This window comes from Nocardia paucivorans NBRC 100373, from assembly GCF_000308675.1.
Classification (GTDB): domain Bacteria; phylum Actinomycetota; class Actinomycetes; order Mycobacteriales; family Mycobacteriaceae; genus Nocardia; species Nocardia paucivorans.
Map to the genome: position 1 here is coordinate 115,344 of NZ_BAGE01000044.1, position 57,671 is coordinate 173,014.

43 protein-coding genes and 1 pseudogene (2 of these 44 cut by a window edge) are annotated in these 57,671 nt (G+C 67.0%); 22 read left to right on the plus strand and 22 right to left on the minus strand.

Annotation, left to right across the window (positions count from 1 at the left end; all coding sequences use genetic code 11):
• The 6 genes from ON32_RS14940 to ctaD form a co-directional block, all read right to left on the minus strand.
• On the minus strand, positions 1-90 hold the 5' portion of the coding sequence (locus tag ON32_RS14940; protein ID WP_040791511.1) for an enoyl-CoA hydratase-related protein. The gene continues 687 nt to the left of window position 1, outside the view; only the first 90 of its 777 coding nucleotides appear in the window; the start codon lies at positions 88-90; its stop codon lies off the left edge, out of view.
• Positions 91-101: 11 nt separating this feature from the next.
• Entirely contained in the window at positions 102-935 is an 834-nt protein-coding gene (locus tag ON32_RS14945) for an NUDIX hydrolase (protein WP_169331626.1), read from the minus strand.
• 258 nt (positions 936-1,193) lie between these two features.
• Positions 1,194-2,030, minus strand: a complete 837-nt coding sequence (locus tag ON32_RS14950; RefSeq protein ID WP_040791609.1) for an ABC transporter ATP-binding protein — start codon at positions 2,028-2,030, stop codon at positions 1,194-1,196.
• 45 nt (positions 2,031-2,075) lie between these two features.
• Positions 2,076-2,828, minus strand: coding sequence for an aminoacyl-tRNA hydrolase (locus ON32_RS14955; RefSeq protein ID WP_051133295.1), 753 nt, complete (start codon positions 2,826-2,828; stop codon positions 2,076-2,078).
• A 214-nt stretch (positions 2,829-3,042) separates the two neighbouring features.
• Positions 3,043-4,251, minus strand: coding sequence for a phosphoserine phosphatase SerB (gene serB, locus ON32_RS14960; protein WP_040791512.1), 1,209 nt, complete (start codon positions 4,249-4,251; stop codon positions 3,043-3,045).
• 347 nt (positions 4,252-4,598) lie between these two features.
• Entirely contained in the window at positions 4,599-6,341 is a 1,743-nt protein-coding gene (gene ctaD / locus ON32_RS14965) for an aa3-type cytochrome oxidase subunit I (protein ID WP_051133265.1), read from the minus strand.
• Between the two features lie 351 nt (positions 6,342-6,692).
• Here ctaD and ON32_RS14970 point away from each other — a divergent pair, with 351 nt between their 5' ends.
• The 7 genes from ON32_RS14970 to ON32_RS27105 all read left to right on the plus strand — a co-directional run bounded on the left by ON32_RS14970 (position 6,693) and on the right by ON32_RS27105 (position 25,346).
• Entirely contained in the window at positions 6,693-7,784 is a 1,092-nt protein-coding gene (locus ON32_RS14970; RefSeq protein ID WP_083874531.1) for a helical backbone metal receptor, read from the plus strand.
• A gap of 142 nt (positions 7,785-7,926) precedes the next feature.
• Complete coding sequence (locus tag ON32_RS14975) at positions 7,927-8,388, plus strand: AMP-binding protein (protein ID WP_051133296.1); 462 nt, start codon at positions 7,927-7,929, stop codon at positions 8,386-8,388.
• 47 nt (positions 8,389-8,435) lie between these two features.
• Positions 8,436-21,755 carry a non-ribosomal peptide synthetase gene (locus ON32_RS14980; RefSeq protein WP_040791513.1) on the plus strand — a complete coding sequence of 4,440 codons (13,320 nt, stop codon included), beginning with the start codon at positions 8,436-8,438 and terminating at the stop codon, positions 21,753-21,755.
• On the plus strand, positions 21,752-22,792 hold the full coding sequence (locus tag ON32_RS14985) for an ATP-binding cassette domain-containing protein (RefSeq protein WP_083874532.1): 1,041 nt from the start codon (positions 21,752-21,754) through the stop codon (positions 22,790-22,792). Before ON32_RS14980 ends, ON32_RS14985 begins: the two co-directional genes overlap by 4 nt.
• Positions 22,789-23,607: an ABC transporter permease gene (locus tag ON32_RS14990; protein WP_040791514.1), complete on the plus strand. Its 819-nt coding sequence runs from the start codon at positions 22,789-22,791 to the stop codon at positions 23,605-23,607. The genes ON32_RS14985 and ON32_RS14990 overlap by 4 nt, the downstream gene beginning before the upstream one ends.
• Entirely contained in the window at positions 23,607-24,434 is an 828-nt protein-coding gene (locus ON32_RS14995) for an ABC transporter permease (RefSeq protein WP_040791515.1), read from the plus strand. The genes ON32_RS14990 and ON32_RS14995 overlap by 1 nt, the downstream gene beginning before the upstream one ends.
• A 462-nt stretch (positions 24,435-24,896) precedes the next feature.
• Positions 24,897-25,346 (plus strand): SRPBCC family protein, encoded by a 450-nt coding sequence (locus ON32_RS27105; RefSeq protein WP_051133266.1) that lies wholly within the window; start codon positions 24,897-24,899, stop codon positions 25,344-25,346.
• Between the two features lie 141 nt (positions 25,347-25,487).
• On the opposite strand, the gene ON32_RS15010 is transcribed toward ON32_RS27105, so the two are convergent.
• Together ON32_RS15010 and ON32_RS15015 are read right to left on the minus strand one after the other, a co-directional pair.
• The gene (locus ON32_RS15010) at positions 25,488-28,085 is read right to left on the minus strand and encodes a LuxR C-terminal-related transcriptional regulator (protein ID WP_157224200.1); all 2,598 of its coding nucleotides are present in this window, start codon (positions 28,083-28,085) and stop codon (positions 25,488-25,490) included.
• A gap of 359 nt (positions 28,086-28,444) precedes the next feature.
• Entirely contained in the window at positions 28,445-29,182 is a 738-nt protein-coding gene (locus tag ON32_RS15015; RefSeq protein ID WP_157224201.1) for a hypothetical protein, read from the minus strand.
• A gap of 301 nt (positions 29,183-29,483) precedes the next feature.
• Here ON32_RS15015 and ON32_RS15020 point away from each other — a divergent pair, with 301 nt between their 5' ends.
• From ON32_RS15020 to ON32_RS15030, 3 genes are all read left to right on the plus strand, one after another.
• Positions 29,484-29,705 (plus strand): hypothetical protein, encoded by a 222-nt coding sequence (locus tag ON32_RS15020; RefSeq protein ID WP_040791519.1) that lies wholly within the window; start codon positions 29,484-29,486, stop codon positions 29,703-29,705.
• Between the two features lie 170 nt (positions 29,706-29,875).
• A complete protein-coding gene (gene nrdF, locus ON32_RS15025) occupies positions 29,876-30,838 on the plus strand; it encodes a class 1b ribonucleoside-diphosphate reductase subunit beta (RefSeq protein WP_040791520.1) in 963 nt (320 codons plus the stop codon).
• A gap of 254 nt (positions 30,839-31,092) precedes the next feature.
• Positions 31,093-32,088, plus strand: coding sequence for an LLM class F420-dependent oxidoreductase (locus tag ON32_RS15030; protein WP_040791616.1), 996 nt, complete (start codon positions 31,093-31,095; stop codon positions 32,086-32,088).
• 538 nt (positions 32,089-32,626) lie between these two features.
• Here ON32_RS15030 and ON32_RS15040 read toward each other — a convergent pair.
• The 3 genes and pseudogenes from ON32_RS15040 to ON32_RS15045 all read right to left on the minus strand — a co-directional run bounded on the left by ON32_RS15040 (position 32,627) and on the right by ON32_RS15045 (position 33,741).
• Positions 32,627-32,839, minus strand: coding sequence for a DUF397 domain-containing protein (locus ON32_RS15040; RefSeq protein WP_040791522.1), 213 nt, complete (start codon positions 32,837-32,839; stop codon positions 32,627-32,629).
• Positions 32,836-33,505 (minus strand): annotated as a pseudogene (locus ON32_RS30845) (DUF5753 domain-containing protein). The gene ON32_RS15040 and the pseudogene ON32_RS30845 overlap by 4 nt, the downstream one beginning before the upstream one ends.
• Entirely contained in the window at positions 33,505-33,741 is a 237-nt protein-coding gene (locus ON32_RS15045) for a helix-turn-helix domain-containing protein (RefSeq protein WP_157224202.1), read from the minus strand. The pseudogene ON32_RS30845 and the gene ON32_RS15045 overlap by 1 nt, the downstream one beginning before the upstream one ends.
• Positions 33,742-33,898: 157 nt before the next feature.
• Between ON32_RS15045 and ON32_RS15050 the strand changes: the two genes are divergently transcribed.
• The 4 genes from ON32_RS15050 (at position 33,899) to ON32_RS15065 (ending at position 35,495) form a co-directional block, all read left to right on the plus strand.
• A complete protein-coding gene (locus tag ON32_RS15050; protein ID WP_040791524.1) occupies positions 33,899-34,159 on the plus strand; it encodes a hypothetical protein in 261 nt (86 codons plus the stop codon).
• A 5-nt stretch (positions 34,160-34,164) separates the two neighbouring features.
• Positions 34,165-34,443, plus strand: coding sequence for a hypothetical protein (locus ON32_RS15055; RefSeq protein ID WP_157224203.1), 279 nt, complete (start codon positions 34,165-34,167; stop codon positions 34,441-34,443).
• Positions 34,440-35,042, plus strand: a complete 603-nt coding sequence (locus ON32_RS15060) for a hypothetical protein (protein ID WP_040791526.1) — start codon at positions 34,440-34,442, stop codon at positions 35,040-35,042. Before ON32_RS15055 ends, ON32_RS15060 begins: the two co-directional genes overlap by 4 nt.
• A gap of 180 nt (positions 35,043-35,222) precedes the next feature.
• On the plus strand, positions 35,223-35,495 hold the full coding sequence (locus tag ON32_RS15065) for a carboxymuconolactone decarboxylase family protein (protein WP_051133267.1): 273 nt from the start codon (positions 35,223-35,225) through the stop codon (positions 35,493-35,495).
• A 16-nt stretch (positions 35,496-35,511) separates the two neighbouring features.
• Here ON32_RS15065 and mgtE read toward each other — a convergent pair whose 3' ends face one another.
• Positions 35,512-36,876, minus strand: coding sequence for a magnesium transporter (gene mgtE, locus ON32_RS15070; protein ID WP_040791528.1), 1,365 nt, complete (start codon positions 36,874-36,876; stop codon positions 35,512-35,514).
• A 1,544-nt stretch (positions 36,877-38,420) separates the two neighbouring features.
• On the opposite strand from mgtE, the gene ON32_RS15080 reads away from it, so the two are divergent.
• Positions 38,421-40,097 (plus strand): cutinase family protein, encoded by a 1,677-nt coding sequence (locus ON32_RS15080; protein WP_051133268.1) that lies wholly within the window; start codon positions 38,421-38,423, stop codon positions 40,095-40,097.
• A 159-nt stretch (positions 40,098-40,256) separates the two neighbouring features.
• On the opposite strand, the gene nrdE is transcribed toward ON32_RS15080, so the two are convergent.
• The 4 genes from nrdE to ON32_RS15100 all read right to left on the minus strand — a co-directional run bounded on the left by nrdE (position 40,257) and on the right by ON32_RS15100 (position 44,179).
• Positions 40,257-42,338 carry a class 1b ribonucleoside-diphosphate reductase subunit alpha gene (gene nrdE / locus ON32_RS15085; protein WP_245551078.1) on the minus strand — a complete coding sequence of 694 codons (2,082 nt, stop codon included), beginning with the start codon at positions 42,336-42,338 and terminating at the stop codon, positions 40,257-40,259.
• A gap of 62 nt (positions 42,339-42,400) precedes the next feature.
• Positions 42,401-42,862: a class Ib ribonucleoside-diphosphate reductase assembly flavoprotein NrdI gene (nrdI, locus tag ON32_RS15090; protein ID WP_040791531.1), complete on the minus strand. Its 462-nt coding sequence runs from the start codon at positions 42,860-42,862 to the stop codon at positions 42,401-42,403.
• Between the two features lie 39 nt (positions 42,863-42,901).
• Complete coding sequence (locus ON32_RS15095; RefSeq protein WP_040791532.1) at positions 42,902-43,135, minus strand: redoxin NrdH; 234 nt, start codon at positions 43,133-43,135, stop codon at positions 42,902-42,904.
• A 474-nt stretch (positions 43,136-43,609) separates the two neighbouring features.
• The gene (locus ON32_RS15100; RefSeq protein ID WP_040791533.1) at positions 43,610-44,179 is read right to left on the minus strand and encodes an NAD(P)H-dependent oxidoreductase; all 570 of its coding nucleotides are present in this window, start codon (positions 44,177-44,179) and stop codon (positions 43,610-43,612) included.
• 168 nt (positions 44,180-44,347) lie between these two features.
• On the opposite strand from ON32_RS15100, the gene ON32_RS15105 reads away from it, so the two are divergent.
• Positions 44,348-44,953: a TetR/AcrR family transcriptional regulator gene (locus tag ON32_RS15105; RefSeq protein WP_040791618.1), complete on the plus strand. Its 606-nt coding sequence runs from the start codon at positions 44,348-44,350 to the stop codon at positions 44,951-44,953.
• Between the two features lie 11 nt (positions 44,954-44,964).
• Positions 44,965-45,789, plus strand: coding sequence for an NAD(+) synthase (gene nadE / locus ON32_RS15110; RefSeq protein WP_040791534.1), 825 nt, complete (start codon positions 44,965-44,967; stop codon positions 45,787-45,789).
• Positions 45,790-45,849: 60 nt separating this feature from the next.
• Here nadE and ON32_RS15115 read toward each other — a convergent pair whose 3' ends face one another.
• The gene (locus ON32_RS15115; RefSeq protein ID WP_040791535.1) at positions 45,850-46,092 is read right to left on the minus strand and encodes a MoaD/ThiS family protein; all 243 of its coding nucleotides are present in this window, start codon (positions 46,090-46,092) and stop codon (positions 45,850-45,852) included.
• On the minus strand, positions 46,085-47,128 hold the full coding sequence (moaA, locus tag ON32_RS15120) for a GTP 3',8-cyclase MoaA (RefSeq protein ID WP_083874550.1): 1,044 nt from the start codon (positions 47,126-47,128) through the stop codon (positions 46,085-46,087). The genes ON32_RS15115 and moaA overlap by 8 nt, the downstream gene beginning before the upstream one ends.
• A gap of 186 nt (positions 47,129-47,314) precedes the next feature.
• Between moaA and ON32_RS15125 the strand changes: the two genes are divergently transcribed.
• From ON32_RS15125 to ON32_RS15135, 3 genes are read left to right on the plus strand one after another with little or no spacing between them, the layout of a single operon-like run.
• Positions 47,315-48,598: a molybdopterin molybdotransferase MoeA gene (locus ON32_RS15125; protein WP_083874535.1), complete on the plus strand. Its 1,284-nt coding sequence runs from the start codon at positions 47,315-47,317 to the stop codon at positions 48,596-48,598.
• Positions 48,595-49,635: a bifunctional molybdenum cofactor biosynthesis protein MoaC/MoaB gene (gene moaCB / locus ON32_RS15130; protein WP_040791621.1), complete on the plus strand. Its 1,041-nt coding sequence runs from the start codon at positions 48,595-48,597 to the stop codon at positions 49,633-49,635. Before ON32_RS15125 ends, moaCB begins: the two co-directional genes overlap by 4 nt.
• Positions 49,635-50,084 (plus strand): molybdenum cofactor biosynthesis protein MoaE, encoded by a 450-nt coding sequence (locus ON32_RS15135; RefSeq protein WP_040791536.1) that lies wholly within the window; start codon positions 49,635-49,637, stop codon positions 50,082-50,084. Before moaCB ends, ON32_RS15135 begins: the two co-directional genes overlap by 1 nt.
• Here the strand turns inward: ON32_RS15135 and ON32_RS15140 are convergent.
• Entirely contained in the window at positions 50,036-51,142 is a 1,107-nt protein-coding gene (locus ON32_RS15140; protein ID WP_083874536.1) for a CobW family GTP-binding protein, read from the minus strand. The two genes, ON32_RS15135 and ON32_RS15140, sit on opposite strands and share 49 nt — an antisense overlap.
• Before the next feature lie 145 nt (positions 51,143-51,287).
• On the opposite strand from ON32_RS15140, the gene ON32_RS15145 reads away from it, so the two are divergent.
• Entirely contained in the window at positions 51,288-51,656 is a 369-nt protein-coding gene (locus tag ON32_RS15145) for an Rv1352/Rv1906c domain-containing protein (protein ID WP_040791537.1), read from the plus strand.
• A gap of 115 nt (positions 51,657-51,771) precedes the next feature.
• The gene (locus ON32_RS15150; RefSeq protein WP_051133269.1) at positions 51,772-52,803 is read left to right on the plus strand and encodes an SMP-30/gluconolactonase/LRE family protein; all 1,032 of its coding nucleotides are present in this window, start codon (positions 51,772-51,774) and stop codon (positions 52,801-52,803) included.
• A 7-nt stretch (positions 52,804-52,810) separates the two neighbouring features.
• Here the strand turns inward: ON32_RS15150 and ON32_RS15155 are convergent, their stop codons facing one another.
• The 3 genes from ON32_RS15155 to ON32_RS15165 form a co-directional block, all read right to left on the minus strand.
• Positions 52,811-54,193, minus strand: coding sequence for an MFS transporter (locus tag ON32_RS15155; protein ID WP_083874537.1), 1,383 nt, complete (start codon positions 54,191-54,193; stop codon positions 52,811-52,813).
• A gap of 229 nt (positions 54,194-54,422) precedes the next feature.
• Positions 54,423-56,240 carry an FAD-dependent oxidoreductase gene (locus tag ON32_RS15160; RefSeq protein WP_051133270.1) on the minus strand — a complete coding sequence of 606 codons (1,818 nt, stop codon included), beginning with the start codon at positions 56,238-56,240 and terminating at the stop codon, positions 54,423-54,425.
• Between the two features lie 80 nt (positions 56,241-56,320).
• Positions 56,321-57,671, minus strand: the 3' portion of a protein-coding gene (locus tag ON32_RS15165) for an alkaline phosphatase D family protein (protein ID WP_040791538.1). Its footprint extends 341 nt past the window's final position; the window shows 1,351 of its 1,692 coding nt (coding positions 342-1,692); its start codon lies off the right edge, out of view; it ends in the stop codon at positions 56,321-56,323.

Sequence of the window (57,671 nt, forward strand, 5' to 3'; positions counted from 1 at the left end):
CAGGTTCATCGGTGGGCGGTTGATCCGCAGCACCGCCACCCGGCGCGGGTGCTCGCCGTCGAGCTGGTCCAGGGTCACGAATTCGGCCATGGCCCCAGACGCTACCGGGTGTCCTCCGACCGGTTCGCACCCGCGGAACCGCCGAGCAGCGAGGGGTCGGTATTCCGCACCCCCGTGGAGCCGACCGGTCGCGACGAACCGGGCAGATCGGCGAAGTACCGTTCGTTGTTCGGGAAGCGCAGCAGTTTCCGACCATCCACCTCGCCGAACTCCGGTTGTATGGGTGCGATGGCGGGTTCGGCGGCGAGGATCTGCGCGGTGGAGTCATAGCGACTCAAGGCGTCGAGCTGCGACCATGTGGGCGGCAGCAGCACATGTTCACCGGCCCGCCAGGTGTGCAGCGCGGTGGCCGGGGTGCACCACTGCACATGATCGGTTTCCGATGTCGCGCCATCGGCACGCTGCCCCTCGGGAAGCACCGCGACGAAGAAATGGGTGTCGTAGCGGCGGGGTTCGACCGTGGGGGTGATCCAGCGCGCCCAGGGCCGCAGCAGATCGGCCCGCAGCACCAGCCGCTCCTCGGCCAGGAACCGCGCCAAGGTGAGCTCCCGGCGCTCCACCTGCTCCCGCGCCGCCCGGTAACCGGTGGTGTCGGCCACAACCGTATCGGCGGTGGGCCCGGCCAACAGCACCCCGCATTCTTCGAACGTCTCCCGTACGGCCGCGCAGACCAGCGCCTTGGCCCGCGGCTCGGCGACCCCGTACCGCTGCGCCCACCACCGGGGCGGCGGCCCGGCCCATTCGATATCCGTCTCCGCGTCGGAGGGGTCCACCCGCCCACCGGGAAACGCCGTCATTCCCGCCGCGAAGGCCATGGCCCCGGCCCGCCGCTGCAAGAACACCTCCGGACCGTCGGCACCATCCCGGACCAACATGACCGTCGAGGCGTCCTTGGCCTCCGGCACCTCCGAGGAATCCGGCACTGTCGTCTCACTCACCCCCAGCACATTAACCGCCGCGTCCCCCGGTATCCGGCCCACCCGCTACGAACGTCCCTGAGCACCGGCCGAGCACTCGCCCCCGGGCCGTCCACGGCGAGAGCGTACGAGAACGGCGCGCAGGAGAACGAGCCGCATGCTCACCAAACCGGGAAGGGCCGAGACCCCGCACCGTCGAAGCCGACAACGCCCGGGTCAGGCACGGCTGCGGTGGCGGCCCAGCCGACGCGCGCGCCGGGCGAAATAACGGCCCTCCACGCGATCCAGGGCGATGGACTGCCGGAATGCCTCGCTGAGGTTCTCGGCGGTCAGCACATCGCCGAGCAGTCCCTGGGCGACGACCTCGCCCTCGTTCAGCAGCAGACAGTGGGTGAAGCCGGGCGGGATCTCCTCGACATGGTGGGTGACCAGGACGATGGCGGGGGCGTCGGGGTCGGCGGCCAGATCGCCGAGGCGTTCCACCAGTTCCTCGCGGCCACCCAGATCGACACCGGCGGCCGGTTCGTCCAACAGCAGCAGTTCCGGATCGGTCATGAGGGCACGGGCGATGAGGACGCGTTTGCGCTCGCCCTCGGACAGGGTGCCGTAGGTGCGATCCAGGAGGTGCTCGGCGCCGAGGCTTTCGAGCATATCGATGGCGCGGTCGGTGTCGATGTCCTCATAGCGTTCCCGCCAGCGACCCAGGACCGCGTAACCGGCGGAAACCACCAGGTCGAGGACTCGTTCATCGGCCGGCACCCGAGCGGCCAGCGCCGCCGAGGACAGGCCGATCCGCGGACGTAGCTCACTGATGTCCACCTTGCCCAGGGTTTCGCCGAGCAGGTGGGCGGTCCCGGAGGTGGGGTGGGTCTCCGCGGCGGCCACCCGGAGCAGCGAGGTCTTGCCCGCGCCGTTGGGACCGAGAACAACCCAGCGTTCGTCGAGTTCGACCCGCCAGGTCACCGGGCCCACCAAGGTGTGCCCGGAACGGCGGACGGTGACGTCGGTGAAGTCGATGAGCAGATCGGGATCGGGGTGTGGCACGCGCTCCATCTTGGCTCGAGGCGAACGAATATGCGCCATCGGGCCACCCCGTGGTCAGGAAACCGAACCGGCGGGCGTGGCGATCACCGTCATGGATCCGGGGGCGACTTCGGTGAAACCGGCATCCCGCACCGCCACGGCGACACCGTCGGCGACCATCCGACTCAACCGATCCCAGTGTTCGGGATCGGCTTCGCGGACGGCGCAGCGCAATCCCCGCCGCGCCCACTGTCTCGCCTCTTCCAGGGACAACGCCCCGGCGAGCAGCATGGTGGCGTGACCGACCTGCGCGGCGGCCTTGCCGAGGGTCATCCCGAGAGCCGAATTCACCCACAGCACCGGCACATCGGGCGGGGGCGGTCCGGGATCGTCGTGTTCCAGGTCGGTCCCACCGATCTGCAGTCGACGAATACGCTGGTCGACCTCGCCCACCGGCCCGGGCACGAATGCCCGCGCCTGCGCCCCATCGATCTCGACGGTGACCCCCGCCACCTCGTTCGCGGCGCGCCACTGCGCTCCCCGCGCCCGCCGCGCCACCTTCCGGATACGGGACCGTTTCCAGGCCAGATACCGCTGCTCCCATTCGCCGCCGGGCCCCACCCGCGGATCCAGACACAAGGCCACCGCCGAGGTCCCCGCCGCGGCCAGCAGCGCACTGCGCGGCGGCGGGTCGACCTTGGGCAGATGCAGCACCATCTGCATGGCCTGGACCAGAGTGGGATCATCGGGATCCGCCCCGCCCCCGTAACCGCCCGCCAACTCGGCGTGCCGCACGGAGAAATCACCGTCCTCCGCGACCGACCCCATCCCCGGCACCGATTCGTCGACCCGAAGACACCCGTCGGACACCTGCTCCACCGAGTCGTATTCTCGACAACTCACCACACCGTCCGGGTTGATCGATTCCACCCACTCTCCCACACCGAAGATCGACTTCGGCCAGCTTACCCACCCCACGCCGCCGCAGGCGGCGCCGTCCGACACAGCAGGCGGCGCCGTCCGACACAGCAGGGGACGTCGACTACAACGGCACGCGGCGGAGGAGGCCGTCTTCGGCGTCGGCGGCTTCCACCTCGTCGCGGGTGACGCCGAGAATGAACAGCACCGCGTCCAGATACGGCTGGGACAGCGCAGTGTCGGCGACCTCTCGGAGGGCGGGTTTGGCGTTGAACGCGACACCGAGACCGGCCGCGTTCAGCATGTCGATATCGTTGGCGCCGTCTCCGACGGCGATGGTTTGTTCCATCGGAACCCCGGCTTCGGCCGCGAACCGACGCAACGCCGTGGCCTTGGCGGCCCGGTCGACGATATCGCCGACCACTTTTCCGGTGAGTCGCCCGTCGACGATTTCCAGAGTGTTGGCCTGGACGAAGTCGAGTTCCAGTTCGCGGGCGAGCGGTTCGATGACCTGCCGGAAACCACCGGAGACCACGCCGCAGCGGAATCCCAGTCGGCGCAGGGTGCGGATGGTGGTGCGCGCGCCCGGGGTGAGTTCGATACGCGCGGCGACCTCTTCGATCACCGATTCGTCCAGACCTTCCAGGGTTGCCACCCGTTGGCGCAGGGATTCGGCGAAGTCGATTTCCCCGCGCATGGCCGCCTCGGTGACGTGCCGCACCTGCTCTTCCACTCCGGCGTGCGCGGCCAGCATCTCGATCACTTCCCCCTGGATCAGGGTGGAGTCGACATCGAAGACGATCAGCCGTTTGGCCCGCCGCGCCAGACCGGCCCGTTCCACCGCGATATCGACCCGTTCGGCGACCGCGACATCGGCCAGTGCCGTGCGCAACTGTTCGTCGGCCGTGGAGTCGGGCACGGTGACCAACAGTTCCATCCCCGTCACCGGATAGTCGGCGATTCCGCGGATGGAGTCGATATTGGCCCCGAGTGTGGCCAACTGCCGGGAGACGGTGCTGAAGGCGTGCGCGGTCACCGGGGAGCCCAGGACCACGACGGCATGGGTGGAGACGGGAGCGCGAGTGGGGTCGGCGTCGATGTCCACGTCCACGGTCATACCGACGGTGTTCATCGCTTCTTCGAGCTCGTCCTGCAGCGCCTCCGGATCGCCGGGGCGGGTGATGAGCACCCCCAGGGTCAACCGTCCCCGGATCACTACCTGTTCGACGTCGAGCAGGCTCACCTGATGCCGCGACATGGTCGCCAACAGCACGGATGTCACACCGGGCCGGTCGGGTCCGGTCACGGTGACGAGAACGGTGGTCTCGGCCAAATCAGTGCGCTCCTGTATTCGATGGCGCCGCTTTCGGCGGCGCGAGGTGGCGGCCCTGACGGGCTTCGGGTGTCGACGCCCGGATCACATCGTTGTCGAGGTATGCGCTCGGGGCGCCGATGTGCGGGGCGGGCCGCGACTTCGGGTGGTGTGGGTTCGGGACCTGCCCTCTCGGCGTGTTTTCGCCGACGCGACAGGGACCTCGATCAGGCCGGGGGCCGGGGTGGGGTTCGACCGGCGGGGGCGGGCCGGGTGGGGAGGAGAGGGGCGTTATCGGTGTCTCTACACGAGTGTGCACCCGTCGTTGGGGTGACGGGTGCACACTCATGCCGAGCCGATGGGTTGCGTCAGCTCTTGACCAGAGCTTCCTCGGTGTGGGCGTCGTGCTTGGCCGAGCCCCAGCCGACGTGGGCCTCCTTGCGCATGCGCTCGATCATGTGCGGGTAGTGCAGTTCGAACGCGGGACGCTCGGAACGGATCCGCGGCAGTTCGTAGAAGTTGTGCCGCGGCGGCGGGCAGGTGGTGGCCCATTCCAGCGAGTTGCCGTAACCCCACGGGTCGTCCACGGTGACGACCTCGCCGTAACGGTAGCTCTTGAAGACGTTCCACAGGAACGGCAGCATCGACGCGCCCAGGATGAAGGCACCGATGGTGGAGATGGTGTTCAGGCCGGTGAAACCGTCGCTGGGCAGGTAGTCGGCGTAGCGGCGCGGCATACCCTCGGCACCCAGCCAGTGCTGCACCAGGAAGGTGGTGTGGAAGCCGACGAACGTGGCCCAGAAGTGCCATTTCGCCAGGCGCTCGTCCAGCATGCGGCCGGTCATCTTGGGGAACCAGAAGTAGATGCCCGCGTAGGTGGCGAACACGATGGTGCCGAAGAGCACGTAGTGGAAATGCGCGACCACGAAGTACGAGTCGGTGACGTGGAAGTCCAGCGGTGGGCTGGCCAGGATGACACCGGACAGACCACCGAACAGGAAGGTGACCAAAAAGCCGATGGAGAACAACATCGGCGACTCGAACGTCAGCTGTCCCTTCCACATGGTGCCGATCCAGTTGAAGAACTTCACACCGGTCGGGACCGCGATGAGGAAGGTCATGAACGAGAAGTACGGCAGCAGCACGGCGCCGGTGGCGTACATGTGGTGCGCCCACACCGCAATGGACAGGGCCGCGATGCCCAGGGTGGCGTAGACCAGGGTGGTGTAGCCGAAGATCGGCTTACGACTGAAGACCGGGAAGATCTCCGACACGATACCGAAGAACGGCAGCGCGATGATGTACACCTCGGGGTGGCCGAAGAACCAGAACAGGTGCTGGTAGAGCAGGATGCCGCCGGTGCCCGGGTCGTAGATGTGGCCACCCAGGTGCCGGTCGTAGGCCAGGGCCATGAGGGCGGCGGTGAGCAGCGGGAAGGCCAGCAGCACGAGCACGCTGGTGACGGCGATGTTCCAGGTGAAGATGGGCATCCGGAACATGGTCATACCGGGGGCGCGCAGGCACACCACGGTGGTCAGCATGTTCACACCGCCGAGGATGGTGCCCAGACCGGAGACGGCCAGACCCATGATCCACAGGTCGGTGCCCACACCCGGCGAGTGCAGGATATCGGTGAGCGGCACGTATGCCGTCCAACCGAAGTCCGCGGCGCCACCCGGGGTGACGAACCCGGCGGTCGCCATGGTGGCGCCGAACGCGTACAGCCAGTAGCTGAAAGCGTTCAGGCGCGGGAAGGCGACGTCGGGGGCGCCGATCTGCAGCGGCAGGATGATATTGGCGAAACCGAACACGATCGCCGTCGCGTAGAACAGCAGCATGATCGTGCCGTGCATGGTGAACAGCTGGTTGAACTGTTCCGGGGAGAGGAACTGAAGTCCGGGACGGGCCAGCTCACCACGCATCATCAGAGCCATCAGGCCGCCGATGAGGAAGAACGCCATCGAGGTCGTCAGGTACATGACACCGAGGACCTTGGGGTCCGTGGTGGTGACCATCTTGTAGATGAACGACCCCTTGGGACCGGTCCGCGCCGGGAATGGGCGAGCCGCCTCCACTCGAGGGACTGGCTTCTGGGGCTCTACGGCAGTCACTGATCCTCCTGAAGGTGCCTCGGGTCGCTCCGCAGGCTCCACTGTCAGCGGTCCTCCCGCGTGCGGGAGGACGCAAGGGTTCGCTTGCGCTCTCCGAATCGTAGACCGTGCCGTAGAGCCGGATGGATCGGGTCCTACTCTGTGTCGTATACGACGGCCCCGAGCGGCCGGCCGGGGCGGGTGGATCAGGCTCGATCGGGCCGGATCCGGCATCGATGGGTTCCTCGGCGTGAACCGGTGTCTCGCCCCGGTGGGCGGTATGGGGCCGGATGGTCCGGGTCGATCCGAGCGGGTCCGGTTTCGGTGGCGGCGAGAAGAGTTGAACCGCTCGGGGCATGTACCCTCACCGGCATGCCGGTGAGCGCTGTACGCACCCGAATTCGCACTGTTGTCCCGGGCAGGTCGCTCGGGCGGGCCGGTCGTCTGGTCGGCCGGTCCGTGATCGCAGCCTTCTGCGTGGCGCTGGGTGTTTCCGGTTGCGCCGGCACCCCGGACGACTCCGCGTCGATCGTTCGCACCACCACCAAGATCGCGGGTGCCGGAGTGGTCGGGCTGGAGCGGGATACGTCCCGCGCGTGCGCATTGCCCACCCCGGCCGATCCGGCGGACGGTCCCACCCGCACCGTCACCCACAGCGCGGGTGTTTCCGAGGTGCCCGCCGACCCGCAGCGCATCGTGGTGTTGGGGACCTCGGCGCTGGACGCCACCTGCGCCGTGGGTCTGTGGGAGCGGGTGGTCGGCGCCACCACGGTGCCGGGCCCGACCCATCAACCGTCCTATCTGGGTTACGGCGTGCTGGAGATCCCGGGGGTGGGCACGGCCGAGGCCCCCGACCCGGCACGCATCGCGCAGCTGAAACCGGATCTTATCCTCGGGAAGACCCCCACCGACAGCGCCGGATACGACGCGCTGCGCGCCATCGCACCCACCGTTCTGGTCGGCGCACACGAGTCGTGGCGCGACGAGTTCACCGCGCTGGCGACCGCTCTGGGACGCGCCGGCGCCGCCGAGGCCGCGCTCGACGCCTACGACACCGAGGCCCGGGATATCGGCGACACCCTGCACTCCCGATTCACCCAGGCCTCGATGGTTCGGTTCACGGCCGACGGCGGTGAGGTCGTGGGCTCGGAAACCTTTGCCGCGAGTGTGCTCGCCGATGTCGGTGCCCACCGCCCGACCGCGCAGCGGGGACGTTCGTTCCCCCTCGACGAGGACGACCCCGTGCAGGCCGAGGGCGATGTCATCTATGTCATGTTCGCGGACGAGGAGGGGATCGAGCACGGTAGGTCCGTGATGGAATCCGACCCCTGGCGCGAACTCGGCGCGGTGAGCGACCAGCGGGTCTTCGTGGTGGACGACGCGCTCTGGCACACCACGGGTCCGACCGCGGCCCGGGCGCTACTCGGCGATATCGCCGAAACACTCAACGCCTACGGCGACTGACCCTGTCAACCACCCCTCGGGGTGTTGTTCGCCCACCTGTGGGTGAGGGCAGACCAGCGCTGTGGGGGCTGTTGTCGGCCCTTCGGTGGCGGGATTCTCGGAGATGCACCCACCCGGCATCCGAGATCCGAGGACATTCACCATGCACATTCGGTCCGCATCGTTGCCCGCCGACCTCCCCGACGTGACAACGCCCCGTCCGTTTCCCGAGGTCGATTCGAATACGGTGGTGGCGTCGAGCGCCGGCTGTGACCTCACCTATTCCGAATGGGACCGCTGGTCCAATCGCCTCGCCCGCGTCCTACTGCGGTTCTGGGGTGAATCGGGCGGCCGCGTGGCGATCGCCATCGACTCGCCGATCGAACGGGTCGTGGCCGTACGCGCTGTCATCAAGATCGGCGGCACCCCGGTGTATCCCGATTCCGCGGAAACGTTCGCTTCGGACACCCGACTGGGTATCACCACCACGCAACGGCGTGCGGAGCTACCCGAGACGATCGACTGGCTGGTGCTCGACGACAACACCATTCTCCGCCACTACCTCGCCGGATCCGACGCCCCACTTCCCGCGACCGGTCATTCGGTGGCCCACGGAGCTGCCTGATCATCGAAAACCACCCGCGCGATCCGAATCGGAACGTAGGACATCCCATGGCACAGCCTTCTTCCCCGACGATCGACACCGCATCCCACCTCCCCGACGGCGCTTTCGGGCTTTCGGCGGCACAGCGTGGTATCTGGTTCGCCCAGCACATCGCGGGCGATGTCCCCTTTTCCATCGCGCAGTACGTAGAACTGCGTGGCCCGATCGATATCGGCCTGCTCGAAGACGCCTTCCGCCGCGCCGGTCGCGAATTCGGCACCGGCTATCTGCGGCTGGTCGAGGTGGACGGACACCCCTTCCAGTACGTCGACCTCACCTTGCAGGATCGACTGCGCGTCATCGATCTGCGCGACGAACCCGACCCGGAGGCGGCCGCCCTGAACTGGATGCGCGCCGAGTACACCGCTCCGCTGGACCTGTCGACCGATCGCCTGGTGTGTGTGGTGATGCTGCGGGTCGGCGCGGACCGGTGGTTCTGGTACACGCGTATCCATCACATCGTGCTGGACGGGATGGGCGCTCATGTGATGATGCAGCGCACGAGCGAGCTCTACAACGCGGCGGTGGCGGGGCGGGAGCCGCCACCGACCCGGGCCGATGCGCTGCCGAAGATCGTCGAGGACGATATCGCCTATCGCGGTTCGCGCCGCTTCGCCTCCGATCGCGAATACTGGCGGGAGCATCTGCGCGGGATGCCCGATCCGGTGAGTCCGGCCGGCCGCGCCTCCACCGGGTACGCCCATCCGAACCTGGTGTCGGGCGCGCTGCCGGAGGAGACCGCGGCATTGCTCGGCTCGGTCGCGGAGGCGGCGTCCTCCGGTGTCGCGCCGACGATGGTGGCCGCGTTCGGGGCGTATCTGTCCGCGATGACCGGCGCGCCCGAGGTGTCGTTGAGTCTGCCGGTGTCGGCGCGCACCACCGCGAGCCTGCGCCGCTCCGGCGGGATGATCGCCAATGTGGTTCCGTTGCGGCTGCGGTTGTCGCCGTCCACCACCGTGGGCGAGCTGATCCGGGCCGCGCAGGGCGAACTGACCGGCGCGCTGCGTCGGCAGCGTTACCGGCAGGAGGATATAGTCCGCGATCTCGGGCTGCCGATGGACGAGACGGTGTCGTTCGGGCCGTCGGTGAATCTGATGATGGTGGACACTCGGATCCGGTTCGGTTCCGCCACCGGGCGGCTGCGCGTATTGACCTCCGGGCTCATCGATGACCTGTTCGTCAACCTGTATCCGGGCGGGGACGGCGAGGCCACCCGGATCGATTTCCAGGGTCATCCGGAGTTGTACAGCGATGATGAACTGGCCGCTCAGCACCGTCGCTTCCTGCGCTTTCTACACCGGTTCCTGGAGGCGGGCCCGAAGGGGCGTCTGTCGGCGGTATCGGTGTTGTCCGAGGGCGAGTGGGCGCAGCTGGTGCCGGTTTCCGGTCCCGCGGCGGCCGAGGTGCGGACGCTGCCGGAGCTGCTCGCCGCCGGCGTAGCGCGCGACCCGAACGCGACGGCACTGGTGAGCGGCTCGACCACCCTGAGCTATCGACAGGTCGACGAGTACACGAACCGGCTGGCCCGGGCGCTGATCGCCGAGGGCGCGGGACCGGAGCACGGGATTGCGATCGCGATTCCCCGCTCGCTCGAATCGGTGTTGGCGACCATCGCGGTGGCCAAGACGGGGGCGGCCTTCGTGCCGATCGACCCGAACTATCCGGCCGATCGCATCGACCACATGGTTTCCGACAGCGGTGTGGTCGCGGGGGTGGCCGTGGCGGCGACCCGGGAGGTGCTACCGGCCACGGTGCGTCCGTTGATCCTGGACGACCCCGCCACCGAACAGGCCGTGGCCCGAGCGGAGACCGCCGCGATCGATGACACCGAGCGCCGAACCGCGCTGCGTCCGGACCATCCCGCCTATGTCATCTACACCTCGGGGTCGACCGGGCTCCCCAAGGGGGTGCCGGTAACGCATCGTGGACTGGCGAATCTGGTCTCGAGCATCGCGGCGGCCGCGGCGGTCGACGCGGACGCTGTGGTGGCGCATACGACGTCGCCGAGTTTCGACGTCTCGGTCGAGGAGCTGCTGCTCGCCCTGTCCACCGGGGCCACCCTGGTGGTGGTTCCCCCGGAGGCGTATGCGGGTGAGGAGCTGGCGCAGGTTTTGCGCACACATCGGGTCACCCATCTGGACATCACCCCGGCGGTCGCGGGATCGCTGGAACCGGAAATGGTGCCGCAATTGCGCACGGTTGCCGTGGGCGGTGACGCTTTCCCGGCGGAACTGCTCGAGCGCTGGGCCGACCGCAGACTGATCAACGCCTACGGTCCGACCGAGACCACGGTGACGGCCACCACCACCGACCCTCTCCCCGCCGACGCGGAGATCTCCATCGGCGGCCTGGTTCGGGGGGCGACGGCCGTGGTGCTCGACCCGTGGCTGCGGCCGGTGCCGGTGGGCACCACCGGTGAGCTGTATCTGGGCGGCCCGGGGGTGGCCCGCGGCTATCACCGCCGTACCGGTCTCACCGCCGCGCGTTTCGTCGCCGACCCCTATCACCCCGGCGCCCGGATGTATCGGACCGGGGACCTGGTGCGCTGGTGTCGGCGCGGCGACCGGCTGGAACTGGAGTATCGGGGCCGCGGCGATTTCCAGGTGAAGATGCGGGGTTTCCGGATCGAACTCGGCGAGATCGACGCGGTGTTGCAGCGGCAACCCGCCGTGAAATTCTCGATCACGGTCGGTGCCACGACCACCGCGGGCGCCACCGCGCTGGTGTCGTATGTTCTGCCCGAACCGGGAACCGGTATCGAGCCGGAGGAGTTACGCGCCGCGGCCGGTGCGGCACTACCCGCCTATATGGTGCCCACGGCGATCATGGTGCTGGAGCGGATTCCGCTCACCCCGATGGGGAAGGTGGACCGAACGGCGCTGCCCGCACCGGATTTCGGCGCCCGCACCCCGACGGGACGCGTGGCGTCGACCCCTCGCGAGAAGACCTTGGCCGCATTGTTCGCCGAGGTGCTCGGATTGGATTCGGTGGGCGCCGACGAGAGTTTCTTCGCGCTCGGCGGCGACAGTATCCTCTCGATCCAACTGGTGTCCCGGGCGAAGACAGCCGGTCTGGTGTTCGGCGCCCGGGATGTGTTCGAGCGCAAAACCGTGGCCGCGCTGGCGGCAGTGGCGCATGAGGCCCTTGTCTCCGGAGTCACGGAGTTGCCCGGAGGCGGGGTCGGCGAGATCGAACTCACCCCGAGCATGCGGGCCGTGCTCGACCGAGGCGATATCTGGCGGCGGTTCGCCCACGCCGCCCTGATCGGGCTGCCCGTCGGAACGGACCGGCCGCGCCTCACGGCCGGGGTGCGACGCCTGATCGATCATCACGATCTGCTGCGGTCATCGCTGCGGCACACCGCGCACGGACCGAAATGTGTTGTCGCCGAGACCGGTTCGATCGATGTCGATGCCCTGGTGGAGGTGGTGGTCGCGGGATCGGATACCGAAGCCGCCTGCGAATACGCGCTGCGGCGCGCCACCGATCCACTCGACCCAGAGGCCGGCGCCGTAGCGCGATTCGTGTTGATCGAACGGCCCGATGCCGAGCCGCTGTGCTGGGTGGCCCTGCACCACCTGGTCGCCGACGACACCTCCCGGCGGATTCTGCTGTCCGACCTGGCGACCGCGGTGCGCGCCCCCGAAACCGAGGTCCTCGCCCCGGTCGGCACCTCGTTCCGCCGCTGGGCCGCGGCCCGGGTCGAGCACGCGCGCGAACGGATCGGCGAACTTCCGCTCTGGCAACGGATCCTGACAACCCCCGACCGGCCGTACGGTTCGGCCACTCTGGATCCCGCGGCCGACACCGTGGCCACCATGCGGCGGCAGCGCATCGTCATCGAGCCGGATCTCGCCGATGCCGTCCTCACCACCTTGCCCGAGCTCTTCCACTGCGCCGCCGAGGACGTCCTGCTCACCGCATCGGCCCTGGCCGTGGCCCGCCGGCACGGCCGCGACCGGATACTGTTCGCCCTGGACGGTCCCGGCCGCTCCGACGCCGTGCTGCCGGGCGCCGATATCACCCGAACCGTGGGCCGATTCACCACAGAGCACCCGGTGGCCCTCGACCTGGGCGATATCGATATCGATGCCGCGTTCGCGGGCGGCGCCGCAACGGGCGATGCCGTCGAGACCGTCAAGGAGCAGCTGCGGGAGCTACCGGACGCGGGCATCGGCTACGGCATGCTCCGTTACCTGTGCGCCGAGACCGCCGAAGCGCTCGCGAACACCCCCACCCCCCAACTGGGTTTCCACTATTCGGATCGGACCACGGTCGGCGAACCGTGGCCGCCGCACCGCGTCGAAACCGTTCGAGACGGCCGGGCACCGCTGACCGCCGTGATCGATATCGACGCCGTGCGCACCGACATGGGCCTGGAGGTCACCTGGGGTTACGCCTCCCGCCTGCTCGATGCCGGCGATATCGACACACTGGCCGGGCTGTGGGTCGAGGCGGTGCGCGCCCTCGCCGCGTACGCGCGCACCCCGGACGCCGGTGGACACACCCCATCGGATTTCCCGCTGGTTCCGGTGACCCGGCAGCAGATCGCCGACTGGGAACGGGAATACCCGGGTCTGGTGGATGTGTGGCCGCTGTCGCCATTGCAATACGGTCTGCTCTTCCACGCCTTGTACGACCCGGACACCGCCGACGGCTATACGGTGCAGTCGCTGCTCACCCTCGCGGGCTCCGTCGACCCGGACCGGCTGCGGGCCGCCGTCCAGGCGGTGGTCGACCGCCACGACAACCTGCGTGTCGCCTTCGTCGAAACCGAGGACGGCCCGCGCCAACTCGTCCTCGACGCCGCCGAGGTCACCTGGCGTTATATGGATCTCACCGAGATCACCGACCCGGGAGAGCGCCGACGTGAACTCGACCGGATCACCGCCGTCGACGCGCGCACCCGTTTCGAACTCACCCGTCCGCCGCTGCTGCGCTGCACCCTCGTCCGCACCGAACCGGACACCTACACCTTCGTCCTCACCAATCACCACATCGTCCTGGACGGCTGGTCGTCCCCGCTGCTGGTCCACGAACTGCTGACGCTGTATGCCGCCGCGCGGGAGGGCCTCGATCCGTTCGTCCTGCCGCCGCCCCGCTCCTACCGGGATTTCCTGGCCTGGCTGGACACCCGCGACACCGCCGAATCCCTGGCGGTGTGGACCGAATCGCTGGCCGGTGTCGACACCCCCACCCGCGCCCTGCCCACCCTGGTCGGGATCGAATCCACCGAAACCGGAATGATTTCCACCGAGCTCTCGCACGCCACCGCCGCGCGGTTGGAAGCCGCGGCCCGGGAGGCCGGGGCCACCGTCAATACCCTGGTGCAGGCGAGCTGGGCCATGGTGTTGGCCACGCTGACCGGTCGCACCGATGTGGTGTTCGGCGCGACGGTATCCGGCCGCCCGCCGGAACTTCCGGGGGTCGAGGAGATGATCGGCCTGTTCATCAACACCCTGCCGGTGCGGGTACGGCTGAATCCGCGAGAGCGGGTGCGTGAACTCCTGGCGCGGATCCAGAGCGAGCGGGCACGGGTGTTGGACCATCAGCACATCGGGCTGGCCGCCATCCACGAGGCCGTCGGGCTCGCCGAATTGTTCGACACCCTGACCGTCGTCGAGTCGTATCCCATCGACCGGGCCGCCCTGTCGGAGGCGCTCGATATCGCGGGTATGCGGGTACTCGACGTCACCGGTACCGATGCCACCCCGTATCCGTTGAATCTCATGGTGATACCGCTGCGGGGCCTCGAGGGTCGCGACACCCTGCGGATCACGGTGAAATACCTGGTCGATCATCTCGACGAGACGGCCGCCGGCACCCTACTGGACCGTTTCGTGCGAATCCTGACCCGGCTCGTCGAGAACCCGGACATGCCGGTGGCCCGCCTGCACCCCTGCGACGACGCCGAACGGACCGCATTGCTGCCGGTGCGCGGCGCGCCGTCGGTTCCGCCGCGTTCCCTGCCCGATATCCTCACCGCCGGCGCCCGCCGGGGTGGTGACGCCGTGGCGGTCACCTCCGGTGGACTCACCATGAGCTATGCCGATCTCGACGCCTGGTCCAACCGTTTCGCTCGAATGTTGTTGCGTCGCGGGATCACGCGCGAGACGTTCGTGATGGTGGCGCTGACCCGGTCGCTGGAATCGGTGGTCGCGGTGTGGGCGCTGGCAAAAACGGGGGCGGCGTTCATCCCGTTGGATCCGAAACACCCGGTGGAGCGGATCGAGCATATGCTCGCCGATTCGAAGGCGCCCATCGGCGTCACCGTCACCGCCATCGGCGAAACCCTGCCCGGCACCATCGACTGGCTGTTGCTCGACGATCTCAACACCATTCGCCGGGTGATGACCGTCTCCGATGCGCCGATCACCGACACCGAACGCGGGGGTCCGATCGAACTGGATCGGGCTGCGTACCTCATCTACACCTCCGGCTCCACCGGTAAACCCAAGGCGGTGTTGATCGCGCACCGCGGGGTGGCGAATCTGGTGCACTGGCAACGGGAAACCCTGGGCCTGGACCCGACGACCCGGGCACTGCAGGTGGCCTCACCGAGTTTCGACGCCTCGGTATTCGAGCTGCTCACCGCGCATGGCACGGGTGGCACGCTGGTCGTGGCGCCACCGGACGTCTACGGCGGCGCCGAGCTGGAACAATTGTTGCGCACCGAGGAAGTGACGCATGCGGTGATCACCCCGTCGGCGCTGGCCACCATGGATCCCGTCGGTCTGGACCGGCTGCGGGTGTTGGCGGTGGCGGGCGAGGCGGTTTCCCCGGAGCTGGTCGCGCAGTGGTCACCGGGGCGGCGGATGGTGAACCTGTACGGCCCCACCGAATTCAGCATCTGGGCGACCGGGCCGGCCGAACTCGTCGCGAACGAGCCGGTCACCATCGGCGGACCCGTGCGCGGCGCCGAGGTCATGGTGCTCGACGGCTGGCTGCGGCCGGTGCCGGTAGGGGTGCCCGGTGAGCTGTATCTGGCCGGACCCGCGCTCGCCCGCGGCTATTTCAATCGTTATGCCCTGACGGCCTCGCGTTTCGTGGCCGACCCGTACGGCGCGCCCGGTACACGGATGTACCGCACCGGTGATATGGCGCGGTGGACCACCGGCCGCGACGGCGCATTCGAACTGGAGTATTTGGGGCGCAGCGATTTCCAGGTCAAGATCCGCGGTCTGCGGATCGAACTCGGCGAGATCGATGCGGTGCTGTCCCGGGACGAGCAGATCGAATACGCGGTGACCATCGGCCGGTCCGGCCCGGGCGGGGAAACCGTGCTGGTGTCCTATGTGCTGCCGCTCGCGGGAGCGGATGTGGACATCGACCGGTTGCGTCAGCGGGTCGCCTCCGAACTGCCGGGGTACATGGTGCCGGCTCATATCGTGGTCCTGGACTCCCTCCCACTCACGCCGGTGGGGAAACTGGACCGTGCCGCCCTGCCGGTACCGAATTTCACCGACACCCGCCGTCCCTATCTCGCTCCGCGCACACCGGTGGAGGAGACCGTCGCCACCGTGTTCGCAGAGGTGTTGGGTATCGAACGGGTGGGTGTCGACGAGCAGTTCTTCGAAATCGGCGGCAACTCCCTGAGCGCGACCAAGGTGATCGCCCGGGTGAACGCGGCCCTGGGTTCCACCGTCGCGCTCCGCGATCTGTTCGACGCTCCCACGGTCGCGCAGCTGTCGTCGCGGATCCGTCCCGCCGCCGGCGCACCCGGCCGTTTCGCCCCGGCCGCCCGGGTGCGCCCGGATCGGATTCCGCTCTCCTGCGCCCAGCAACGCATCTGGGTGCTCAACCGGATGGACCCGAGCGCCGCCGCCTACAACATCGTGATCCCGCTGCGGCTCACCGGCGCGCTCGATACCTCCGCCCTGTCCCTGGCCCTGGCCGATGTGGTGGAGCGGCACGAAACCCTGCGAACCGTCTATCCCGCCGACGATCGGGGCCCACGCCAGGTGGTGATCGACACCGAAACCGCCACCCCGCGGATCGATGTGGTCGACACCGAGGAGGGCGCCCCACTTCGCGCGCGGATCAACGCCCTGGCCGGCACCGGTTTCGATATCACCGTCGAACCGCCGCTGCGGGTCGGTGTGTTCCGTCTCGGCACCCCCGCCCGTCCGGCCCCGGGCCCGGTGGACGCGGTATCATCCGACATGAGTGCCACCGGCGACGGTGGGACGACCACCGGGGCCCTCGAACGTCCCGCCGGGTGGAGCGCCGAGATATCACCACCGGTATCGGAGACCGCCGACGTCCCGGTGCACGTCGTGGTTCTGGTGGTTCATCACATCAGCGCCGACGGGGCATCCATGGCGCCGCTGGCCACCGACCTGTTCGCCGCGTATTCGGCCCGGGTATCCGGTGTCGCGGCCGAGCAGCGCCCACTTGCCGTGCAGTACGCCGATTTCACGCTCTGGCAGCACGAAACCCTCGGCGACGAATCCGATCCCGACTCCCTGGCGGCCCGGCAACTCCGGTTCTGGACCGAGACCCTGGCCGACGCGCCGCAGGCGCTGGAACTGCCCGCCGACCGTCCGCGACCGGCGGTGCAGTCCCTGCGCAGCGCCGATATCGGTTTCACCCTGGACGCCGAACGGCACCGCGCCCTGACGGATTTCGCGGCGGCGCACGGCATCAGCCTGTTCATGCTCGTACACGCCGCATTGGCGGCCCTGCTGGCCCGGATGAGCGGCGCGGGTGACGTGGTGATCGGCACCGCGGTCGCCGGACGTGGGGAACAGGCGCTGGACCCGTTGGTCGGCATGTTCGTCAATACCCTGGCCCTGCGCACCCGGGTGGATCTCGACACCGAATTCGCCGACTTCGCCGCCTCGGTGCGGACAACGGACCTGGATGCGTTCTCCCATGCCGATATTCCGTTCGAACGACTGGTCCAGGTGCTCGGTCCGGGCAGGTCGACGGCCCATCACCCGGTGTTCCAGGTTTCGCTGAGTCTGCAGAACTTCGTCGCCCCGGTGCTCGACCTGCCGGGGCTGCGGATCGATATCGCCGATTACGACCGCACGTCCTCCCCCTACGATCTGATGCTGGACCTGAGCGAACATACCGACTCCACCGGCCCGGCCGGGATCGACGGCGTACTCACCTACGCCACCGACCTGTTCGACGAGGCGACGGCGCTGTCGCTGGTCGACCGGTGGCGCCGCCTGATCGACGCCGTCTGCGCGAACCCTCGGCTGCGCATCGCCGAGATAGATCTGCTCGACGAGCACGAACGCGCCACACTCGTTCCGGCGCGCGGCCCCGAAAGCTCCCCGCCGACCACCCTCACCCGACTGTTCGCCACCACCGCCACCCACTACCCGGACCGCCCGGCGCTGATCGTCGACGGGGAAACCACGACCTACCGTGAACTCGACCGGCACGCGGCGGCGGTGGCCCGGCTGTTGCGGCGGGCGGGCATCGGACCGGAATCGGTGGTGGCACTCGGTCTGCCACGGTCCGCCGAACTGCTCACAGGTCTGTGGGCGACGGCGCGGATCGGGGCGGCCTTCCTCCCGGTGGATCCGAAATATCCGGTGGAACGCGTCGACCATATGCTCACCGACTCCGGCGCCGCGATCGGTCTCACCGTCTCCGCCTACCGGCCGCAGCTGCCGGACGGTATCGAATGGATCGCGCTCGACGAGGTACGCGCCCACCCGGAGGCCGGGCGCGTACCCGGAGACGACCAACCGCCCGTCCCGCCTCACCCCGACCACCCGGCATGGCTCATCTACACCTCCGGTTCGACCGGAACCCCCAAGGGTGTCTCGGTCGGGCATCGCGGTATCGCAGATCTGGTGGCGGCACAGCGGGAGCTGCTCCGGCTGGATGAACACTGCCGGGTCCTGCAGGTGGCCTCACCGAGTTTCGACGCCGCGGTCTTCGAGGCGATCATGGCCTTCGGCTGCGGCGCCGCCCTCGTGGTCGCGCCACCGGAGGTGTTCGGCGGCGACGCGCTCGCCGACCTCGTCTCCACCGAGCGGGTGACCCATATGGTCATCACCCCGTCGGCGCTGTCCACCCTGGACCCGGCCGCGGTGAGCGGTGTTCCGGTATTGGCGGTGGCGGGGGAGGCGGTGAGCGCCGAGCTGGTGGCGCGGTGGGCCGAAAACCGCACCATGGTCAACCTGTACGGCCCCACCGAATCCACCATCTGGGCGACGGCTTCGGCGCCGTTGGCGGTCGGCGAACCGGTGTCCATCGGCGCCCCGATCCGGGGGGCGTCCGTGCTGGTGCTCGACGACCGGCTGCGTCCGGTGCCCGTCGGGATGCCCGGTGAGCTGTATCTCGCGGGCCCCGCCCTGGCCCGCGGCTATCACGGGCGACCGGATCTCACCGCCGCCCGTTTCCTCGCCAATCCGTTCGGCACGGCGGGGGAACGGATGTACCGCACCGGGGATCGGGTGCGGTGGGCGCGCGACGACTCCGGTTTCGTGCTGCGCTATCTGGGACGCACCGATTTCCAGGTCAAGGTGCGCGGCCGGCGGATCGAACTCGGTGAAATCGACGCGGCGCTCGGCCGTATCGAGGGTGTGGAGGCGGCGGTGACCCTGGGTGTCGCCGGCCCCACCGGGGCGACCGCACTGGCCGCCTATCTGGTGCCCACCCCCGGCACCACCCTCGATATCGTCCGGGTTCGGACCGCCGCCGCGGAGATCCTGCCCGACAATATGGTGCCGTCCGCGTTCACGGTCCTCGACGAACTGCCCCGCAACGCCGTGGGCAAGCTCGACCGCGCTGCTCTTCCCGCGCCGGAATTCCTTTCCGATCGCGCGCGCTACCGGGCCCCGGCGACTCCGACCGAACAGGCGCTGGCCACCCTCATCGGCGAACTCCTCGGCGGCGACCGGGTGGGCGCCGAGGATTCGTTCTTCGCGCTGGGCGGCGACAGTATCCTGGCCATCCAACTGGTGTCGCGGGCCCGGCAGCGGGGCATCCACTGCACACCGCTACAGGTGTTCGAGCACCGCACAGTGGCCGCCATCGCCGCCGCGGCCGATACCACCGACCCTGCGCCGACCCTCGACGAACTACCCGGCGGCGGTATCGGCGAATTCCCGCTTCCCCCGATCGGGCACTACATGCTCGACCGCGGCGGCGACCACCGCCGATTCGCGCAGAGCGCCGTCCTGGAACTGCCGATCGGTATCGACCACGAGCGGCTCGTCGCGACCCTGTCGGCCGTCGTCGACCGACACGATATGCTCCGCGCCCGGTTGCTCGTCGACGACGAACCCCGGCTGCTGGTGCGAGAACCCGGCGCGGTCGATGTGGCGTCGCTGGTGCACCGCACCGCGTTCACCGCCGTCGACCACACCGAACTGCGCGAATACGCGGCCGGGGAACTGGACGCCGCCCTGAACCGGCTCGACCCGGTCGAAGGGACCGTCACCCAGTTCATCTGGCTCGATCCGGTCGGCGACGCCGGAACCCACCCTCGGCCCGGTCTGCTCATCGTGGTCGCCCATCACCTGGTGATCGACAGTGTTTCCTGGCGCATCCTGATCCCGGACCTGATCGCCGCCTGGGCGCAGGTATCGGCCGGCGCCGAACCCGTGCTCGCCGAAACCGGCACCTCGATGCGGCGCTGGGCGCATGCCCTCGTCGAGGAGGCGCACAACGAACGTCGGGTCGCCGAACTCGACTACTGGAGCGGTATCGTCACCGGCCCCGACCCGATGATCGGTTCCCGCGAACTCGACCCCGCCGTGGACCGCGCCGACACCCTGCGCCTGGTCGAACGCGAAATATCCGGTGAGATCACCGAGTCGCTGCTCACCATACTGCCCCGACTCACCGGCGGCGGAGTGGACGATGTCCTGCTCACTGCGCTGGTCCTGGCCCTGGCGCGGTGGCGTTCCGAGACCGCCGAATCCGGTGCGCTGATCCGGCTCGAAGGGCACGGCCGGCAGGAGGACGTGATTCCCGGCGCCGACCTGTCCCGCACCATCGGCTGGTTCACCAGCATCTACCCGGTGCGATTCGACCTCACCGGTATTGATACCGACGAGGCGCTCGCCGGCGGCCCGGCATTGGGGCAGACCCTGCACGCGGTGCGCCGACAGCTGCGCGCGGTACCCGACAAGGGCATCGGTTTCGGACTGTTGCGCTACCTGAACCCGGATACCGCTCGGCAGCTGCCGAACCGGCTGCCCGGACGGATCGGCTTCAACTATCTCGGCCGTTTCTCCACCGGCGATATCCCCGCCGGCCTGGAAGGACTCGGCTGGCTGCCGACCGAGGAACTCGGTGAGCTGCGGGCCGACGAATCCCCCGATGTGCCGCTGCAAACCGCCATCGACGTGAACGCGGTGGTCATCGGCGACCGGTTGCGGGCGAGTTTCGGCTATCCCGCCGGTCTACTCGACCACGAGGCGGTCGCCGCGCTGGCCGATCTGTGGTCGGTCGCGCTCGCGGCCGCGGCGCGGTTCGCCGAGACCCCGGCGGCGCGGACGGCCTTCCCGGACGAGCCACCGGCCGTCCCGGAACCGGCCGACCGCGCGGCGACCGGTCCGACCCTCCCGTCGAGCGGGCTCGGGATGGATATCGTCCTCCCCATCCGGTCCGGCGGCACCGCCCCCGCCCTGTTCTGTATCCACCCGTCCTCCGGTATGGCCTGGCCCTTCCTCGGCCTCGCGGACGCACTGCGTCCCGGCCGCCCGATCTACGGTCTGCAGGCCCCCGGGCTGAGCGGACAGCAGAATCCGGCCTCGATCCAGGGATTCGCCACCCGATACGTGCAACAGATCCGCGCCCTCCAACCGACCGGGCCCTACCATTTGCTCGGCTGGTCGTTCGGCGGGCTCATCGCCCATGCCACCGCCGCCGAGCTGAAACGTTCCGGCGCCGAGGTGGGTGTGGTCGCCCTCATGGACGCCGATACCGCCGATATCGATGGCGACAGCCTCGAACCGCTCACCCCGGCGACATTCGTCAACACCTTCGGCGCGATGTTCGGTGTCCATGCCATCCCGCCGGAGGCCACCGCACACGAGACCGCGGAACTGATCCGGAAACAGTTCGGTGGAGTGCCCCTGTTCGACGCCGAAACCCTCGAACGGATGGTGACCTCGTACAACGAGTCCGCACGAACTCGGACCGGCTATCGGCGTCCGGTGTACGACGGCGATATCGTGTACTTCCACGCCACCGTGGACAGCGGGCCCATCTTCGGGCCCTTCGGCTGGCGACCGTATGTCACCGGTTTGATCCACAACCACGAGATCGACGTCACCCACAACGAACTGGCCGCACCCGATGTCCTGCCGATCATCGCGCGGGTCCTCGACGAATACCTGGGAGACGAAGTATGAATTCGGAAAACGGCGTCATCGTCACCGGTATCGAGAAATCGTTCGGCTCCGTCCGGGCGCTGCGGGGGGTGGATTTCACGGCGGAGCCGGGCGAGGTCCTCGGTATCCTCGGGCCGAACGGCGCGGGCAAGACCACCGTCGTGAACATTCTGTCCACCCTCATCCCTCCCGACGCCGGCCGCGCGATCGTCGCCGGACACGATGTGGTCGCCGATCCCGCTGCGGTGCGCCGCTCCATCATGCTCACCGGCCAGTACGCCGCACTCGACGATGTGCTCACCGGCTACGCGAATGTGGTGATGTTCGGCCGGCTGATGGGCCTGAGCAAACGTGCCGCCCGCGCCCGCGCCGACGAACTGATCGCCGAATTCGATCTGGGGCCCGCCGCGCACCGTCCGGTCGGAACCTATTCGGGCGGTATGCGCCGCCGGATCGATATCGCGTGCGGGCTCGTGGTCCGTCCGGAGGTGGTGTTCCTCGACGAACCCACCACCGGCCTAGACCCGCGCAGCCGACAGGGGGTGTGGGATCTGGTGAACGGTTTCAAGAAAGCCGGTATCACCACCCTGCTGACCACCCAGTACCTGGAGGAGGCGGATGTGCTCAGCGACCGCGTCATAGTCATCGACCACGGCACGGTGATCGCCCAGGGCACCACCGACGAGCTCAAATCGCGGATCGGCGGCGACTATTGCGAGATGGTGCCGCGCACCCTCACCGATCTGCCCGCCATCGCCGCCGCCCTGGGCCCACTGCTCCCGGACGAATACCGGACGACGCTGGGCCCGGACTCCGACCGGATCACCATCCCCGCCCCGGACGGCGCCACCACCCTCGCCGAGGCATTGCGACGTCTCGACAGCGCCGGGGTGGAGCTGATCGATATCGCCTTGCGCAAACCCTCGCTCGACGATGTCTTCCTCCGCCTCACCGGCCATACGACGACCAGCGCCGACACGGGGGGTTCCGCGTCGGACACCGACCTGGCCGAACATTCGGCCACGCACCTGCCCACCCGGCGGACGGTGGCGCGATGACCGCGGCGATCTGGTTGGCGCAGACCCGGGCCGCTCCGGCCCGGGCCCGGCAGTGGTGGGTTCTCACCATCCGGTTGATCGCACCGTCGATACGTTCCGGCGAGGTGTTGACCTCGATCCTGGCGCCTGCCGCCTTCACCGCCAGTTTCTACATCCCGCTGAAAACCATCATGACCTTCTCCGGCACCGGTTACAGCAGCTACGCGCAGTTCATGATGCCACTGGTGATCCTGCAGGCGGGGGCGTTCACAGGGATATCGGCCGCCTTCCGGGCCGCCACCGACGCGGTCGCCGGCATCAACCGCCGCTTCGGCGCCATGCCGCTCGGACCGCTCGTCCCCACCGCGGCACGTATGTCGGGAAATGTCTTCCGCCTGCTGATCGCTCTGAGCACCGCCCTGGTCTGCGGATACGTCATCGGTTTCCGCTTCTACCTCGATATCTGGCACACCCTGGGGTTCCTGCTGTTCGCCCTGCTCATCGGGATTTCGTTCACCCTGGGCGCGGATGTGCTCGGCACCGCGACCCGTAATCCGGAGGGCACCACCCAGGCGCTGGTGCTGCCACCGTTGATCTTCGGCATGCTCTCGACGGGACTGGCCCCGGTCCACCAGTTCCCGTCGTGGGTGCAACCGTTCGTCCGCAACCAACCGGTGTCCCAGCTCGCCGAAGGGCTGCGCGCCCTGGCCGGGGACGCCGCCCCCCACACCGGGCACGTCACCTGGTCGCTGATGTTCCCGCCGCTGGCCTGGGTGTTGGGAGCGATCGCCGTGTACATCCCGATATCGCTGCGTCTCGGTTCGAGGAGGATCTGATGCCGCCCACCGCCATCACGGCCGAGCCGGCGACGGCGCTACGCACCGTTTCGGAGCACTCGATATCCGCGTTCGTGACGCACACCCTGATCCAGACCCAACGCCTGCTGTATCGCTGGTCCCGCAGCCCGGGCACCGTGTTGGAGGCGTTGATCATCCCGTGCCTGCTGCTGTTCATCCTCAACACCGTGATCGGCAACCAGATCAGCCGGTTCACCGGCGAGGACGCTCTGTTCGGTTCGGTGCCGATGGTCGCCCTGGTCGGGGCGCTCGCCGGGGCGGTGGCGAACGGGGTGTTACTCGGCCGGGAACGCGATGCGGGGCTGCTCGCCCGGTTCTGGGTGTTGCCGGTGCATCGCGCCTCCGGTCTCACCGCCCGTATTCTCGCCGAGGGCTGCCGAATTCTGGTGGGCACACTCGTCGTGGTGGCGGTCGGTTTCCTGCTCGGTTTCCGGTTCGAACGCGGTGTTCTCGCCACCCTCGCCTTCCTGGGCATTCCCCTACTGTTCGGCCTGGCCTTCGCCACCCTCGTCACCGCCGTCGCCGTCTACACCGCCAAGTCCGCCCTGGTGGAGGGCATCACCCTGTTGACCTCGCTGATGATGTTCTTCAGCACCGGGTTCGTCCCTCTCGCCGCCTACCCGAACTGGATCCGCCCGGTGGTCGGCAACCAACCCCTGTCGGTGGCGATCGAGGCCATGCGCTCCCTGGCCGCCGACGGCCCGCTGGCCCGGCCGCTCACCCTCACCCTGCTCTGGGCACTCGGGGCCATCGCCGTGTTCGCCGTCCCCGCCGCCATCGGCTACCGCCGCGCGAGCCGCCGCTGACCTCGGCGCCTGCCCATGGCCTCGTTCGGCTGCGCGATGCGCGGCGGAAACACCGTGCCGCCCGACTCGACCCCTGGCAACAATCGGCCCCGGCAGCAAGAGGAGATGCGCTATCGAGGAGATGCGCTATCAAGGAAGCACTTGTCCACTCGGTGGTCCGAACCACCACGTAGCGTAGAAGTCCCGCATGTCACCTGTTCCCCTGACCGCACCGATCCGAATACGTCGCCACATCGAGATCCCGTTACTCGAGCCGATGCCCTGCCCGGCCCGTGTTCGCGGCCGGGTGGATATCGGCTTCTGCCTTCCGACCGGACCGTTCGGGTGCGTCGCGACGAAGTCCTGCCGGCTGCTCATGGCCGATGTAGACGACGGGACCCCGGGTGACCACCCGATTCGGTTGCTCGCGGATCCCTCGAAACCCGCGCATGCGCGGCTCGCGCCCATCGGCGGGACGAACCGATGAGCCGGGCGGCATTCTCTCTGGCGATCCATATCGCGGCCGAACCCGAGGCCGTCCGAGAGGTGCTGACCGACCTCGACGGATACCCGCGAATCCATCCACTGGTCACCGCGGTGGACCGACTGTCCACCACCTCATCCGCAGACGAGCGAACGGATCACTATCGGGTCCACGACCGAATGAAACTCGGTCCCCTGACGATCTCCTTCGCCTATCGCGTGGAGATGTCGGTCACCCCCGCGGGGGATATCGTCTCCGACGCCTACCAATTCCCGCGTATCCGACTGCACAATGTCACCACGTGCCGCCCCGAGGGAAACGGCTCGCTCGTCCACGAGCATGTCGACATCGTGGCGCCCCGCCCGCTGGTGGCGACGGTGCACCGCAAGGGCCTCGACGCGCACCGCATCATGTTCGAGCGGCTGAAAGCTCTCTTGGAGAACGGATGAGGCCCGACTCGTTCTCCACTGGACCACGGACCGCCATACGGGCCGAGACCGCACGAACCCGCTTCCGTCACCGGGCCCGGCATGGCCGCACCCCTCGGTCACTGCCCCTTCACCACGATATGAGTTGTCGCCGAATGCCGTTCAGCGGGTTCGGCCCGGATGCGCCACCCCCCGTGGATGATGCATTTGTTCGCCGGTTCGGTGTGGACGTTTGGCCCCTTCGGTGCGCACGCGGCCGAGATGTTCCGGGGGAACGAGTTTGATGATGTCCTGCCGTGAGGTGACCATGAGTTTCCGGAAGATCGCCGCCATCTGCGCGTCGACCGTCCGGGAGGAGGTGCCGCGGCGAACCGCGATGGTGGGGTTGGTCCATCCCGCCGCGGCCAGGAGCGCGACCTCACGTTCGGCGGCCGAAAGATCCTCCCACCGGGACGGCGCGTTCTTCCTGGCGGGATGATCCGTCGCCATCTTCTCGATGGACAGGGTGCCCAGGGCCAGACGCTGTACCTCCCCGAGCTCGGGTCGCAGCAGGGTGCCCTGCCGGTAGGCGGCCGCGAACGCGTCGGGCCCCAGTACCCGACGACAGATCTCGGTGGTTTTCTGCCTTTCGGCGACGATGAGCTCCAGGGCACCGAAATCGATACCCGGCCCGGCGTGAAACATGGTGGCACCGCCGAGGAGTCGTGCGGTTTCGGTTGCCCGCACCGCGAGTTCGTGGGGGTCCGCGTTTCCGGCGGCGATCGAATCGTCGAGGATTCGGGCCCAGGCGCCGTGCAGGATGTGCAGCGCGAACGATATGCCCCACTGGTCCCGTGCGGAGGTCTGAACGGCAAGCGCCGACCGGGCGACGGCCACTGCTTCCTCGGGATCGCCGTATCTGGCCAATGCGACCGCCCGGGCCAACTGAGCCCACGACTTGGCCCACCCGGCTCCGGAATCGATGGCGTGATCGAGATGGCGTCGGGTGACCTCCAGGGCCTGCCGTTCGGTGCCGAGGTATCCGGCGGCCACCGCCTCGTAGAATTCGCTTCGGCCTTCCCCACCACGATCTTCGAGGGTGTCGAATTTCTCTCGGGCTCGGCACAATACGGCTATGCAACTCGGGTCCCGGTGGGCCAGCATGAGTTTCGATCCCCACAGGAATTCGACCGAAGCGGGCAGGCCGATGTCGTTTTCCGGGTGCCGCCGCCAATCACGTCCGATACTCGGATCTTCGACGCAACCGGCCACACATTCGTCGAGTATTCGGTCGGCCTCTTCGTTTCGGCCCTGTAGCACCGAGAGCCAACCCAACATGGTCCGGGCGGCCGTTTGCAGCTCACTGGGCTGCGAGTGCCGGGCATGCGTCGCCTGCAGGGTGCGCTCGGTCCATTGGCGTATTTCCCTGGGAGAACCCTTGATAATGGGCAGGGCGACCAGACCGGCGGAAATCTCCAAACCCACTTCGGGTTCGTCGGAGGTGATGCTTGTTTCGACTGCGGTCAGGATATTGTCCCATGCCGTACGAGTCCCCCAATTCACCTTCCCCGGACTGAACCATTCAACCTGCGCTTTTACAACTCTATCCCGATAGTAACGACGGTGCCGGCGTTCGAGTCTCGCCGTTTCGTCCACCTGATCGGTTGATCTTTCTTTCAACCGTTGCGCGGCGAAAATCCGAATACTTTCCAAGAGGGAATACCGCACCCTCGTCGGGGTGATGTGAGCCGTCACCAGCGACTGATCCACCAACCCCTCGAGCAGACCCTCTATCTCCGATCGCGCCAGACGCAGATCACCGTCGGACACGGGTGTCCCGGCGCCCGGTGTACCCGGGTCGTCCGCGCACACCGACTCGATGACTTCCAGCCCGACACCGACATCGGACGAGAAACCGTCGCCCTCCTCGGGGTTGATGTCATAGCCCGCGGCGAAAACCGACATCCTATCCAGGAGGAGTCGTTCCTTGGCCGTACACAGGTCATAGGACCACGCGATGACATCACGGATCCCCTGATGACGGGGTTCGGCTCCCACCCGCGGCCCATGGGACCAGCTCAGCCGCTTGTCGCCGGCCTCACCGCTCAGATCGCGGGCAATTGCACCCAGGGGCTGACGCAGCAGCCGGGCGGCCGCCAAACGGATATACAGCGGGTTGCTGTGCACATGCCGACAGACCAGCTCGGCCATCTCGACCTGAGCGGTGTCGGTCACCGGGTGGCCGGTGAGTTCGGCACGCCGCCGGAACAGGGTGACGGCCTGCTGCTGCGATAGCGGCGGAACCACGACGACATGCTCGTCGACCCATCCGATGGGGCGGCGGCTGGTCGCCAGAATGGTCAGGCCCGGCACCGCGACCATCAGCTCGGCGATCACCTCACCGACAGCGTCCAGCACATGCTCGCAGTTGTCCAGCACCAGCAGCGTCTGCAGATCCATTCCGAGTGCGTCGGTACTGGTCAGCGCATCGACCAGCGCATCCCAGGAGGAACGCTCCGCTACATCGGCGGCCACGACCGAACGGGTGATCTCATCCTCGACGGCGGAGATGTCGGCGTCCTTGGTCAGCCTGGCCAGCCGCGCCCAGTGCACCGGCCGGTGAGTGGCCTTTCCGAATCGTCGCCCCGCCTCCGTGGCGAGGCGGGTTTTTCCGATACCTCCGGGACCGATCAAGGTGATCAATCGAGCGGAGCTCGTCAACAATGTACCGATCCGATCCAGTTCCGAATCACGACCGATAAAGCGATCCGTAGCAGACACTCGATCTCCACGCCGCCCGGAACCCATCATCATGCCGCATCAGCTTAGCCATATCTCGGGGCCACGGCAGCGTCGGTTGCCGAAAAGGTTGGCGGTTCGGTGCCCGCGATCACCTTCACTCCCGTGAAGTGGCCCTAACCACACCGATCGCGCGACCGAATTTTCCCCTCGACGCCCCACCTCGGCTCACACCGATGAGTACCCGATCGAGACCCCGTCGCCCGAACGAAAAAACACCGATAAATCAGATGTTCACTTCTCTCATATTCGCTATCCAACTGCTCGAATGCAATTCCGGGCTTCGCGCCGGATGGCGTGCCATTCGGCTCCCGAAATGTGAAACGACTACAGAAATGCGCCTAGGCGGGACCCAGCCGGTACGTCTTCACCGTCCATCCCAGGTCAGCGAGCCGGCGAATAGCGGCTTCGATGACAGGAAATCCCGCTCCGTCCATCCACAGCGACCAGAAGATGTAGAAGTTGAAGGTGAGAGTACCCATCTCATGGTCTATCCATGCCCGAAACGGGGCATCCTCGGCATATCTGATGTCAGGACCGGCCACCCAATGGCCTCCGGCGGAGGACTCGACGGGAAAAGAGAGCGTTCCGATGTCGCTCTCCACGGCCAGCGCGTCACCCACCACGGTTTGGGCCGTGGCGTCGGGAAGCCGGACCCGGAAACTGTCGACGATCAGCAGAGTCCATCCGGGCTCGTCTGCGGGATCCGGACACTCGTGCTCGGTCAGGACGGTATCGATCCACTCGAGAATCGTCTGCCGGTCGAGCCGCTCCGTGGACTCCACCCTGGTCGACCTCCACCAGGAGCCGATACGAACCCCTTTCGGTGGCGAGGCGACCTGCAGTTGCCGATAGGCCGACACCTGGTAGGGCTCGGATTGCAACGGACCCAGGTACTCACGGTGGCAGCAGGGAAATATCCCCTCCACCGACAGAGGTTCGAAAAGGTCTTCACCGAGAGCGAAGAGAGCATCGATGGCGATCGCAGCAATTTCCCGTTGATCCCTGACGCGCCCCCAAGGGCTGATCTCGGCGGATATCAGCCCTTCCCGGGGCGAGCGAACGCGTATATCGGTCACACCTTCCATCCTCCGCCCCACCACCCGTTCACCCCACCGATGAGTTCCCTCCCATGAAAGGTCGAGTTCCCACCACCGCTTCCACTGCACCCACACACCACACGCATCACCCCGCCGCCCCCACTCGGAGATCGAGACGACCGCTGTCGCTCCACGGCGACGTGTCGACCGAACAAAACGACCTGCATGGCATGCAGGTCACCGACGAGTCGGAGACCGCCGGGGCCGACTCCTCCCGATGGCTGTCCGATGTCCCCGAACCGAGCCCTCGTCCCCACACCGGGCGCGGTATGGTCCGGGTATGGCAGATTCCTCCGAGGGCAACCGATCCGAGCTCGTGCCCGTCGGAATCTCCCAGGGCCCGGCCGGCGGTATCGCACCGGGCCGGACCGTCCCGGACAGCCCGACGCACGATGTGGGAACCTGGACGGCGAACGGGGTCGGAGTGGGCGTCACGACGTTGCGATCCGGCTCCGAAAGCGCCGAGCGCGTGGGCGGCGGCTCACCACCCGCAACCCCCTGAACGCTCGGCCTCGGCTCATGCGCGACGGCTTCGGCGCCTCTCGGAATGCGCCGCGAACATCACATGAACACAAGTTCTTGTGTTGAGCGGAGCCGGCACCCCCAAGGAGTAGTGTCCTGGGGTATAAGAATCCGTCACTGTTGTGCACTCGGAAAGGTGTGGGGACGCAGATGAAACTCATCGATCGGGTAACTGCCATAAATTGGAACCGGGTGCCCGACGAGAAGGACGCCGAGGTCTGGGACCGGTTGACCGGAAACTTCTGGCTCCCGGAAAAGGTGCCGGTGTCCAACGACATCCCGTCCTGGAACACCCTCACCGACCAGGAGAAGCAGCTCACCATGCGGGTGTTCACCGGGCTGACCCTGCTGGACACCATCCAGGGCACCGTGGGCGCGGTCAGCCTCATCCCCGACGCCCTCACCCCACACGAAGAGGCAGTGCTCACCAATATCGCGTTCATGGAGTCGGTGCACGCCAAGTCCTACAGCGCCATCTTCTCCACTCTGTGCTCCACCCGCGAGATCGATGAGGCCTTCCGCTGGTCGGAGGAGAACCGGAACCTGCAGCGCAAGGCCGAGATCGTGCTCGACTACTACCGCGGCGACGATCCGCTCAAGCGCAAGGTGGCCTCCACCTTGCTGGAGAGCTTCCTGTTCTACTCCGGCTTCTACCTGCCGATGCATTGGTCCTCACGCGCCAAGCTGACCAATACCGCCGATATGATCCGCCTCATCATCCGCGATGAGGCGGTGCACGGCTACTACATCGGCTACAAGTACCAGCGGGGCCTGGAGCAGGTCACCCCGGCCGAGCGCGACGAGCTCAAGAACTATACCTTCGAACTTTTGTTCGAGCTTTACGAGAACGAGGTCGAATACACCCAGGATCTCTACGATGGGGTCGGCCTCACCGAGGACGTGAAGAAGTTCCTGCGCTACAACGCCAACAAGGCGCTGATGAACCTCGGCTACGAGGGCCTGTTCCCCAAGGACGAAACCGAGGTCAACCCCGCCATCCTCGCGGCGCTGTCGCCCAGCGCCGACGAGAACCACGACTTCTTCTCGGGCTCGGGCTCGAGCTACGTCATCGGCAAGGCCGTCAATACCGAGGACGAGGACTGGGAGTTCTGACGAAATCTACGCGGGAGCGCCTCCCATAACCACGCAGCCACGCGGCGGCCCCCCGGGGGCTGGTTCCGGCTCGACCGACGGCCGGAACCAGCCCCCTTTCGTGTCCGCACGCTCCATCTCACCCGGCTAGGACACCCACCAGTTCGCCCTGCGCGTAATCGTTGCCCCACCGGTACCGCAGCGGCAGAGTGGAATTCGTGGGTGCATACCGCATCCATCCCACCGTCGTGGGACTCGATTACGAGGAGAGATCTGTGCGCTTCGGAATCTTCATTCCGCAGGGGTGGCGGCTCGATCTGGTGGGCATCGACCCCGCCGCGCAATGGGGGGTGATGCGGGATCTGGCGGTCCGCGCCGACACGAATCCGGTCTGGGAATCCCTGTGGGTCTACGACCACTTCCACACCGTGCCCGAACCCACCGAAGAGGCCACCCACGAGGCGTGGACGCTGATGGCCGCGTTCGCCGCCACCACCACCCGGATACGGCTGGGCCAGATGTGTACGGCGATGAGCTACCGCAATCCCGCCTATCTGGCGAAGGTGGCGGCAACGGTCGATTCCATCTCCGGCGGACGCACCGAGATGGGCATCGGCGGCGGCTGGTACGAACACGAGTGGCGTGCCTACGGCTACGGTTTCCCCTCCGCCGGGGAACGGCTGGGCCGCCTCGACGAGGGCGTGCAGATCTTCCGGCAGGCGTGGACCACCGGAACCGCCACCCTCGACGGCCGGTACTACCAGGTGGACGGCGCGATCGTACGTCCCCTGCCCGCACAGCAGGGCGGTATTCCGCTGTGGATCGCGGGCGGCGGGGAGAAGAAAACCCTGCGCATCGCCGCGAAATACGCCGACTACACGAACTTCTCCGGCGACGACCCCGACGAGTTCACCCGCAAATCCGAGATCCTGCGCGACCACTGCGCCGATGTCGGCACCGATTTCGACGCCATCGTGCGCAGCGCCAACTTCAATGTCGCGATCGGCGCCACCGAGGCCGAAGCACAGGAACGCATCGCCGCCGGCACCGCCCGCTACGCCTCGGTATTGGGCGAGAAGAAGGCCCAGGAGTTCACCGACCTCCTCTTCCGGAACAGCGCCACGGTGGGCACCCCGGAACAGATCGTCGAGAAACTCCGCGCGGTGCAGGATCGCGGCCTCGGCTACGCCATCCTCAATTTCCCCGAATCCGCCTACGACACCTCGGGGATCGAACTCTTCGAACGCGAGGTCGCTCCCGCTCTGTCCTGACACCCGGAGCCCGGAATCGACGTGTCGAGCCCGCCGATCGCGCATCGTCCACACGAGGCCGATCGGCGGACTCGCACGGATAACGCGGCTTATCGCACCGACGCTCGTCGCGTTACAGCATTTTCCGCCCGCAAAAGTCGGGGCTGTCCCCGACGACGAATTCCCGATGGAATCGATGTCGTGCGGTGTGATGGTGGATCGACCGGTTCGACACCGAAACACGGCACATCCACCACGGTCCTCGACCTGTTCGGCACCGCATCCGATGGCCTCGGCCGATCGAGACGAAAAGCGAACCGGCCCGGACCCGTCGAACAACAGAACAAGAGAAAGCGTCATCGATTCCATGTTCTCCCAACCGCTCATCGAACTATCCGGTCAGATCTTCCGGTTCATCACCCTCACGCTGCCGGTGCTCCTGCTCTACATTCTCTGAATTCGAAGCTCCACAACCTCATGGGGCCGCACCGCAGAAGGCTCTCGCCCGAATACTTTTCCGGGCGAGAGCCTTCACCACACAGCGGTATGAACGCGCCGCTCACACGGCGGGTCGATCGAGCCCGCCCCCGCGCACACCTGCTGTGAAGACACTCCACTCACCTGTGGTGAACACCAGTGCCGGACCGACCGGGTTCTTCGAATCACGGATACCGACACGCCCGTCACCGAGCCACGCGACTTCGACACATTCGTCGTTGCCACCGCTGTATGACGACTTGAACCATTGCGCGTCGGATGAACCTACCGTCACTGTTCGTATCTTCTTGCTATCTTTCTGATCCGATTCCGCGATGTCTGTTCAGCCAGCGCTACGCTCAGGAGTTTGTCGTACATTGCGCGGTAACGCTTTACGTCTTCGACATCTTCGAAGGTCATCGAACCCGGCATAAACCACAGAAGGTTCCGCGTCCGGGGAGTCGAGAACGATAAAGGGCAGGATCACTCCACCGGTTGGGTGACCGGCAGTGAACGGTAACACCCGAACCACAATATTCTCGCGGGTGCTCATATCGGCGATGTGTCGACACTGGGCGGACATGACTCGGTCCGACCCGACCACAGTGTGCAGGATACTCTCATGGAGCAAGAATTCGAGCTGAACCCTCCAGCGCTGCCGCATGAGACATGTACGGCGCTGCATCCGCAGTTCGATCCGTTTATCGATTTCCGTAGGTGGGTCATCCGGCGTGTGAGCACAGAAAATGGCCCTGGCGTAGTCAATGGTTTGCAGCAGACCGGGGATCATGAGGGATTGATAGAATCGAAAATCCGTAGCGTACGACTCCAGCTCGAGATATGTAGCTCGAGATATGTAGCTCGAGATATGTAGCTCGAGATATGTATTGAAGCCGCCGCCGAGGAGATGCCGATAGTCCTGCCACCAGACCTTCGTATTCGATTGTGCGGCAATGGCCATCAGGTATTGGGTCGCGCCTCCGGTAAACCGTAGTGGCGGCACAGGTATTCGACTTCTCGAACCTTGATCTTCTCGTACCGACCCAGTTCCATCCGGCTGAGTGCCGAACGGCCGAATTCCGTATCCCTGGCCACCTGGTCGAGTGTCGATCCCCGCGCGTGACGCGCGTCGCGCAGCGCCCTACCCAGCTGCCGACGCGGCAATGTGGTGCCGCTGAGGTCCGCCTTGCTCGACATCATTGCCTCCCCTGTTTCTCATCGAGCATGATCGGCGTTTCTCAGCTTGGGAAGCATCGTAGGCAAACCCTGGGAATCATGCTGGGCGTTCGTGCCGATTCTGTGAAGGCGCCGCGTCGAGACTCTCCAAGCCGCTGACGCACAGCACCATAAACGCATGGCCGAGCAACACGGAAGCCTCGATATAGCCCAGGCGCGGGTCCTACGGGCGCCGAGCTACGGCGGGATACTCACGGAACGACAGCTCAGGGAACCGGCGAACCTCACAGGATGGAAAACGCGCCAATCCCTGGCGAGACTCTCCTATCGGGGACTCGTCACCACCACCCGGGCGTGGCGGGTCCGCTACCAGATCACCCCGCTGGGCCGAAAAGTTCTCGCCATGCAACCGTATGACTTCGAACGAACAGAGGTGTGACCCGATTGCGAACGAACCCCGAAACCTCCGTGTACGCGCTCGGCGTCACTCACCGCACCGAGGTGGACGTATGGCAGGCCATATGGTTTCTCGAGCGCCGCCGTATCCGTACCATCCGAGTGGACAATATTTCCGAGCCCAGAACACTCCTGTCCGTCACCATCCCGGCCGACGCACCGGACCTGGCGGATATGCGCGAACGCCTCCCGAACCTCACTCCATTGTGGGACGCGGTCCGCCATGAGTTCTGGACGAAAGCGGTATCGGAGGACCTCGCCATATGACCGAGATCCGCTACCCCGATGCCGAATCCGTCGATGAGATCACCGCCCGCTACCTACTGTCGATGCCGACCACGTTTATGCCGTTGCTGTGCGGTTTCCGTTACGACGGTGAGAGCATCGACGCGGACTGCGCCACCGTCGACCTGTCCGGCAGCCGCTCCGACCGCGACCCGAATCCCATCCACCTTCAGGCCGCTCGACTGCGCGAGGCCCTCGGTTCCGATATGTTCGGTTTCGGATTCGCCTTCGTCGTCTTCGCCGACCAACTGGACGATCGGGAGGAGAACGGGCATATCCCATCGCAGGTCCGCGCCGCCGCCGAGCAACTCCCCGGCGCCGACGATCTGATAGCCGCCGTCACCATCGATGCCACCGGCCGACAGTGGTGGGCTGTCGTACCCCGCCACCTTCCCGGCCTCGATCCGATCCGCCTCCACTTCCCCGCCACCCCGCCCGAACACTGGCGAATCCCCGATACCCTCGACGCCTCGCTGTGGACGGCGGCACTCGCGCTCGACAAGTCGAACCGCAAACATCTGCTCGGACTCCTCATAGAACCCGACAGACCTGCGGACGGAACGGGGACAACTTTCTTGTGAGGTGGTCGTTCGCAGTTGCAGTGGACGATCCTCGATAAGTTCGGGGCGGCTGTCGGCCAAGTGCGGCGTGCGCATGGCCGAGGTCCCGCATCCCAACAATCCGGACTACACCATGCACGGGCAACCTGCCTCTCAGCTCTCCGTCATGGTGTGCCGCTCTTCCGAGAAGGGGGCCTCGGCGTGGCCGTGCACACCGGCAAGCCCCGCAAGCCGGGTGTCGATGCCGAACTCATCGCCACCTTGCGTGAGCAGCGGACGCCGGCCGATGAACGGCTCGAGGCGCTCAGGATGTTCACCCTCGATGTGCCGGCCACCGCCGGTGGGATCGATGACGATGCCGTCGAGGCTCTACTCGCGCCCGGATACACCGAACGCAACGCGCTCGAAGTCGTCCTGGGCATCGGCACGTACACGATGTCGACGCTCGCCAACCGCCTCATCGGAAGCGAGTGACCGTCGGCGCGCTCGCTCAGATGCCGAGAACCAGTTTCGCGGTGCTGAAGTAGATGATCAGCCCCGTAGCGTCGACCAGGGTGGTGACCATGGGCGCCGAGACCACGGCCGGGTCGATGCGCAACCGCTTGGCCAGCAACGGCATGGTGCCACCTATGGTCGCGGCCCAGGCGCAGATCAGGACGAGGGTCACCCCGACGACCACCGCCACCCGCGGACCCACGAACAGTCCGCCGATGGCCACGCCCAGCACGCCGAGCATACTTCCGAGCACCAGCCCGACCCGGCATTCCCGCCAGATCACCTTGAACAGGTCGCCGCCGCGTACCTCGCCCACGGCGACCGCGCGCACACAGGCCGTCGCGGCCTGGGCGCCCGCGTTTCCGCCCGCGCCGATGAGCAGGGGAATGAACAGCGCCAGCTGCGCGGCCTGTTCCAGGGTGCTCTCGAAGAAGTCGGTGACGCTCACCGTCAGGGTCGCCGCAACCAGGAGCAGCATCAGCCACAGTGCCCGGTAGCGGGCCAGCTGGAACACTCCGGCCGCCATATAGTGCCCGGTCCACGGGGCGGAACCGGCCTGTTTGGCGACGTCCTCGCTGTCGGCGGCCTCGATCACCTCGACGGCGTCGTCGATGGTGAGCAGCCCGACGAGCCGGTCCTCGCTGTCGACGACCGGCAGGTTGATGTCATTGGTCTCGCGCATGAGCCGGGCCGCCTTCTCCGCGGAGTCGGTGGCGCGGACGAAAGCGGGTTCGGTGACGACGAGGTCGGCGACCATGGTCTCCGGTCCACTGAGCACCAGTTCCCGCAGCTCCACGATGCCGCGCAGCCGGCGTCCGTCGTCGACCACCGGCAGGGTGTACACGGTTTCGGCATTGGCGCCCTTGGCGCGGACCATGCGCAGAGCCTCGGCCACGGTCAGATTGCCCGGGATCGCGACGACCTCCGGCGTCATGTACCGCCCGACCGATCCCTCCGGGTAGCCGAGCAGCGCGGCGGTCATACGGCGTTCGCGCGGGCTCAGCCCGGCGAGGGCCTTCTTGGCGACCTTGGCGGGAGCCTCCCGCAGCATTCGGGCCCGGTCGTCGGGAGCCATGGCCTCGACCAGCTCGCGGAAGGCCTGGTCCCGCAGCCCCTGGAGGATCTGCTGCTGGTCGACCGGTTCGAGCTCCTCGAAAACGGCCAGGGCCAGGTCTTTGTCCAACAGCCGAAACGCGAGACCGGCCTCCACCGCGTCCATGCGGGCGAGTTCGTCGGCGATCACGTGCGGCGGGTGGTTGTTCAACCAGTGCAGGGCGGCGTCCACCCGGTGATGTTCCACGACGTCCTGTAGGGATTCCGACAGGGTGACGGGCGCATCGATGAGTTCGGTCTGCGACATGAGGGGACCTCGGCACAACGTTGAGATGGCGAGCGATTCGAAAGAAAACGTCACACCGCGGGGCGTCGAGCCGGGCCGCTACAGCCGGAAGTAGTCGTTACCGGGCCTGCGGGCGGACGACGCCGCGCGGCCTTCGACTGGGAGGTTCGCTGCGCATGGCAACCCCACCTCCTCTTCGCTCGGTCGTCACACACGGCGAACCGTGGTGACTCGACTCCTCGAAACTTCGTACGAATGCAAACGCATTCTCTCGCAGAATACATCCTGCACCCGATACAGGTCACAATAAAATGCCCGAAACCCGGCGTTTTGCCGGCCGGGCGTGTCGTAAAACACTCGACACCCCCGAAACCGCGGCATTTTATGCCCCTCGCGTCGGTCCATCTCGGGTCCGCGGACCCGGTCGATCCGGGCGCGCGCTTCTCGCCGGAACCTCGAATCGGACATTTGGGCCCGTCCCCATATAACAGTGCCCATATAACAGCGGCGTCGCGATGTGGTCGTCGCCCTCCCTCGCGGCCCGGAACAGGTCCGGCGGATAGGGCGCGTGGCGGTCGTCCGACATCGTGCACACCCGCGTACCCGGGCCGTGAGTCGAGAGGTCGACGACCGACTCACCAGCGGAAAAGCCCACGCTCTCGCCGGCGGCCCCTGATGGCGACGTCCCGCCAGGAGGGCGGGATCGCCCTCGCCGGCGGCCATGTCATACCCCATACCCCTACCCCGAACGGCCGGCTCGTAGCGTGCCCCGGAACGGCGGGCGGTTCACCCCGCGGTCCGAATGGCCACCATCCAACGTGACCGTGACAGCACTTCATGAGGACCATCCCATGCTTTCCACCACGTTCGAAGCGAATGCCCGCTCGAATCGGCGCCGCCGCGTCCCTCGTTCACGGCGATCACCGAAATCCGGATGTCCGAGCCGGTTTGGACGCCGCGATTTCGAATCATGGCCATCCGTGCGTTTCATCGCACCGAATACGGTGTGATCGCTTCTCCACGGTACGGAATTCCGTTGTCCGCAGAACGTTTGCCGAGTCGGGTCGGAATCGCCGTACGCGTGCGATCGCATCGATGCCCGGACATCGTCCGGGCAGGCTATTCGCAATCGAGGGAAGAGGTGAGGAATGGGTCTGCTCAGTGGTTTGCTTCAGCTTGTCGGTTCCGTCGTGACGGGCCTCGCCAGCGTGGTGGCCGGTCTCGGGAGCGTATTGCTCTGAGTGCGATATCTCGAGGCCGATGGGTCTTCCGTTCGCCGAAGACCTTTCGGCCTCGAAGCATTCTCCTTCGGACGCCGGCCCGGATCACCGCTACCCGAGGCCAACGAGGAAGACCCCGGCACATCGACGGATCGCTCGCACTCTGATGACGAAACTCATCGAGAGACAAGCAATTCGAAACTTTTCCGAAGGTCGTCGGACAACTTGTCGGCACGGTGCCGGATCTGCTCATCGGCCTCTCGGCACCCTAGCGGCCCTTCGAATCGGCGTGGTCGTCCCCACCGCAGCCGCACCCGCACGCTCGCGTGGAATTCGGAGGTACGGATGAAGGATGTCGGTAATGCGACGCCGTTCACGGTACGTGCACTCGCCGTGATGGCGACCGCATCGCTGGCCACGGTCTCGGGGATTCTGCCTCCGAACGCCTTGGGCGACAGCGGTTCACCGGCGGCGACCGAATCCGGGGATTGTCCCGAACTGTTCGTTCTCGGGGTGCAGGGCACCGGCCAATCGTCGCCGAATTCCCCGATAACCGTGGACTCGGGCATGTTGGCGACCGTCCTGCGCCCTCTCGCCGAGATCGGTCACGGGCGGGTGATCGGCCGGGCATACGTGCCCTATCCGGCGAGTTTCGGCGGCGCCGTGGGAGATACGACGACACCGTACTCCGCTTCCGCACTCGAGGGGCTGCGTCGATTGCGAGAAATGGCCGCCGCGGTGACCGAACGCTGCCCCCGGACCCTGCTGGGGATCATCGGCTACTCACAGGGGGCGCATGTCGTATCGATGTTCGCGCGTGAGGTCGGGCGGGAAGCGGGCGCGGTGGCGGCAGATCGCATTGCGGCGGTGGCCCTGGTGGGCGATCCCACCCGCGCGCCCGGCGCGCCGATATTCCCCGGTCGACCGGGCCGTGTCCGCCCGGACCCGGCGCCGGGCACCACGGGAGCGGCCGTCGACGAGCTGCCCACATTCGTCCAGCGAGACGTACCGGGCGGGGGAATCGGTCCCCTGCGGGACACCGCCCCGGATTTCGGGGTCCTCAGCGGTCGGGTGGCTTCGCTCTGTCTTCCCGGGGACCTGGCCTGCGATGCCCCGCCCGAGGCCCCGCTGCTGCATATGATCGTCGACATCCTCGGCCAGGCCGAGCTCCTGCCGTGGAACCCACCGGCATCGCTCGGCTCGCTCTCGCGTGCGTTTTCGGCCACGCTGGCCCGGGCAACGGCGACGATCGTGAACCACGATCTGGACGGCTATTCACTCGGCACCCTGTCGTTGACCCCGCAGAAACCGCTCAGCGTCCGGCTGGCCGAAGCCGCCGACCCCCGCGCCGGTGACGACTTCGAGGCGCACCGGGCACTGCTGCGACTGGGCACCCTCACCCTGAACACCCTCCTGGCGCTCATCGATATCGCCCTGACTCCCGACGAGGTCGCCCGTATTGCGGCCGCACCCGATCCCCTCACCGGGCTCGAACGCACGACCACGGCGCTGGTGACCGCCGCGCGCCGCCCCCTCCCGCACGCCACCGCGTCCGAACTGCTCACCCAGGTTTTCGACGCCCTCGGCTCCCTGATCGTGGACAATGCCGAACTGCTCGATCCCATGCGGTGGCTGCGTTACGCCGATACCGGTCGCCGACACAGCAACTACCCGAATATCGGTTTGACCGACGACGGGCGAACGGCCACCGATCTGATCCGCACCTGGTTCGCGGCCGTCGGCGAAGACCTCGCCGACCATCGCCTCGATACGCCGCAACCCCCACCCCGCACCGAGGTGCCGCCCACTCCCGCCCCGGTCTCCCCCGCTCCCCCGCCACCGCCGGCGGAGGAAACACCCGCAACCCCCGCTCCCCCGCCACCGCCGGCGGCCGATTCCACGCCGACGCGGACCTCCCCGGCTCTCGATATCCTCCGACTCGCGTCGCTGCTCGTGATCGCGCTGTGTATCGGAGCCGGTGGCGCCATATGGTTCGCCCGCCGACGGCACCGAACCCGGTGATCACCGTCCCAAAGGTGCATACGCTCGCCCGGGCCGCGGTGGAGTCTTCGTGGATGGGGCGGCCACCCCCTGCCGCCGCGCCGGCAGCTCACCGCGACGGCGGGTGCCCGGCGGCGACGATCACGCCGCGCCACCGGGCACCCGCTCCCCGAATCCGGTTCAGAGCATGCAGCTCACGCAGCCCTCGACCTCGGTGCCCTCCAGCGCCATCTGCCGCAGGCGGATGTAGTAGAGGGTTTTGATGCCCTTGCGCCAGGCGTAGATCTGGGCCTTGTTCAGGTCGCGGGTGGTGGCGGTGTCCTTGAAGAAGAGGGTCAACGACAGGCCCTGGTCCACGTGTTGGGTGGCCGCGGCATAGGTGTCGATGATCTTCTCGTAACCGATCTCGTAGGCATCCTGGAAGTACTCCAGGTTGTCGTTGGTCATATAGGGGGCCGGATAGTAGACGCGGCCGATCTTGCCTTCCTTGCGGATCTCGATCTTCGACGCCACCGGGTGGATGGAGCTGGTGGAGTGGTTGATGTAGGAGATCGAACCGGTCGGCGGCACCGCCTGCAGGTTCTGGTTGTAGAGGCCGTATTCCATCACCGAGGCCTTCAGCTCACGCCAGTCCTGCTGGGTGGGGATGCGCACACCGGCGTCGGCAAACAACTGCCGCACCCGGTCGGTCTTCGGCTCCCACACCTGATCGGTGTACTTGTCGAAGTACTCACCGGAGGCGTACTTGGATTCGGGGAAACCGCCGAAGTAGGTGCCGCGTTCCTTCGCGAGCCGGTTCGATGCCTGAAGCGCGTGGTAGACGACGGTGTAGAAGTAGATATTGGTGAAGTCGATACCTTCTTCGGACCCGTAGTGGATGCGTTCGCGCGCCAGATAACCGTGCAGGTTCATCTGCCCGAGGCCGATGGCGTGCGAGGAGTTGTTGCCCTGCTCGATGGACGGTACCGAGTAGATGTGCGTCTGGTCGGAGACCGCGGTCAGCGCCCGGATTGCGACCTCGATGGTCTTGGCGAAATCCGGGGAGTCCATGGCCTTGGCGATGTTGAGCGAACCCAGATTGCACGAGATGTCCTTGCCGACATGGGCGTAGGACAGATCGTCGTTGTAGTAGGAGGGCGTGGAGACCTGCAGGATCTCCGAGCACAGGTTCGAGTGGGTGATCTTGCCCTTGATCGGGTTGGCCCGGTTCACCGTGTCCTCGAACATGATGTACGGGTAGCCCGATTCGAACTGCAACTCGGCAATGGTCTGGAAGAACTCGCGGGCCTTGATCTTCGACTTGCGGATACGCTTGTCGTCGAGCATCTCGTAGTACTTCTCGGTGACATCGATATCCGCGAACGGCTTGCCGTAGACGCGCTCGACATCATAGGGCGAGAACAGGTACATGTCCTCGTTCTTCTTGGCCAACTCGAAGGTGATGTCGGGGATGACCACGCCCAGCGAGAGTGTTTTGATGCGGATCTTCTCGTCCGCGTTCTCCCGTTTGGTGTCGAGGAATCGGTAGATGTCGGGGTGGTGGGCATGCAGGTACACCGCGCCCGCACCCTGCCGCGCCCCGAGCTGGTTGGCGTAGGAGAACGAATCCTCCAGCAGTTTCATGATCGGGATGACGCCGGAGGACTGGTTCTCGATCTTCTTGATCGGCGCGCCGTGTTCGCGAATATTGCTGAGCAACAACGCGACTCCGCCACCACGCTTGGACAGCTGCAATGCGGAGTTGATGGAGCGACCGATGGACTCCATGTTGTCCTCCATGCGCAGGAGGAAACACGAGACGGGCTCGCCGCGCTGTTTCTTGCCCGAGTTGAGGAATGTCGGGGTGGCGGGTTGGAAACGACCCTCGATGATTTCCTCGACCAGATCGCTCGCCAGCTGCTCGTCACCGTCGGCGAGGGTGAGAGCGACCATGCACACCCGGTCCTCGAACCGCTCCAGATAACGTTTTCCGTCGAAGGTCTTGAGGGTGTACGAGGTGTAGTACTTGAACGCGCCGAGGAAGGTCGGGAACCGGAACTTCTTCGCGTACGCCTGCTCGAAAAGCTTCTTGACGAACTCCCGGCTGTACTTGTTCAGGACCTCGGGCTCGTAGTAGTTCTCCTCGACCAGATAGTCCAGCTTCTCGTCCAGATTGTGGAAGAAGACGGTGTTCTGGTTGACGTGCTGTAGGAAGTACTGGCGGGCGGCCTCACGGTCCTTGTCGAACTGGATCTCACCGTCCGGCCCGTACAGATTCAGCATCGCGTTGAGGGCGTGGTAATCCAGGGCCTCGCCGGGGTTCGCGTCGCGCTGCGAGGGCTGCTCTACGCGAGCCGTTTTTCCGGTCGGTGCTGTTGTTGTCGTTGCCAAAACAATCCCAATCCCTCTCGGACGCGTTCGACGTCCTCGGCGGTTCCCATGAGTTCGAAACGGTAGAGGTAGGGCACCGCGCATTTGCGCGAAATGACCTCTCCCGCATAGCAGAAGGTGTCACCGAAGTTCGTGTTCCCGGCCGCGATCACCCCGCGCAACAGGGCGCGGTTGTGCGGGTCGTTGAGGAACTTGGCGACTTGGCGCGGCACGAAGTCCTTGTCGGACCTCTCCGAACCCAGAACGTGCCGACCACCCCCGTAGGTGGGGACGATCAGCACGTAGGGTGCGTCGACGCGCAGCGAGTCCGCGGTGCGCAGGGGTATGCGGGTCGCCGGGAGTCCCAACTTCTCGACGAAACGATGCGTGTTCTCCGAGGCGCTGGAGAAGTAGACCAGCGCGGCTGTTTCGGACACTCCTCGACCCCCTTTTCCCCCACGGATGCGATGGTGGCGTCAGGCCGCCACCGAGGCCAGCGCCTTGATGCGATCGGGACGGAAACCGGACCAGTGCTCATCGCCGGCGACGACGACCGGAGCCTGCAGATAACCCAGCGCCATCACGTAGTCGCGCGCCTCGGCGTTCTCGGAGATGTCGACGACCTCGTACTCCACCCCGGCCTTGTCGAGCGCCTTGTAGGTGGCATTGCACTGGACGCAAGCGGGCTTGGTGTACACGGTGACGGTCATGGTCTCCCTCTCTCTGGTCCAAAAGCCGGTGATCCGTAGCAGTGCCGGTGCGCGTCGAAACGGCGGCCCACGCCGTTGCCGCGCAAACTCCCGGAACCGTCGGCGAACGTGCTGTTCGAGCCGGTTCCCCCCGGTCGCGGAGGGTGGTTCGTTCTCCCGATCTCGGGTACCCAAGACACTACACCTAGTGGCCGACAGTTGAAAACGACACGAGATGTTGCGAGTCACATTGATGGAATTCCACGGCCGTAAGTACCAGGACAGTCGATAAGCCCCAGAACATACATGTGGCTCAGATCACAAATTCCGAGTTGAGTTCCTTTTCAGCAAACTCAGAAGACTACGTCCGTCACACCAGCCGCCGAGGCCTCAACAGGCCCTGCAGCACCATACGGAACCCGGCGGAAAACCGCGAGGGGCCACCCCGTCCCAACCGGACGGAGCGGCCCCTCGAAAAGGTCCCGGACCGGAAGATCAGGCCGACACGAGCTCTTCCTGCGCGGCGTCGACCAGCGCCCGCAGCGCGCCGGCGATCTGCTCGCGCGCCTCGGCATCCTCGCTGGGATGGGTTGTGGCGAAACGCTCACCGATGGCGCCGAAGTGCAGATGGGCCGCCTCGACCACCGCACCGCCGGCGATACCGACCGTCTTGACCGCGTCGCCGTGCGCCCACTTGGCCGCGTTCTGACTGATGGACGCGCTCACCACCGCAACCGGCTTGCCCTTGATGGCGCCGGCCCCATACGGGCGCGACACCCAGTCGATGGCGTTCTTCAGCGCGCCCGGCAGGCTGCCGTTGTATTCGGGGGTCACCAACAGTAGGCCGTCGGCCTCCGCAACGGCCTGTCGCAATGCCTCCGCGGTTGCGGGCACCGCACCCGGCACGTCGATGTCCTCGTTGTAGAAAGGAATATCGGCCAGGCCGTCGTAGATGACGACCTCGACCCCCTCCGGGGCGGTCCGCACGGCGGTCTCGGCCAACTGCCGATTGATGGAAGCGGCCCGAAGGCTTCCGACGAGTGCGAGGATACGGGTCTGGCTCATGATTGCTCCTGAGTACCGGGTCTGTTCCACTTTCAAGTTATGTACAGTAACCGGACCACGGTCCGGTCTATTCCCCGGAGGCGGTGTCCGAGTCCCGTGAGCCACGACACACCCCCAATCGACCCCGCGGCACGACCGCGGGATCGATCCCACGACGGCACACCGGCGATCGGCAGGCCCCTGCCCGGCACCGCAGCACCCACCGAACGCGCCGATGCCGCGCGCAACCGCCGGCTGCTGCTCGACGCCGCCCAGGAACTGGTGCGCGAGAAGGGGCCCGCCTCGTTGACCATGGACGCCCTGGCCAAGCGAGCCGGCGTCGGCAAGGGAACGGTCTTCCGCCGCTTCGGCAGTCGGCTCGGACTCATGCTGGCTCTACTGGACCACTCCGAACGTAAACTCCAGGAAGGGTTCATCTTCGGGCCGCCGCCACTGGGCCCCGGGGCGCCGCCGGTGGAAAGGCTGGTCGCCTTCGGCCGCGCACGGCTGCTCGATATCGAGGTCGAGGGCGAACTACATCTGGCCGCGGAAACGGGCCCGGCCGACGAACGCTACAGCGCCGCCCCGTATCTCGTGCACAAAAATCACGTCTCCCTGCTGCTGCGACAGGCCGGCACCCCGGGCGAGATACCCCTGATCGCCGACGCCCTGCTGAACGCGCTCTCCGCCGGCCTTGTCCTGCATCAGCTGCGCGCCCTCGGATACACCCGACAACAGATCGGCGACAACTGGGCGGATCTGGTTCACCGCGTCGCCGGCCCCACCCCGCAGTAGAGTGGACGGGCATGGGGAACCTGCGTGAACAGATCATCGCCGAGTTGGGCGTTGTGCCCGATATCGAGCCGAAAGCCGAGGTCCGCCGCCGGGTCGACTTCCTGAAGAACTTCCTGCGCTCCACTCCCGCACGGGGTTTCGTGCTCGGCATCAGCGGCGGGCAGGACAGCGCGCTGGCCGGCCGACTGTGCCAACTGGCCGTCGAGGAACTGCGCGCCGAGGGCGCCGAGGCGACCTTCGTCGCGGTTCGCCTGCCCTATGGGGTGCAGGCGGACGAGGCCGATGCGCGGATCGCCATGGAATTCGTCGCCCCGGACCGGGCGGTCGTGGTCAATGTTCGGCCCGGCGCCAATGCCGTGGCCGCGGAGGTGGCCTCGGCGCTGAACGTGACCGAACTACGCGATTTCGTCCGCGGCAATATCAAGGCCCGCGAACGCATGGTGATCCAGTACGCCATCGCCGGCCAGGAGAATCTGTTGGTCGTCGGCACCGACCACGCCGCGGAAGCGGTCACCGGCTTCTTCACCAAATACGGTGACGGCGGGGTCGACCTCACTCCCCTGACCGGTCTGACCAAACGACAGGGCGCCGCCCTACTCCAGGAATTGGGCGCTCCCGCCACCGTCTGGTCCAAGGTGCCGACCGCCGACCTGGAGGACGACCGCCCCGCGCTACCCGACGAGGAGGCGCTGGGCCTGCGCTACAGCGAGATCGACGATTACCTCGAGGGTCGAGAGGTCACCGCCGAGGTGGCGCAGAAGATCGAATCCGTCTACCTCGCCACCCGGCACAAACGCACCGTCCCCGTCACCCCGTTCGACGACTGGTGGCGCTGAACGGGTAACCGGCCGCGACGAACCGCACGAGACGTCGCGACCCACTCTCCGCGGACCGGTTCAGCCCCCCGCGAAGGGCGGCAACACATCGACCCGGGAGCTCAACGCGGCTCCCGTGTCCCGGGTGAGTTCGTCGCCGACGAGGTAGGCGCAGACCGACAACATCTTGTCCAGTTCCGAACCGTAATCGGCGAGCAGCCGGGCACGCAGGTCCGCGACAGTGGAACCGGGGGGAAGATCGAGGGTTTCGGTGTCCTTGCCGACAGCGTCGGCGATGGCTGCGAAATAGCGGACCTCAACCACCGATGGCTCCCATCGTGCGTTCCGGTGGGACGAAGTCCGCGGCATCAATACCGTGACCCGCCCATTTCTGCCACATGGCGCCGCGCCACAGCTCGGCCAGTTCGGCGTCGTCGGCGCCGGAGCGCAGCGCCCGACGTATATCGAACTCCTCGTCGCTGAACAGACAGGAGCGCAGCATACCATCGGCGGTGAGTCGAGTCCGGTCGCAACTCTCGCAGAATTTGCGGGTCACCGAGGCGATGATGCCGACCGTGGCCGGGCCGCCATCGACCAGCCAGGTCTCCGCGGGCGTGGCGGGGTCGCTGCGACCGAGTTCGGTGAGTTCGTAACGGGAACCGAGCACATCGAGCAGTTCGGCGGCGGTCACCATATTCGTCCGGGCCCACTCGTGGTCGGCGTCCAGGGGCATCTCCTCGATGAACCGTAGTTCGCAACCCTCGTCCAGACACCAGCGCAGCAGATCGGGCGCACCGGCCAGGGTGGGGCGCATGAGTACCGCGTTCACCTTCACCGGGGCCAGACCGGCGCGGGCGGCGGCGCGAATACCGGCCAGCACCGAATCCAATCGATCCCGCCGGGTGAGGCGGGCGAAACCGAGACGGTCGACGGTGTCGAGGGAAATATTGACCCGGCGCAAACCGGCCTCGGCCAGGGCACGGGCCCGATGTTCCAGACCGATGCCGTTGGATGTCATGGCCAACGGGATATGCGGTGCCGCCTCATGGCAGCCGGCGATGATCTGTTCCAGATCCCGGCGCATCAGCGGTTCCCCACCGGTGAACCGCACCTCGCGAACACCGAGATCGCGCACCGCCAGCGCTACCAACCGCACGATTTCCTCGGCGGTCAGCAGTTCATCGGGCGGGATGGCGGGCAGCCCCTCCTCGGGCATGCAGTAGGTGCAGCGCAGCGAACACTTCTCGGTAATGGATATCCGCAGGTCGCGGGCGATTCGACCGAAACGGTCCACCAACAGCGGTGTTTCCGGGCGTCCGTCGAGCGAGGGACGCCCGGAGCGCACGGTGGGAATCCCCATATCGACCAGCGACACGCCTCCATTATGACGGCAGGTGTCCGATTGTGCCGTCGGGTGGGCCGCGCGGGTCGGCGGAAAGCCCACCCGGGACGCGATCGGCCCGAGTACCGCGACACGCCGTCGACGGTGGGTGCGGAGTGCGATAACAGCGATCTGCGGCCCGGCGGGGCCCATTAGGCTGAGTGCATGTGTTCTCGGCATCGGACGGGCGGTCCCGCGGCCCCTCCACGGTCATCCGAAACCGCGTCGTCCGGGAGGGACGACCGACTTCCGACCATCCATTCGGTCGACGAGTATCGCGACCGCATCGAGCAGCTGCTACGTCCGCTCGCCGCCCGACCGCTCGAAACGGTGCCGGTGCCCGACGCCCTGGGCCGACAGACGGCCGAGGAGATACGGGCGCCGATCGACCTGCCGGTCTTCCGTAATTCGGCCATGGACGGTTATGCGGTGCGGGCGCAGGACGTGGCGGACGCACCGGTGACGCTGCCGCTGACCGGGGTGGTGGCGGCGGGTGGACCCGCACCGGAGCCGCTGGCGCCCGGTACGGCGCGCAAGGTGATGACCGGGGCTCCCGTCCCGGCCGGCACCGACTGCGTGATCCCGGTGGAGGACACCCGGGTGCGCGGCGGCGAGGTGGTGATCGACCGGGGTCGCGAATCCGGGGCGTTCGTCCGCGAACCCGGCACCGATATCCGGGCCGGGGCCCCACTGATCGCCGCGGGAACCACCTTGGCCTCGCGTCATATCGCCGCCCTGGCGGCGGTGGGTGTATCGGATGTGCGGGTTTTCGAACCGATCCGGGCAGCGGTCATCACCACCGGTGACGAACTCGTTCCCGCGGGCAGCCCGCTGGGCCCCGGACAGATCTACGACTCCAATGGAATTGCGCTGGCCGCGGCGCTGAGCGCAAACGGTGTGACCGTCACCCGGATCGACCACAGTGGCGACGACCCCGCCGCGTTCCAGCGGCTGCTCGCCGAGACCACCGCCGCGGCGGACCTGGTTTTCACCTCGGGCGGGGTGTCCCGGGGGGATTTCGAGGTGGTTCGGGAGGTGCTGGGACCGCTGGGCGGGTGGTTCGGGTCCGTGGCGATGCAGCCCGGCGGACCGCAGGGACTGACCGTGGTCGAGGGGGTGCCGGTGCTGAGTTTTCCCGGTAATCCGGTGAGCACCCTGGTGTCGTTCGAGGTGTTCGCCCGGCCGATTCTGCGCCGGCTGGCGGGATTGCCCGCGGTGGAGGCCTCCGAGGCGCCCCTACTGTCGGCGGTGCGTTCCCCTGAGGGCCGACGCCAGTTCCTGCGTGGCCGGTGGACGCGTGGGGCGGAGCAGCCCCGGTCGGTGGAGTTGGTGTCGGGGCCGGGGTCGCATCTGGTGGCGAGTATGGCCGCCGCGGAGGTGCTGATCGAGGTCCCGGAGGCGGTCACCGAATTGCCGGTCGGCGCCACTGTGCGAGTGTGGTCGCTGTGAGTGAGTTGTCGCATGTGGACTCCGATGGCCGCGCCCGCATGGTGGACGTGAGCGATAAGACCGATACCACCCGAGTCGCCGTCGCAGCCGGTGAGTTGCGGACCACCGCCGAGGTGGTGGCGCTGGTCCGCGCGGACGGCATGCCCAAGGCCGATGTGTTGTCCACCGCCCGGATCGCCGGTATCGCGGGGGCGAAGAAGACCTCCGAACTGATCCCCCTGTGCCATCAATTGGCGCTGTCGTCGGTGAAGGTCGAGTTCGGTTTCACCGAGGACGCGATCACCATCGAGGCCACCGCGAAGACCAAGGGCCCCACCGGGGTGGAGATGGAGGCGCTCACCGCCGTCGCCGTGGCCGGGCTCACCCTGCACGACATGGTGAAGGCGGTCGATCCCGCCGCGACTCTCGACGGGGTGCGGCTGCTCACCAAAGAGGGCGGTAAGCGAGGGCACTGGACCAGACCGGAACACGACGAGCACCCACCGGCCGCACCGACCACGAGCACCGACACCGTCTCCGGCGGCCCGCACGGCGACAAGGGCTCCGCGGTGGTGCTCGTGTCCTCCACCGGCGCTGCGGTGGGCGCCCGCGCCGACACCACCGGCCCGCATCTGGCGCGCTGGTTGTCCGGTCTCGGTTATACGGTGCGCGGACCGCTCGTCTACGCCGACGCCGATATCGCGAACGGTCTGGCGGAGGCCCTGCGGACGCATCCGGATCTGGTCGTCACCACCGGCGGCACCGGCGCTTCACCCACCGACCGCACCCCGGAGGCCACACTCGCCGTTCTGGACCGTGAACTCCCCGGGGTGGCCGAGGCCATCCGACAGCGCGGCACCGCGAAATTCCCCTTGGCCGCGTTGAGCCGTGGGGTGGCCGGATTGGCCGGACGCTCGGTCGTGGTGAACCTCCCCGGGTCCCCGGGTGGGGTGCGCGACGGTATCGCGGTGCTGGAACCCCTGTTGGACCATCTGCTCGAGCAGGTGGCCGGCGGAGGTGGGCACGAGGGCCACGAGCCCGGGAACGGAAACAAGTGATGGCCGAGATACGAACCGAAACAACGACCGATCCGGTCCGGATCGCCCGGATCACCACGGAACCACTCGACCCGACCGTGGTCGACCGCGCGGTCGGCGGCCCCCACTACGGCGCGGTGGTGGTGTTCACCGGTGTGGTCCGCGACCACGACGGCGGCCAGGCGGTATCGGCGCTGGAATATTCGGCCCACCCGCAGGCCGAACGCTTCCTCCACCGCTGTTGCGCGGAGGTCGCCGCGGAGACGGGACTGCCGGTGGCCGCGGTGCATCGCATCGGCAATCTGGTGGTGGGTGATCTGGCGGTCGTCACCGCCGTCGCGGCCGCGCACCGCGCCGAGGCCTTCGAGGCCTGTTCGCTGCTGGTGGACCGGATCAAACACGAAGTGCCGATCTGGAAGCGTCAGCTGTTCGCCGACGGTATGTCGGAGTGGGTCAACGCCTGCGGCTGATCCACCGATTCCGACCAGGGCGCGGCCGGGTCGGGCACATATCGCCACACCCCGAGCAGGCCCTGCTCGTCCGGTGGTTCGTGTTCCGCGCGAACCGTGGCGCGCAACCGCTCGAGGGTTGCCTCGGTATCCAGGCCGGCACCGATGAACACCAGTTCGCTCGTTCCCGCGGCCCCGCGGGCGGGCCGATCCGGTTCGAAGGTGATGGCCCGGCCGACCTGGTGCAGAACGAACCGGCATTCGCTCTCCGGCGCGGCGAGGGTGACGAAGCCCTTGGCGCGGAAAAGCCCGGCGGGCGGGTCCTCCAGCACCCCGAGCAGGCGGCGCGGGTCCAGGGCGGTGGTGCTGCGGAACGAGACGCTGGTGTAGTCGTCGTGCAGATGCCGGTGAGCGTCGTCGGGATGGTCGGGCTCGGCCAGCAGTTCGTCGAAACTCAATTGTTCGGCGATTCGCGGGGTCTCGCGCTGCGCCGGATCGAACAGCAGACCGGGCTCGATCCGGCCCTGGGTGGTGGTGTAGACCGGCACACCGGCCGCGAGGGCGCCGATCTCGGCGCGCAGGGCGGCCAATTCGGCCGCGCCCACCCGGTCTGCCTTGTTCACCACCACCAGATCGGCGAGCCGCAGGTGATCGGCCAGTTCGGGATGTCGCGCCCGGCTGTCGGGGAATAGTTCGGCGTCCACCACCTCGAGCAGTCCGCCGTAGCGGATACGCGGATTGTCGCTGCCGACCACCATCCGGATCAGGTTGCGCGGTTCGGCCAGGCCACTGGCCTCCAGCACGATCACATCGATGCGCTGCCGCGGGTCGGCGAGCCTGGTGAACAGTTCGTCCAGCTCGGATACATCCACCGCACAGCAGACGCAGCCGTTGCCGAGCGAGACCATGGCATCGACCTGTCCGGCGACCAACATGGAATCGATGGCGATGGCGCCGAAATCGTTGACCACCACCCCGATGCGGGTGCCGCGATTGTTGTGCAGCAGCCGATTGAGCAGAGTCGTCTTACCTGCTCCGAGATAACCGGCCACGATGATCACAGGAATCCGCTCGGCCACTCGCGTCACCCTACCGATTGCATTCGCGCAAGAGAATTCTGGTGATTTTCCGAAAATCGATGCATCGTTCTGGTTAGTGTGCCGGGGAGATTCGGGGGGATCTCATCGCGTTGAGCAATACCGGCAATACCGAGGAGTACATCGAATGCGCGCAAGCACGTTGCTCGCCGCCGCTGCGCTGTTGTCGACGGCCACCGTGCTGGGCAGTGGTATCGCGGCGGCACAACCCGCCGATTCCATACCGCGCGACGGCATCTATCTGGTGGGGGTGGATATTCTGCCCGGAACCTACGAGGCTCCCGGGTCTCCCGACCCGGCCCGCAGCTGCGATTGGCGTCGACTGTGGAAAGTCGAGGGAGACGCGACGAATATGCACCACATCATCGATAACAACTACACGAAGAATCATCCGGTACGCGTCACGATCAAGCCCTCCGACGTCGGATTCCGCACCGTGGGATGCGGTCCCTGGCGGATGGTTCCCCGGCCCCCGACCGGTTCTTTCGGCGGCTGAGCCGAAATCGTCACCTCGGCCGTTTCCCGACGAATCCTCTGGTCGGGGACGGCCGTCACCCCAACCGCTTGCGGGCGGGGTGTCGGACATCCTACGATCCGGCTCGATCTGAATCATGGACACCGAAGACAGGATCACCGTGCCGAACGCGCAACCGGGACACCGTTTTCCGCGCAGTCGAACACTGCGCAGCCGCTTCCGGAATCGAGGGGCGGCTTCCCTACCACTGCGCGGTCACGCCGCGCGACCGTCCCCGGGGCGGACCCTCGGCCGTTTCGGCGCCTCCTTCGCCACATTCGCCGTGGTGGGCGCGACACTGCTGGTTCCGGCCCCCGCGTCGGCGCAGCCGCAGCCGTGCGCTCCCGCCACCGTGACCACAGCGGTCGCCGCGCGGATTCCGCTGCTGGACCGCTCGGATAATGTGGGCCTGGACGCTGCCGGCAACCTGTGGGTGTCGCGGGTTTTCCGCAATGTCGTGGAACGCTACGATCCGGCCGGTAATCTCACCGCCAGCGTGCCGGTGACCTTCCCCGGCACGATTCGTCCGGGCCCGGACGGGATGCTGTATGTGAACTTCGGCAATCTCATCACCAGTGCCCTGCTGCGCACCGGCGGTGTGGTGCGCTTCGACCCGACCGCGCCGGCGCCGGTTCCGGAGGTCTTCGTCGACGGTATCGGGATGACCAATGGCGCCGCCTTCGACCGGGACGGCAATCTGTATGTCACCGACGCCGACGGCGGTATCGCCCGGGTGCGCCCCGACGGCAGTGTCGACACCGAGTGGACCGCCGCCGCTCCACAGACCGCCGGTTTCCACGGCGTCGCAGTCCACGACGACTCGCTCTACGTGACGGTGGCGTCCGGCCCGACGGGCCGGGTGCTGCGGCTGCCGATCGCCGATCCCGAGGCCACCACCCCGGTGGCGGATCTGACGGCGGGCCCGGGTGATGTGGTACTCGGCCCCGACGACCTGCTCTACGTCACCACCCGGGCCGGCCGACTGGTTCGAGTCGACCCGACGGGCGCCGGCGCCTGTGCCATCGATTCGCCCCAGCCGATCACGGCGGTGGCGTTGTCGGCGGGTACGGATCCGGCGGTGTTCGCGGGAACCGAGACCGGGGACGTACAGCGGATCCGGCTGGGCTGATCCCCGCTCAGCCGACCGCTTCCTTCGGCGCGGCCGGCGGCGGGGTGTCGGCGGCCGCGTCGGGGACCTCGATACCGCGTAGCGATGTCCCCGCGGTCTCCCGCAGATACAACCAGGCCACCAGACCGATCGCCGCCGCGCCCACCATGTAGCAGGCCGGGAACAGGCTCCAGCCGGTCTGTTCGATAACCGCCTCGTTCACCAACGGTGCCGTGCCACCGAACAGGGCGGTCGAGATGTTGTAGCCCAGGGCGAACCCGGCATAGCGCACATGGGTCGGGAAAACGGCGGGGAAGGTCGCGCTGATGGTGGACAGCTGCGGTACGTACAGCAGTCCGAGCACGATGAAGCCGACGACGGCCCAACCGGTCCCCCGACCCATCAGCCAGTACATCGGCACGGCCAACACCATGAGCCCCACCAACGAGAACAGCCATACCGGGCGGCGGCCCACCCTATCGGACAGCCGGCCGAAGAACGGCACGCACAACATCATCACCAACTGACCGATCAGCATCATGGCCGTGGTGGTGGATTCGCCGAGACCGATCGTGTTCTGCAGATAGGTCGGCTGGTAGGTGAGCAGCGTGTAGTTGGCGACGTTCAGCGCCACCACCAGACCACCGAGGGTCAGCAGTTCCCGGCGGTAGGTGACGAGCACCTCACGCAGCCCGCCCGGCGGATGCGCTTCTTCGTTCACCTCGGTGAACACCGGCGACTCGTCCAGTTTGCTCCGCAGATACAACCCGATCAGCCCCAGCGGGACGGCGAACAGGAACGGGATCCGCCACCCCCAGTCGTGCATATTGTCGGCTCCGATGAGCAGCTGACAGCCCAACACCACCGCGGAGCCGCCGACGAACCCGCCGAGGGTGCCGAACTCCAGGAAACTGCCGAGAAAACCGCGTCGGCGGTCGGAGGCGCATTCGGCGAGGTAGGTGGCGGCACCGCCGTACTCGCCGCCGGTGGAGAAGCCCTGGACCACCCGCAGCAGGATGAGCAGCACCGGCGCGAGCACTCCGACCTGAGCGTGGGTCGGCAGGACCCCGATCAGCCCGGTTGCCGCGGCCATCAACAGGATCGTCGTCGCCAGGACGGCCTTGCGGCCCACCCGGTCACCCAGCGGCCCCCAGACCATACCGCCGAGCGGGCGCAGGACGAACGAGACGGCGAAACCGAGCATGGTGCCCAGGGTGCCGAGCTCACCGGGGAAGAAGGCATCGGTGAGATAGGTGGCGGTGGCGGCGTAGACGCCGTAGTCGAACCATTCGGTGGCATTGCCCATGGCGGACGCGGCGACCGATTTACGGATCTGCGGGGTATTCGGCTGTGAGTGGTCGGTCACGACGATGTCCTCTCCACGCGCCGAATCGCCCCGGTCGACCGGCATCGATCCACTGTGCGCTGCCTCGATACATTCTGTCTACCGGAGTGTTCTTTCCCGGGATAGGAGGACACGAAACAGATCGGCGCGCCGGCGCATGATCGACAGCAGTGGAAACAACCATCGTGACCAGCCGATTCTCCTCCTATGTGAATGCGCTCACGAAAAATGGAGAACGGGCTGCACAGCCGGTGATCCGCGATCGATTCGCAAGCCGCGGATCACCGGCGTCGAATCAGTTGGCCTCCGCTTTGTCGGCTGCGTGTTTGTCGGCTGCGTGATCGGTCGATCCCGGATTACGACCGTTGATCCGTACCAGCGGTAACCGCAGGGCCGCGGGCGCGGTTTCCGGCACCACCGGCGCCACGGGAGCGACCGGGTCGATCCGGCGGTATTCGGAGCCGAGCGGCGGGCGCGGATCGGCCTCGCCCTTGTTGGGCCAGAGGGCAACCGCGCGTTCGGCCTGGGCGGTGATGGTCAACGACGGGTTCACCCCCAGGTTCGCGGAAATGGTGGACCCATCGATCACATGCAGGCCGGGGTGACCGTAGAGCCGGTGGTAGGGGTCGACCACACCGGTCTCCGGGCTGTCACCGATGGCGCACCCGCCGATGAAATGGCCGGTCATCGGGATATTGAAGATACTGCTGGTGGGACCGACCGGTACCCCGTTGATCTTGTCGCCCACCTGTCGGGCTACCTCGTGGGCGACCGGGATCCAGGTGGGGTTGGGGCTGCCCTCGCCCTGCCGGGTCGTCATCCTGCGGCCGAACAGACCACGTTTGGTGTAGGTGGTGATGGAGTTGTCCAGCGACTGCATCACCAGCAGACCGATCATCTGCTCCGACCAGTGCCGCGGGCTGTGCACCCGACCCAGGTCGCGCCGGTTGCGCCACACTTCCCGCAGCCACACCCGGCGCTTGGACACCCCCTCTTCCTCGTCGACCATGACGGTGCCGATCAGCGCGATCGCATTACTGCCCTTGCCGTAGCGCACCGGCTCGATATGGGTGTCGGCATCGGGGTGGATGGAGGAGGTGATGGCCACCCCCTTGGTGAAGTCGTGGTCCTTGTCGCGGCTGCGAACCACGAGTAGTTCCTCGGAGTTCGTACGGGCGAGGTAGCCGAGCCGACCGGAGATGTTCGGCAACGAACCCTTGTCGCGCAGGGCGTGCAGCAACCGCTGGGTGCCGAGGGAGGCGGCGGAGAAGATCACCTGTTCGGCGGTGAACACCCGCCGCCGTTTCCGCACCCACCGACCGGTGCGCACGGTTTCCACGGCGTATCCGCCGGTGGGCAGTGGCCGCACGTCGACGACGGTGGTCAACGGATGGACGGTCGCACCGGCCTTCTCGGCCAGGTAGAGATAGTTCTTGACCAGGGTGTTCTTGGCGTTGTGTCGACAGCCGGTCATACATTCGCCGCAATGGGTGCAGGTGCGGCGGTCCGGGCCGACCCCACCGAAGTAGGGGTCGGGGACGTCCTCCCCGGGGCGCGCGCCCGGCCCGCCGAAGAACACGCCGACCGGGGTGCTCTGGTACGAGTCGCCCACACCCATTTCCTCGGCCACCTCGCGCAACACCCGGTCGCTGGGGGTGGTGGCCGGGTTGGTGGCCACACCCAGCATGCGTTTGGCCTGGTCGTAGTAGGGGGTGAGTTCGTCCTTCCAGTCGGTGATATGCGCCCACTGGCCGTCGCGGAAGAATTTCTCCGGCGGTTCATAGAGGGTATTCGCATAGACCAGCGATCCGCCCCCGACTCCGGCGCCGGCCATGATGAGTGTGTCCTTCAACAGGGTGAGACGCTGGATGCCGTAGCACCCGAACCACGGCGCCCACAGATACTTGTGGGCGCGCCAGGATGTCTTGGCGAATTCGTGGTCGGCGAATCGCCGCCCGGCTTCCACCACGCCGACCCGGTATCCCTTCTCGGTCAGGCGCAGCGCGCTCACGCTGCCGCCGAAACCGGAGCCGATAATGAGTACGTCGTAGTCGAAGGTCGTCTGGTCGGGCCCGGCGACGGTGCCGGTGTCCGGGGAAGGGCTGCTGGACATACGCAGAGGCTATGGGGTGTGAGCCCGTCGACAGGACACACCAACGGACACGAAATCGACACTTTCGGCCAATATGGCCATTACCCGGCCGGTCGAGGACCGTCCAACACCTCCGGACCGGTCGCCTGCTCACCCGCCGAGTCCGCCCGTACATCCGATTCCGGCGCGGACACGACGGGAGGATCGCGGCGCCACGCCTCGATGGTGCCGGGTATTCCGTCCTCCACCACGAAGCCGGCGCGGGTGGCGATGGGCGCACCGGGGCGATGGATATACGGCACCACCCGGAAATCGGTACGCCACAATCGGTGATCCAGCTCCACGCGGACATATCCGCGCTGCCGGTTGAAGAATTTCAGATCCGGGTTGGCCGCCAACAGCGCCCGACCCTGCTGCGGCAGATCCGCGCCGTCACCACCGGTCGTAATGGAGGTGCCGGTGAATTCGGTGGCGACGACCGGCGAATCCGGATCGCAGTAGTCCCGCCGCACATCGACGGCGTAGTTCTCGTGCCGGTCTCCGGTGAGCACCACCAGATTGCGCACCCCACGGTCGGCGGCGCCGCCGAGCACTGCATTGCGGTCGGCCACATAACCGTCCCAGGAATCGGTACCCACGGTCAGCGCCGGGCCCGGGTCGTAGTCGGTTTGGGCCATGGCCACCTGATTACCGAGGATCTGCCAGCGCGCCGTGGAGCGGGACAATCCGTCGAGCAGCCAATCCCGTTGTCGTCGGCCGAGGATGGTGCGATTCGGGTCGAATCGCTCGGCGCAGTCGGTGACGAGACCGCCGTCGCCGCAGGCCTGCGGGGATCGATACTGTCGGGTGTCGAGCATGGTGATCTCGGCCAGGTCGCCGAAGGTGTAGCGGCGGTGCAGCCGCATCTGTGGTCCGGACGGAAGCCGATCGATACTCAGCGGTTGGTGTTCGTACATCGCTCGGAAGGCGGCCGCCCGCCGGCGGCGAAACAGCGCTGGATGAGCGTGGATATCGATCCCGGAGCCGGGTTCGGCGCCCGCCCAGTTGTTGTCGACCTCGTGATCGTCGAAGGTGACCATCCACGGAAACACCTCGTGCGCCCTGCGCAATGGGGCTTCGGCCTTGTACTGGGCATAGCGCAGGCGGTAATCGGCCAGATCGATCGCCTCGGTACGGATATGGTCCGGAATCGATACGCCTGCGCGGCCGCGGCTCCACTCCTTTTCGTAGATGTAATCACCCAAATGCACCACCAGATCGAGATCTTCGGCGCTCAGGTGCTCGTAGGGGGTGTAATACCCCGAACTCCACGACTGACAGGAGGCGAATGCGAAACGCATCCGCGCCGTGGGCACGCCCACGGCGGGCGCGGTGCGGGTGCGGCCGATGGGCGAGATCGCCGTACCGGCGCGGAACCGGTAGTAGTACCAGCGGCCGGGTTCCAGTCCCCGC

Excerpts from the sequence above, each read along its gene's own strand:
- ON32_RS14945 (WP_169331626.1), bottom strand. The coding sequence starts at position 935 with ATGTTGGTCCGGGATGGTGCCGACGGTCCGGAGGTGTTCTTGCAGCGG.
- ON32_RS14950 (WP_040791609.1), bottom strand. The coding sequence starts at position 2,030 with ATGGAGCGCGTGCCACACCCCGATCCCGATCTGCTCATCGACTTCACC.
- ON32_RS14955 (WP_051133295.1), bottom strand. The coding sequence starts at position 2,828 with ATGGGGTCGGTCGCGGAGGACGGTGATTTCTCCGTGCGGCACGCCGAG.
- ON32_RS14970 (WP_083874531.1), top strand. The coding sequence starts at position 6,693 with ATGCCGGTGAGCGCTGTACGCACCCGAATTCGCACTGTTGTCCCGGGC.
- ON32_RS14975 (WP_051133296.1), top strand. The coding sequence starts at position 7,927 with ATGCACATTCGGTCCGCATCGTTGCCCGCCGACCTCCCCGACGTGACA.
- ON32_RS14980 (WP_040791513.1), top strand. The coding sequence starts at position 8,436 with ATGGCACAGCCTTCTTCCCCGACGATCGACACCGCATCCCACCTCCCC.
- ON32_RS14985 (WP_083874532.1), top strand. The coding sequence starts at position 21,752 with ATGAATTCGGAAAACGGCGTCATCGTCACCGGTATCGAGAAATCGTTC.
- ON32_RS14990 (WP_040791514.1), top strand. The coding sequence starts at position 22,789 with ATGACCGCGGCGATCTGGTTGGCGCAGACCCGGGCCGCTCCGGCCCGG.
- ON32_RS14995 (WP_040791515.1), top strand. The coding sequence starts at position 23,607 with ATGCCGCCCACCGCCATCACGGCCGAGCCGGCGACGGCGCTACGCACC.
- ON32_RS27105 (WP_051133266.1), top strand. The coding sequence starts at position 24,897 with ATGAGCCGGGCGGCATTCTCTCTGGCGATCCATATCGCGGCCGAACCC.
- ON32_RS15020 (WP_040791519.1), top strand. The coding sequence starts at position 29,484 with ATGGCAGATTCCTCCGAGGGCAACCGATCCGAGCTCGTGCCCGTCGGA.
- nrdF (WP_040791520.1), top strand. The coding sequence starts at position 29,876 with ATGAAACTCATCGATCGGGTAACTGCCATAAATTGGAACCGGGTGCCC.
- ON32_RS15045 (WP_157224202.1), bottom strand. The coding sequence starts at position 33,741 with ATGTCGAGCAAGGCGGACCTCAGCGGCACCACATTGCCGCGTCGGCAG.
- ON32_RS15050 (WP_040791524.1), top strand. The coding sequence starts at position 33,899 with ATGGCCGAGCAACACGGAAGCCTCGATATAGCCCAGGCGCGGGTCCTA.
- ON32_RS15060 (WP_040791526.1), top strand. The coding sequence starts at position 34,440 with ATGACCGAGATCCGCTACCCCGATGCCGAATCCGTCGATGAGATCACC.
- mgtE (WP_040791528.1), bottom strand. The coding sequence starts at position 36,876 with ATGTCGCAGACCGAACTCATCGATGCGCCCGTCACCCTGTCGGAATCC.
- ON32_RS15080 (WP_051133268.1), top strand. The coding sequence starts at position 38,421 with ATGAAGGATGTCGGTAATGCGACGCCGTTCACGGTACGTGCACTCGCC.
- nrdE (WP_245551078.1), bottom strand. The coding sequence starts at position 42,338 with ATGCTGAATCTGTACGGGCCGGACGGTGAGATCCAGTTCGACAAGGAC.
- ON32_RS15095 (WP_040791532.1), bottom strand. The coding sequence starts at position 43,135 with ATGACCGTCACCGTGTACACCAAGCCCGCTTGCGTCCAGTGCAATGCC.
- ON32_RS15100 (WP_040791533.1), bottom strand. The coding sequence starts at position 44,179 with ATGAGCCAGACCCGTATCCTCGCACTCGTCGGAAGCCTTCGGGCCGCT.
- nadE (WP_040791534.1), top strand. The coding sequence starts at position 44,965 with ATGGGGAACCTGCGTGAACAGATCATCGCCGAGTTGGGCGTTGTGCCC.
- moaA (WP_083874550.1), bottom strand. The coding sequence starts at position 47,128 with ATGGGGATTCCCACCGTGCGCTCCGGGCGTCCCTCGCTCGACGGACGC.
- ON32_RS15125 (WP_083874535.1), top strand. The coding sequence starts at position 47,315 with ATGTGTTCTCGGCATCGGACGGGCGGTCCCGCGGCCCCTCCACGGTCA.
- ON32_RS15135 (WP_040791536.1), top strand. The coding sequence starts at position 49,635 with ATGGCCGAGATACGAACCGAAACAACGACCGATCCGGTCCGGATCGCC.
- ON32_RS15145 (WP_040791537.1), top strand. The coding sequence starts at position 51,288 with ATGCGCGCAAGCACGTTGCTCGCCGCCGCTGCGCTGTTGTCGACGGCC.
- ON32_RS15150 (WP_051133269.1), top strand. The coding sequence starts at position 51,772 with ATGGACACCGAAGACAGGATCACCGTGCCGAACGCGCAACCGGGACAC.
- ON32_RS15155 (WP_083874537.1), bottom strand. The coding sequence starts at position 54,193 with ATGCCGGTCGACCGGGGCGATTCGGCGCGTGGAGAGGACATCGTCGTG.
- ON32_RS15160 (WP_051133270.1), bottom strand. The coding sequence starts at position 56,240 with ATGTCCAGCAGCCCTTCCCCGGACACCGGCACCGTCGCCGGGCCCGAC.